The organism is Tistrella mobilis (assembly GCF_039634785.1).
Classification (GTDB): domain Bacteria; phylum Pseudomonadota; class Alphaproteobacteria; order Tistrellales; family Tistrellaceae; genus Tistrella; species Tistrella mobilis.
This window is the reverse complement of sequence record NZ_JBBIAB010000018.1, coordinates 57,672-98,333: the sequence shown is the minus strand read 5'-3', so window position 1 is coordinate 98,333 and position 40,662 is coordinate 57,672. Positions and strand designations below refer to the sequence as shown.

The 40,662-nt window shown below is 68.0% G+C and carries 52 protein-coding genes (1 of these 52 cut by a window edge); 45 read left to right on the top strand and 7 right to left on the bottom strand.

The genetic code is table 11. From position 1 onward, the window contains the following. From WI697_RS21370 to WI697_RS21170, 41 genes are all read left to right on the top strand, one after another. Positions 1-125: EF-Tu C-terminal domain-related protein (locus tag WI697_RS21370; protein WP_457853543.1), on the top strand; the 125-nt coding region annotated here is incomplete at its 5' end. Between the two features lie 191 nt (positions 126-316). Beyond that, the gene (gene rpsJ / locus WI697_RS21365; RefSeq protein WP_041606294.1) at positions 317-625 is read left to right on the top strand and encodes a 30S ribosomal protein S10; all 309 of its coding nucleotides are present in this window, start codon (positions 317-319) and stop codon (positions 623-625) included. A gap of 14 nt (positions 626-639) precedes the next feature. Further along, entirely contained in the window at positions 640-1,350 is a 711-nt protein-coding gene (gene rplC / locus WI697_RS21360; protein WP_062762269.1) for a 50S ribosomal protein L3, read from the top strand. Between the two features lie 10 nt (positions 1,351-1,360). After that, a complete protein-coding gene (rplD, locus tag WI697_RS21355) occupies positions 1,361-1,984 on the top strand; it encodes a 50S ribosomal protein L4 (RefSeq protein WP_014746146.1) in 624 nt (207 codons plus the stop codon). Continuing rightward, complete coding sequence (locus tag WI697_RS21350; RefSeq protein ID WP_014746145.1) at positions 1,981-2,274, top strand: 50S ribosomal protein L23; 294 nt, start codon at positions 1,981-1,983, stop codon at positions 2,272-2,274. Before rplD ends, WI697_RS21350 begins: the two co-directional genes overlap by 4 nt. A gap of 4 nt (positions 2,275-2,278) precedes the next feature. After that, complete coding sequence (gene rplB / locus WI697_RS21345; RefSeq protein WP_062762267.1) at positions 2,279-3,103, top strand: 50S ribosomal protein L2; 825 nt, start codon at positions 2,279-2,281, stop codon at positions 3,101-3,103. An 18-nt stretch (positions 3,104-3,121) separates the two neighbouring features. Beyond that, positions 3,122-3,400, top strand: coding sequence for a 30S ribosomal protein S19 (gene rpsS / locus WI697_RS21340; RefSeq protein WP_014746143.1), 279 nt, complete (start codon positions 3,122-3,124; stop codon positions 3,398-3,400). 2 nt (positions 3,401-3,402) lie between these two features. After that, the gene (gene rplV, locus WI697_RS21335; RefSeq protein WP_014746142.1) at positions 3,403-3,783 is read left to right on the top strand and encodes a 50S ribosomal protein L22; all 381 of its coding nucleotides are present in this window, start codon (positions 3,403-3,405) and stop codon (positions 3,781-3,783) included. Continuing rightward, positions 3,783-4,460, top strand: a complete 678-nt coding sequence (gene rpsC, locus WI697_RS21330) for a 30S ribosomal protein S3 (RefSeq protein WP_062762265.1) — start codon at positions 3,783-3,785, stop codon at positions 4,458-4,460. The genes rplV and rpsC overlap by 1 nt, the downstream gene beginning before the upstream one ends. Positions 4,461-4,498: 38 nt before the next feature. Continuing rightward, on the top strand, positions 4,499-4,918 hold the full coding sequence (gene rplP, locus WI697_RS21325) for a 50S ribosomal protein L16 (RefSeq protein ID WP_014746140.1): 420 nt from the start codon (positions 4,499-4,501) through the stop codon (positions 4,916-4,918). A 4-nt stretch (positions 4,919-4,922) separates the two neighbouring features. Next, entirely contained in the window at positions 4,923-5,126 is a 204-nt protein-coding gene (gene rpmC, locus WI697_RS21320) for a 50S ribosomal protein L29 (protein WP_014746139.1), read from the top strand. Positions 5,127-5,130: 4 nt separating this feature from the next. Next, positions 5,131-5,367 (top strand): 30S ribosomal protein S17, encoded by a 237-nt coding sequence (gene rpsQ, locus WI697_RS21315; RefSeq protein WP_014746138.1) that lies wholly within the window; start codon positions 5,131-5,133, stop codon positions 5,365-5,367. A 32-nt stretch (positions 5,368-5,399) separates the two neighbouring features. Beyond that, complete coding sequence (gene rplN / locus WI697_RS21310; RefSeq protein ID WP_014746137.1) at positions 5,400-5,768, top strand: 50S ribosomal protein L14; 369 nt, start codon at positions 5,400-5,402, stop codon at positions 5,766-5,768. Then, positions 5,765-6,085: a 50S ribosomal protein L24 gene (gene rplX / locus WI697_RS21305; RefSeq protein WP_228382325.1), complete on the top strand. Its 321-nt coding sequence runs from the start codon at positions 5,765-5,767 to the stop codon at positions 6,083-6,085. The genes rplN and rplX overlap by 4 nt, the downstream gene beginning before the upstream one ends. A 17-nt stretch (positions 6,086-6,102) precedes the next feature. Beyond that, positions 6,103-6,642: a 50S ribosomal protein L5 gene (gene rplE / locus WI697_RS21300; RefSeq protein WP_014746135.1), complete on the top strand. Its 540-nt coding sequence runs from the start codon at positions 6,103-6,105 to the stop codon at positions 6,640-6,642. Between the two features lie 21 nt (positions 6,643-6,663). After that, a complete protein-coding gene (gene rpsN / locus WI697_RS21295; protein WP_296714401.1) occupies positions 6,664-6,969 on the top strand; it encodes a 30S ribosomal protein S14 in 306 nt (101 codons plus the stop codon). Between the two features lie 16 nt (positions 6,970-6,985). Further along, the gene (gene rpsH / locus WI697_RS21290) at positions 6,986-7,384 is read left to right on the top strand and encodes a 30S ribosomal protein S8 (protein ID WP_014746133.1); all 399 of its coding nucleotides are present in this window, start codon (positions 6,986-6,988) and stop codon (positions 7,382-7,384) included. An 11-nt stretch (positions 7,385-7,395) separates the two neighbouring features. After that, positions 7,396-7,929 (top strand): 50S ribosomal protein L6, encoded by a 534-nt coding sequence (gene rplF / locus WI697_RS21285; RefSeq protein WP_014746132.1) that lies wholly within the window; start codon positions 7,396-7,398, stop codon positions 7,927-7,929. Between the two features lie 14 nt (positions 7,930-7,943). After that, complete coding sequence (gene rplR / locus WI697_RS21280) at positions 7,944-8,303, top strand: 50S ribosomal protein L18 (protein ID WP_062762260.1); 360 nt, start codon at positions 7,944-7,946, stop codon at positions 8,301-8,303. Between the two features lie 13 nt (positions 8,304-8,316). After that, the gene (rpsE, locus tag WI697_RS21275) at positions 8,317-8,880 is read left to right on the top strand and encodes a 30S ribosomal protein S5 (RefSeq protein ID WP_014746130.1); all 564 of its coding nucleotides are present in this window, start codon (positions 8,317-8,319) and stop codon (positions 8,878-8,880) included. Between the two features lie 5 nt (positions 8,881-8,885). Further along, positions 8,886-9,080 (top strand): 50S ribosomal protein L30, encoded by a 195-nt coding sequence (rpmD, locus tag WI697_RS21270; protein ID WP_014746129.1) that lies wholly within the window; start codon positions 8,886-8,888, stop codon positions 9,078-9,080. A 56-nt stretch (positions 9,081-9,136) separates the two neighbouring features. Further along, a complete protein-coding gene (gene rplO / locus WI697_RS21265; RefSeq protein ID WP_014746128.1) occupies positions 9,137-9,619 on the top strand; it encodes a 50S ribosomal protein L15 in 483 nt (160 codons plus the stop codon). 231 nt (positions 9,620-9,850) lie between these two features. Continuing rightward, positions 9,851-11,194, top strand: a complete 1,344-nt coding sequence (gene secY / locus WI697_RS21260; protein WP_014746127.1) for a preprotein translocase subunit SecY — start codon at positions 9,851-9,853, stop codon at positions 11,192-11,194. Further along, positions 11,191-11,844, top strand: a complete 654-nt coding sequence (locus WI697_RS21255) for an adenylate kinase (RefSeq protein WP_345959853.1) — start codon at positions 11,191-11,193, stop codon at positions 11,842-11,844. The genes secY and WI697_RS21255 overlap by 4 nt, the downstream gene beginning before the upstream one ends. A gap of 104 nt (positions 11,845-11,948) precedes the next feature. Further along, positions 11,949-12,317: a 30S ribosomal protein S13 gene (gene rpsM, locus WI697_RS21250; protein WP_062762257.1), complete on the top strand. Its 369-nt coding sequence runs from the start codon at positions 11,949-11,951 to the stop codon at positions 12,315-12,317. Positions 12,318-12,326: 9 nt separating this feature from the next. After that, positions 12,327-12,719: a 30S ribosomal protein S11 gene (gene rpsK, locus WI697_RS21245; protein WP_014746124.1), complete on the top strand. Its 393-nt coding sequence runs from the start codon at positions 12,327-12,329 to the stop codon at positions 12,717-12,719. Positions 12,720-12,917: 198 nt separating this feature from the next. Continuing rightward, the gene (locus WI697_RS21240; protein ID WP_014746123.1) at positions 12,918-13,934 is read left to right on the top strand and encodes a DNA-directed RNA polymerase subunit alpha; all 1,017 of its coding nucleotides are present in this window, start codon (positions 12,918-12,920) and stop codon (positions 13,932-13,934) included. Positions 13,935-14,092: 158 nt separating this feature from the next. Continuing rightward, the gene (gene rplQ / locus WI697_RS21235; RefSeq protein WP_062767756.1) at positions 14,093-14,512 is read left to right on the top strand and encodes a 50S ribosomal protein L17; all 420 of its coding nucleotides are present in this window, start codon (positions 14,093-14,095) and stop codon (positions 14,510-14,512) included. Between the two features lie 179 nt (positions 14,513-14,691). Beyond that, positions 14,692-16,164: a DegQ family serine endoprotease gene (locus tag WI697_RS21230; RefSeq protein ID WP_345959852.1), complete on the top strand. Its 1,473-nt coding sequence runs from the start codon at positions 14,692-14,694 to the stop codon at positions 16,162-16,164. Between the two features lie 60 nt (positions 16,165-16,224). Next, entirely contained in the window at positions 16,225-17,562 is a 1,338-nt protein-coding gene (locus WI697_RS21225) for a replication-associated recombination protein A (protein WP_345959851.1), read from the top strand. After that, a complete protein-coding gene (gene crcB, locus WI697_RS21220; RefSeq protein WP_014746119.1) occupies positions 17,559-17,954 on the top strand; it encodes a fluoride efflux transporter CrcB in 396 nt (131 codons plus the stop codon). The genes WI697_RS21225 and crcB overlap by 4 nt, the downstream gene beginning before the upstream one ends. Further along, positions 17,951-18,931 carry an RluA family pseudouridine synthase gene (locus tag WI697_RS21215; RefSeq protein ID WP_062767764.1) on the top strand — a complete coding sequence of 327 codons (981 nt, stop codon included), beginning with the start codon at positions 17,951-17,953 and terminating at the stop codon, positions 18,929-18,931. The genes crcB and WI697_RS21215 overlap by 4 nt, the downstream gene beginning before the upstream one ends. Beyond that, complete coding sequence (locus WI697_RS21210) at positions 18,928-19,644, top strand: HAD-IA family hydrolase (RefSeq protein ID WP_345959850.1); 717 nt, start codon at positions 18,928-18,930, stop codon at positions 19,642-19,644. The genes WI697_RS21215 and WI697_RS21210 overlap by 4 nt, the downstream gene beginning before the upstream one ends. Beyond that, a complete protein-coding gene (locus WI697_RS21205; protein WP_345959849.1) occupies positions 19,641-20,399 on the top strand; it encodes an ATP12 family chaperone protein in 759 nt (252 codons plus the stop codon). The genes WI697_RS21210 and WI697_RS21205 overlap by 4 nt, the downstream gene beginning before the upstream one ends. A gap of 275 nt (positions 20,400-20,674) precedes the next feature. Next, the gene (locus tag WI697_RS21200) at positions 20,675-22,207 is read left to right on the top strand and encodes an acyl-CoA carboxylase subunit beta (RefSeq protein WP_014746115.1); all 1,533 of its coding nucleotides are present in this window, start codon (positions 20,675-20,677) and stop codon (positions 22,205-22,207) included. A gap of 40 nt (positions 22,208-22,247) precedes the next feature. Continuing rightward, positions 22,248-22,514, top strand: a complete 267-nt coding sequence (locus WI697_RS21195; protein WP_345959848.1) for a hypothetical protein — start codon at positions 22,248-22,250, stop codon at positions 22,512-22,514. A 22-nt stretch (positions 22,515-22,536) separates the two neighbouring features. Beyond that, the gene (locus WI697_RS21190; RefSeq protein ID WP_062767768.1) at positions 22,537-24,519 is read left to right on the top strand and encodes an acetyl-CoA carboxylase biotin carboxylase subunit; all 1,983 of its coding nucleotides are present in this window, start codon (positions 22,537-22,539) and stop codon (positions 24,517-24,519) included. A 230-nt stretch (positions 24,520-24,749) separates the two neighbouring features. Further along, positions 24,750-26,189, top strand: coding sequence for an FAD-binding oxidoreductase (locus WI697_RS21185; RefSeq protein WP_062767770.1), 1,440 nt, complete (start codon positions 24,750-24,752; stop codon positions 26,187-26,189). A gap of 165 nt (positions 26,190-26,354) precedes the next feature. After that, positions 26,355-26,621 (top strand): acylphosphatase, encoded by a 267-nt coding sequence (locus WI697_RS21180; RefSeq protein ID WP_062767774.1) that lies wholly within the window; start codon positions 26,355-26,357, stop codon positions 26,619-26,621. A gap of 56 nt (positions 26,622-26,677) precedes the next feature. Then, positions 26,678-27,154, top strand: coding sequence for a DUF2937 family protein (locus WI697_RS21175; protein WP_014746110.1), 477 nt, complete (start codon positions 26,678-26,680; stop codon positions 27,152-27,154). Positions 27,155-27,281: 127 nt separating this feature from the next. Further along, on the top strand, positions 27,282-27,830 hold the full coding sequence (locus tag WI697_RS21170; RefSeq protein WP_296714366.1) for a biotin transporter BioY: 549 nt from the start codon (positions 27,282-27,284) through the stop codon (positions 27,828-27,830). On the opposite strand, the gene lipB is transcribed toward WI697_RS21170, so the two are convergent. Next, entirely contained in the window at positions 27,831-28,526 is a 696-nt protein-coding gene (gene lipB / locus WI697_RS21165; RefSeq protein WP_062763694.1) for a lipoyl(octanoyl) transferase LipB, read from the bottom strand. 276 nt (positions 28,527-28,802) lie between these two features. Here lipB and WI697_RS21160 point away from each other — a divergent pair, with 276 nt between their 5' ends. Both WI697_RS21160 and mgtE read left to right on the top strand, forming a co-directional pair. Next, the gene (locus WI697_RS21160; protein WP_345959847.1) at positions 28,803-31,112 is read left to right on the top strand and encodes an NADP-dependent malic enzyme; all 2,310 of its coding nucleotides are present in this window, start codon (positions 28,803-28,805) and stop codon (positions 31,110-31,112) included. A gap of 85 nt (positions 31,113-31,197) precedes the next feature. Further along, positions 31,198-32,607 (top strand): magnesium transporter, encoded by a 1,410-nt coding sequence (gene mgtE, locus WI697_RS21155; RefSeq protein ID WP_014746106.1) that lies wholly within the window; start codon positions 31,198-31,200, stop codon positions 32,605-32,607. On the opposite strand, the gene WI697_RS21150 is transcribed toward mgtE, so the two are convergent. After that, positions 32,589-33,635, bottom strand: coding sequence for an acyltransferase family protein (locus WI697_RS21150; protein WP_345959846.1), 1,047 nt, complete (start codon positions 33,633-33,635; stop codon positions 32,589-32,591). The two genes, mgtE and WI697_RS21150, sit on opposite strands and share 19 nt — an antisense overlap. Before the next feature lie 120 nt (positions 33,636-33,755). Here WI697_RS21150 and WI697_RS21145 point away from each other — a divergent pair, with 120 nt between their 5' ends. Continuing rightward, positions 33,756-34,244 (top strand): YbjN domain-containing protein, encoded by a 489-nt coding sequence (locus tag WI697_RS21145; RefSeq protein WP_231889382.1) that lies wholly within the window; start codon positions 33,756-33,758, stop codon positions 34,242-34,244. A 64-nt stretch (positions 34,245-34,308) separates the two neighbouring features. Here WI697_RS21145 and WI697_RS21140 read toward each other — a convergent pair whose 3' ends face one another. From WI697_RS21140 to WI697_RS21120, 5 genes are all read right to left on the bottom strand, one after another. Further along, positions 34,309-36,552 carry a TonB-dependent receptor gene (locus WI697_RS21140; protein WP_345959845.1) on the bottom strand — a complete coding sequence of 748 codons (2,244 nt, stop codon included), beginning with the start codon at positions 36,550-36,552 and terminating at the stop codon, positions 34,309-34,311. A gap of 115 nt (positions 36,553-36,667) precedes the next feature. Beyond that, on the bottom strand, positions 36,668-37,615 hold the full coding sequence (locus WI697_RS21135; protein WP_345959844.1) for a FecR family protein: 948 nt from the start codon (positions 37,613-37,615) through the stop codon (positions 36,668-36,670). Positions 37,616-37,688: 73 nt separating this feature from the next. After that, complete coding sequence (locus WI697_RS21130; RefSeq protein ID WP_062763688.1) at positions 37,689-38,237, bottom strand: sigma-70 family RNA polymerase sigma factor; 549 nt, start codon at positions 38,235-38,237, stop codon at positions 37,689-37,691. Between the two features lie 50 nt (positions 38,238-38,287). Then, positions 38,288-39,472, bottom strand: a complete 1,185-nt coding sequence (locus tag WI697_RS21125; RefSeq protein WP_345959843.1) for a multidrug effflux MFS transporter — start codon at positions 39,470-39,472, stop codon at positions 38,288-38,290. Positions 39,473-39,583: 111 nt separating this feature from the next. Beyond that, positions 39,584-40,282: a DJ-1/PfpI family protein gene (locus tag WI697_RS21120; RefSeq protein WP_345959842.1), complete on the bottom strand. Its 699-nt coding sequence runs from the start codon at positions 40,280-40,282 to the stop codon at positions 39,584-39,586. Positions 40,283-40,416: 134 nt separating this feature from the next. Here WI697_RS21120 and WI697_RS21115 point away from each other — a divergent pair, with 134 nt between their 5' ends. Then, positions 40,417-40,662 carry the start of a GlxA family transcriptional regulator gene (locus tag WI697_RS21115; RefSeq protein WP_345959841.1) on the top strand. It continues 765 nt past the right edge of the window, so the window shows 246 of its 1,011 coding nt (coding positions 1-246); it begins with the start codon at positions 40,417-40,419; the stop codon falls past the right edge of the window.

Below are 40,662 nucleotides of genomic sequence, written 5' to 3'. Positions count from 1 at the left end.
GTGACAACGTGTCGGTCACCGTCGAGCTGATCTCGCCGATCGCCATGGACGAAGGCCTGCGCTTCGCGATCCGCGAAGGCGGCCGTACCGTCGGCGCCGGCGTCGTCGCCAAGGTGATGGGTTGATCGACGGACGACGGCAGCGGGTGCGCCGGGCGGGTTGATCCCGCCTGGCGCACCCGCCGCCTGATATCCTGACGCCACGAGCGCCCGGCCGGTCCGCCCGGCGGGCCGGTCTCATGCAAGGACGCGCGGCGCTGCGGCACCCCGGATTCATCCGGCAGGTCGCACCGCCGAGGCCAAGGTAGAAGCCCATGATGGAAGGCCAGAACATTCGCATCCGCCTGAAGGCGTTCGATCATCGCGTGCTCGATCAGTCGACGCGCGAGATCGTGAACACCGCCAAGCGGACCGGCGCCAGCGTGCGGGGCCCGATCCCGCTGCCGACCGAGATCGAGCGCTTCACGGTGCTCCGTTCGCCGCACATCGACAAGAAGTCGCGCGAACAGTTCGAGATCCGGACGCACAAGCGCCTCCTCGACATCGTCGAGCCCACCCCGCAGACCGTCGACGCGCTGATGAAGCTCGACCTCGCGGCCGGCGTCGACGTCGAGATCAAGCTCTGAGGGGGTAACGCCAGATGCGTACTGGAGTCATCACCCGCAAGCTCGGGATGACCCGCGTTTTCGACTCGGCCGGCATTCACATTCCCGTGACCGTGCTGAAGGTCGACAATGTGCAGGTCGTCGCCCACCGCACCGACGAGACCGACGGTTACACCGCGGTTCAGGTCGGTTACGGCGCGGCCAAGGTTAAGAACGTCTCGAAGGCCCAGCGTGGCCACTTCGCCAAGGCGAAGGTGGAGCCGAAGGCGAAGCTCGCGGAGTTCCGCGTGACCGCCGACGCGCTGCCGGAGATCGGAGCCGAGATCGGTGCCAACCACTTCGTCGTCGGCCAGTTCGTCGACGTCGTCGGCACCTCGATCGGTAAGGGCTTCGCCGGCGCCATGAAGCGTCACAACTTCGGCGGTCTTCGTGCCACCCACGGCGTGTCGGTCTCGCACCGCTCGCATGGTTCGACCGGTAACCGTCAGGATCCGGGCCGTACCTTCAAGGGCAAGAAGATGGCCGGCCACATGGGTGCCCGCCGCGTGACCGTGCAGAACCTGCGCGTGACCGTGGTCGACGCCGACCGTGGCCTGCTGCTCGTCGAGGGCGCCATCCCGGGTGCCGCCGGTTCGTACGTTCTTGTGCGCGACGCCGTGAAGAAGGCGCTGCCCGAGAGCGTGCCGTTCCCGGCCGGCCTCAAGGCGCAGGCCGCCGGGGCGGCCGCCGAGACCACGGAAGGCTGAGGGCCGAGCGATGGATGTGAAGGTCATTACCCTCGATAACGAGGATGCCGGCACGATCGCGCTGGCTGACGAGGTGTTCGGTCTCCCGGCCCGCGTCGACATCCTGCACCGGATGGTGCGCTACCAGCTCGCCAAGCGGCGCGCCGGGACGCACAAGGTGAAGACGATCTCCGAGATCGCCGGCTCGACCGCGAAGATCTACCGCCAGAAGGGCACGGGCCGCGCGCGGCACGGCGCCAAGCGGGCGAACATCTTCCGCGGCGGCGCCACGGTCCACGGTCCCGTGGTCCGCAGCCATGCCCACGACCTGCCGAAGAAGGTGCGTCGTCTGGCCCTGAAGACCGCGCTGTCGGTCAAGGCCCAGGGTGGCAAGCTGGTGGTGGTCGACGAGCTGAAGGCCGACGACGCCAAGACCAAGGCGCTGGTGGCCCGTCTCGAGAAGGCCGGTCTGGGCAGCTCGACGCTGTTCATCGGCGGCACCGAGGTCGACCAGGGCTTCCGCCTCGCCGCCCGCAACCTGATCGGCATCGACGTTCTGCCGAGCCAGGGCGCCAATGTTTACGACATCCTGCGCCGCGACACCCTGGTGCTGTCGCGCGCCGCGGTCGAGAGCCTGGAGGCGCGGCTGAAATGAACCCGGAGCGGATGTACGACATCATCCTGAGCCCGGTCGTCACCGAAAAGTCGACGATGGGTTCGGAGAATGACCAGGTCACCTTCAAGGTGACCCTGGATGCGACCAAGCCCGAGATCAAGCAGGCCGTCGAGAAGCTCTTCGGCGTGAAGGTCAAGGCGGTCAACACCCTGGTGCAGGCCGGCAAGACCAAGCGCTTCCGTGGCCGCCCCGGGCGTCGCTCGGACTTCAAGAAGGCGATCGTGACCCTGGCCGAAGGCCAGCAGATCGATCTGACGGCGGGGATCTGATCCGATGGCTTTGAAGGCATACAAGCCGACTTCGCCCGGCCGGCGTCAGCTGGTTCTGGTCGATCGCTCGGAGCTTTGGAAGGGCAAGCCGGTCAAGTCCCTGACCGAAGGCCTGACCAAGTCGGGTGGCCGCAACAATCTGGGCCGCATCACGGCGTTTCAGGTGGGTGGCGGTCACAAGCGTCGCTACCGTCTGGTCGACTTCAAGCGCCGCAAGTGGGACGTGGAAGCCTCGGTCGTGCGCCTTGAGTACGATCCGAACCGCACCGCGTTCATCGCGCTGATCGAGTACACCGACGGCGAGCAGGCCTATATCCTGGCCCCGCAGCGCCTGAAGGCCGGCGACAAGGTCGTCGCCGGTGCCAAGGTCGACGTGCGGCCCGGCAATGCCATGCCGCTGTCGTCGATCCCGGTCGGCACGATCGTCCACAATGTCGAGCTGAAGCCCGGCAAGGGTGGTCAGATCGCGCGGTCGGCCGGCACCTATGTTCAGGTGGTCGGCAAGGACGGCAACTACGTCATGCTGCGCATGGCGTCCGGCGAGCAGCGCATGGTGCGCGCCGAATGCATGGCCACCATCGGTGCGGTGTCGAACCCCGACCACCAGAACGTCAGCCTGGGTAAGGCCGGCCGTTCCCGGTGGATGGGCCGCCGCCCGGTTGTCCGTGGCGTTGCGATGAACCCGGTCGATCATCCGCATGGTGGTGGCGAAGGCCGCACCTCGGGCGGTCGTCATCCGGTCACTCCGTGGGGCAAGCCGACCAAGGGCAAGCGCACCCGCAATAACAAGGCTACGGACAAGTTCATCGTCCGTCGCCGCAAGCCCTAAGGTCTGAAGGAGGACACCGTGCCCCGTTCGGTTTGGAAAGGCCCGTTTGTCGACGGGTACCTGCTGAAGAAGGCCGACGCGCTGCACACCTCCGGCCGCAAGGAGGTGATTCGCACCTGGTCGCGTCGTTCGACCATCCTGCCCCAGTTTGTGGGCTTGACCTTTGGGGTCTATAACGGGCACAAGTTCCTGCCCGTGCTTGTCTCCGAGGACATGGTCGGGCATAAGTTCGGCGAGTTCGCGCCCACCCGCACGTTCTACGGCCACGCCGCGGACAAGAAGGCCAAGAGGAAATAACCATGGGCAAGCCTAGTGCCGAGCGGCGGGTTGCCGAAAACGAGGCGCGCGCGGTTTCGACGATGCTGCGCGTGAGCCCGCGCAAGCTCAACACCGTCGCCGAGCTGATCCGTGGTCGGAGCGTCGAGTCGGCGCTGGCTGCGCTGACCTTCTCGCGCCGCCGGATCTCGAACGACGTGAAGAAGACCCTGCAGTCGGCGATCGCCAATGCGGAAAACAACCACGAGCTGGACGTGGACCGTCTGTTCGTGGCCGAGGCCTTTGTCGGCAAGGCGCTGGTCATGAAGCGGTTCAGCGCCCGCGCCCGTGGCCGTGTTGGTCGCGTGGAGAAGCCTTTCAGCCAGCTGACCGTGGTGGTCCGCGAGCGTGAGGAGCAGGACTAATGGGTCATAAGGTCAATCCCATCGGGCTCCGGCTCGGGATCATCCGTACCTGGGACAGCCGCTGGTACGCGGATGACAATTATGGCGACCTGCTTCAGGAAGACCTGCGCCTGCGCAAGTACCTGAAGGGCCGCCTGAAGAACGCCGGCGTGTCGGGCATCGTGATCGAGCGGGCTGCGCAGAAGGTGCGCATCACGCTGAACAGCGCGCGTCCCGGCGTGATCATCGGCAAGAAGGGCGCCGACATCGACAAGCTGAAGGCTGATGTCGGCAAGCTGGTCCGCGGCGAGGTTCATCTGAACATCGCCGAGGTCCGCAAGCCCGAACTCGACGCCACCCTGGTGGCCGAGAACATCGCCCAGCAGCTGGAGCGCCGCGTGGCGTTCCGTCGGGCGATGAAGCGTGCCGTGCAGTCGGCGATGCGTCTGGGTGCCGAAGGCATCCGCATCACCTGCAGCGGCCGTCTGGGCGGCGCCGAAATCGCCCGTACGGAATGGTACCGTGAAGGTCGCGTGCCGCTGCATACGCTGCGCGCCGACATCGACTATGGCCAGGCGACCGCCTTCACCACCTACGGCACCTGCGGTGTCAAGGTCTGGGTGTTCAAGGGCGAAGTGCTGAGCCGCGATCCGCTGGCAGCGGAAGCCGAGCGTCGTGAGACGCGGGCTTCGCGCTGATCCGGCGGCGATCAGCTTAGTGAGAAAGGCTGGAACTTATGCTGAGTCCGAAGCGGACGAAATATCGCAAGGCGCATAAGGGCCGCATCCACGGTGATGCCAAGGGTGGTACGGCGCTGAATTTCGGCGCCTACGGCCTGAAGGCGATGGAACCCGGCCGGTTGACGGCGCGGCAGATCGAGGCGACCCGTCGCGCGATCACCCGCCACATCCGCCGTGTCGGCCGCGTGTGGGTGCGTATCTTCCCCGACGTGCCGGTTTCGAAGAAGCCGGCCGAGGTGCGCATGGGTAAGGGTAAGGGCTCTCCAGAATTCTGGATGGCCCGCGTGAAGCCCGGTCGCGTGATGTTCGAACTGGATGGTGTCCCCGCCGACCTGGCCCGCGAGGCCTTCGAGCGTGGCGCCGCCAAGCTGCCGATCCGCACCCGCGTGATCCAGCGCATCGGTGTGGAGGGCTGAGGCCATGAAGGCTGAAGAACTGCGCGCGAAGTCGGCGACCGAGCTGAACACCATGCTGCTCCAGCTGAAGAAGGAGCAGTTCAACCTGCGCTTCCAGCAGGCTGGCGGCCAGCTCGAAAACACCGCGCGCGTGCGCGAGGTGCGGCGCGACATCGCCCGGATCAAGACCGTGATCGGCCAGTCGGCCGGCGCCGCGGCGAAGGAGTGATCAGATGCCCAAGCGTATCCTTCAGGGCGTCGTGGTGAGCGACAAGGGCGACAAGACGATCATCGTCAAGGTCGAACGTCGCTTCCAGCACCCGATCTACAAGAAGTTCATTCGCCGCAGCAAGAAGTATGCCGCGCATGATGAGGACAACCGGTTCAAGGCCGGCGACATCGTCCGCATCATTGAATCGGCTCCGATCTCCAAGCGCAAGCGCTGGACGGTCGTCGCTGACGGCGAATGAAGCCCGGCCCCTGCTGATTAAGGAACGGTCCCGTGATCCAGACCGAAACCAATCTGGAAGTGGCGGACAACAGCGGCGCCCGGCGTGTGATGTGCATCCGCGTTCTCGGCGGTTCGCGTCGCCGCGTCGCGCGTGTCGGCGACGTGATCGTCGTCTCCGTGAAGGAGGCGATTCCGCGTGGTAAGGTGAAGAAGGGCGACGTCCACCGTGCGGTGGTCGTTCGTACCGCCAAGGAGCTGCGTCGTCCGGACGGCACCGCCATCCGCTTCGACCGCAATGCCGCCGTGCTCATCAACAAGCATGGCGAGCCGATCGGTACCCGTATCTTCGGGCCGGTCACCCGCGAGCTCCGCGGCAAGAAGTTCATGAAGATCATCTCTCTGGCCCCCGAGGTCCTCTGATGGCAGCCAAGATCAAGAAAGGCGACAACGTCGTCGTTTTGACCGGGCGTGACAAGGGCAAGGCCGGGACGGTTGCGCAGGTTCTCCCCAAGGAGAACCGCGTCGTCGTTCAGGGCGTTAACCTCGTCAAGCGGCACACCGCTCCCAAGCCGGGTAATCCCGGCGGTATCGTGGAGAAGGAAGCGTCGCTGCACCTGTCGAACGTCGCGATCGCCGACCCCAAGGACGGCAAGCCGACCCGCGTCGGTTTTACCACGCTCGAAGATGGCCGTAAGGTGCGCGTCGCCAAGCGGTCCGGCGAGCAGATCGATCGTTGACGGCGGAGCAGCCCAAAATGGCACGCTTGTACGAGTACTACGTTAACGAGGTTCGCCCGCAGCTGCGCGAGCAGTTCAGCTATGCGAACGTCATGGAGATCCCCCGTCTCGATAAGATCGTCCTGAATGTGGGCGTCGGCGAGGCGGTTGGCGATCAGAAGAAGATCAACGGCGTCGTGACCGATCTGGCCAAGATCACCGGCCAGAAGCCCGTCGTGACCCGCGCCTCGAAGTCGATCGCCGGCTTCAAGCTGCGCGAGGGCATGGCGATCGGCGTCAAGGTGACGCTGCGCCGCGACCGGATGTACGAGTTCCTGGATCGTCTCGTCACCATCGCTCTGCCGCGCGTCCGCGACTTCCGCGGGCTGAACGGCAAGTCGTTCGACGGGCGTGGCAATTATGCCATGGGCCTCAAAGAGCAGATCGTCTTCCCCGAGATCGAGTACGACAAGGTCGATACCGTCCGGGGCATGGACATCGTCTTCGCGACGACGGCCAAGACGGATGCCGAGGCGAAGGCGCTTCTTGCCGCCTTCAAGATGCCCTTCGTGAACTGAGCAACGGCAAGCGAGGCGATTATGGCCAAGACCAGTGCCGTCCAGAAGAACAAGCACCGCGAGCAGCTGGTTGCGCGTTTTGCGAACAAGCGCGCTGCCCTGAAGGCGGTGGTTGACGATCGTGAGCTGTCGCCCGAGGAGCGTTTCGCGGCGACCCTGAAGCTCGCCGCCCTCCCGCGCAACGGCTCGAAGACCCGCATCCGGAACCGGTGCGAGCTGACCGGCCGCCCCCGTGCGGTGTACCGCAAGCTGAAGCTGTGCCGTGTGGCGCTCCGCGACCTGGCGTCGCAGGGGCAGATCCCCGGCATGACGAAGTCGAGCTGGTAAGAGAGGAGGACCGGATATGTCCATGACCGATCCCCTCGGCGATATGATCACCCGTATCCGCAACGCTCAGCTGGCGCGCAAGTCGACGACTTTGTGCCCTGCCTCGAAGCTGCGCGGCTGGGTGCTCGACGTGCTGACCCGCGAGGGCTACATCCGTGGCTACGAGCGCAGCGAGTCGTCTGAAGGCAAGCCGGTGTTCGAGATCGCGCTGAAGTATGTGGACGGCGAGCCCGCCATCCGCGAAATCGGCCGCGTTTCCCGCCCCGGTCGCCGCGTCTATTCGTCGATCAAGGCGCTGCCGAAGCACTATAACGGCCTCGGCATCCAGATCCTCTCGACCCCCCGTGGCGTCATGTCCGACGCGGAGGCCCGCACCGCCAATGTCGGCGGTGAGGTTCTCTGCAAGGTGTTCTGAGGAGACGTCCCATGTCGCGTATCGGTAAGAACCCGGTTGCGGTGCCCCAGGGCGTCGAAGTGGCCGTCGACGGCAACACTGTCCGCGTGAAGGGCAAGCTCGGCGCGCTCGAGCGGACCCTGCCGTCGGACGTGAACGTCGCGCTCGAAGACGGCAAGGTCGTCGTCGCGCCGGCCAACGACGAACGCCGCGGCCGCGCCATGTGGGGCCTGTCCCGCACCCTCGTCGCCAATATGGTGAAGGGCGTGTCGGAAGGCTTCACCGTGAAGCTCGACATCAACGGCGTCGGTTACCGCGCCGCTGTTGACGGCAAGCTGCTGACCCTGCAGCTCGGCTACAGCCACGACATCAAGTACGCCGTTCCGGCGGACATCGAGATCAAGGCTGAAAAGCCGACCGCGCTCGCCATCTCTGGCATCGACAAGCAGCGCGTCGGTCAGATTGCCGCCGAGATCCGGTCCTTCCGGTCGCCCGAGCCCTATAAGGGCAAGGGCGTCAAGTACGAGGACGAGATCATCGTCCGCAAGGAAGGCAAGAAGAAGTAAGGAGCCGCAGGGGCATGAACGCGAATTCGCTCTTCGAGCGGCGCAAGCGGCGTGTGCGTACGCAGCTGCGCAAGAAGTCGCACGGCCGTCCGCGGCTGAGCGTCTACCGCTCCAATCTGAATATCTACGCCCAGATCATCGACGATGTGCAGGGCGTGACCCTGGCTTCGGCCTCCACCCTCGACGGCGAGCTCAAGGGCCAGCTGAAGAACGGTGCCGGCATCGAAGCCGCCAAGGCGGTCGGCAAGCTGATTGCCTCGCGCGCTGCCGCAAGCGGCGTGACCGAGGTGGTCTTCGACCGCGGTGGCTACATCTATCATGGCCGCGTGAAGGCGCTGGCCGACGCCGCCCGCGAGGGCGGGCTGTCGTTCTGAGGGGGCCGAACGCATGGCACGCACGGAAAACGAGCGCAAGCCTCGCGAGGAAGATGGCGAGTTCATCGACAAGCTCGTCACCATCAATCGCGTCGCGAAGGTGGTGAAGGGCGGTCGCCGGTTCGGCTTTGCCGCGCTGGTGGTTGTCGGTGACGGTCGTGGCCGGGTCGGTTTCGGCCAGGGCAAGGCCCGCGAGGTCCCCGAGGCAATCCGCAAGGCCACCGAGAAGGCGAAGCGCGGCATGATCCGCGTTCCGCTTCGCGAGGGCCGCACGCTCCACCACGACATCGACGGGCATTTCGGTGCCGGCCGGATCCTGATGCGCGCGGCCCCTCCGGGCACCGGCATCATCGCCGGCGGCCCGATGCGCGCGGTGCTGGAGAGCCTGGGTGTCGCGGACGTCGTGGCGAAGAGCCACGGCACCTCGAACCCGTACAATCTCATCAAGGCGACCTTCGACGGCCTCAAGGCCGTGCAGTCGCCGCGTGAGGTTGCCCGCCGCCGCGGCCGCAAGGTCAGCGACATCATCGGGCGCCGCGACGGCCAGGCCGCCGCTGCTGCCGCGGGCAAGGAGTGAGATCCATGTCCGAGGCGAAGAAGCAGGTGAAGGTGACCCAGATCGGCAGCCCGATCGGTCGTCCCGACTACCAGCGCCAGACGCTGATCGGTCTGGGCCTCAACAAGCGGCATCGCAGCCGGGTGCTCGAGGATACCCCCTCGGTGCGCGGCATGATCGCCAAGGTGGCCCATCTCGTGGTGGTGGAGGAGGTGGCCTGAGGGGGTAACCCCGGGCTTCCTTCCCCAGACACACGAACGCAAGGAACAGCCGTGTCATGAAGCTCAACGAGCTCAGGGACAATCCCGGCGCGACCAAGGACCGCAAGCGCATCGGTCGCGGCCCCGGCTCCGGCACCGGCAAGACTGCCGGCAAGGGCCACAAGGGTGCGAAGGCGCGCAGCGGCGTGGCGATCAAGGGCTTCGAGGGCGGTCAGATGCCGCTGCATCGTCGCCTTCCGCGCCGTGGTTTCACCAATGCGCCCTTCCGTAACGATTTCGTCCATGTCAATCTGGGTCGCATCCAGAAGGCGATCGATGCCGGCAAGCTCGGCACCGAGATCACCGAAGCGGCCCTGATCGAGGCGGGTCTCGTGCGTCGCATCCGCGACGGCGTGCGCCTGCTCGCCAAGGGCGAGATCACCGCAGCCGTCACCATCCGCGTCAGCGGCGCCTCTGCGGCGGCCGTGGAAGCGGTGGAGAAGGCCGGCGGCAAGGTCGAGCTGCCGGCGGCGCCGGTGGCCGACGAGGCCCAGGCCTGATCCAGGCCGGGGCTTGCGTCGAGCAGGCTTGACGGGTGACCGTCCGCCGGTCCTGACCGGGGGATGGTTGCCCGCGCTCGCATTCCCGAACCGCGGATACCGCGGGGCTGGGGCGGCGGGCGGCCCGGGCGACGCGTAAGGACCACTCGACGACCTGTGTGTCCGCGGACGGGGGACGATCCCGGCCGCGACATTCCTGATCCCCATCTTCAAGCCGGGAGCGCATCCGCGATGGCGTCCTCCGCCGACCAACTTGCGGGCAGCCTGAATTTCGCGGCCTTCGGCAAGGCCACGGAACTGAAGAAGCGGCTCTGGTTCACCCTGGGCGCGCTGCTGGTCTATCGCCTGGGCACCTATATCCCGGTGCCGGGGATCAATCCCGCCGTGCTCGCCGACGTGTTCAATCAGAACGCCGGCGGCATTCTCGGCATGTTCAACGTCTTCGCCGGCGGCGCGCTCGGTCGCATGACCATCTTCGCGCTCACCGTGATGCCCTACATCTCGGCCTCGATCATCGTGCAGCTGCTGACCGCGGTTCTGCCGAGCTTCGCGGCCTTGAAGAAGGAGGGCGAGAGCGGGCGCAAGCTGCTGAACCAGTACACCCGCTACGGCACGGTGGCGCTGGCGATCGTGCAGGCCTACGGCATCTCGGTGGGCCTTGAGGGGCTGCAGGCCGGCGGCATGTCCGCCGTGGCCGACCCCGGCGCCTATTTCCGCGCCGCGACCGTGATCACCCTGGTCGGCGGCACGATGTTCCTGATGTGGCTGGGCGAGCAGATCACCGCCCGCGGCGTCGGCAACGGTATCTCTCTGATCATCTTCACCGGCATCGTGGCCGAGCTGCCCGGCGCGCTGGCCCGCATGCTGGAACTGGGCCGCACCGGCGCGCTGTCGACCGGTTTCATCCTGGCACTGCTGATCATGTCGGTCGCCGTGATCACCTTCATCGTGTTCATGGAGCGGGCCCAGCGCCGGATCGTGGTGCAGTATCCCAAGCGCCAGGTCGGCAACCGGATCTATGGTGGCGAGAGCTCGCATCTGCCGCTGAAGCTCAACACCGCCGGCGTGATCCCGCCGATCTTCGCCAGCTCGATCCTGCTGCTGCCGACCACCATCGCAAGCTTCAACGCCACGGGCGGCCCCGCATGGCTGACCTGGCTGACGGCGAACCTGGCCCATGGCCAGCCGCTCTACCTGGCGCTTTATGTCGGCGCGATCCTGTTCTTCTGCTTCTTCTACACCGCCATCGTCTTCAACCCGGAAGAGACGGCCGACAACCTGCGCAAGCATGGCGGCTTCATTCCGGGCATCCGGCCGGGCAAGAACACGGCAGATTACCTCGATCACGTCCTCACCCGTCTGACCGTGATCGGCGCGGCCTATATCGCAGCGGTCTGCGCGCTCCCCGAAATTCTGATCAGCGAGTACTCGGTTCCGTTCTATTTCGGCGGCACCAGCCTGCTGATCGTGGTCAACGTCACCATCGACACCGTGGCCCAGATCCAGTCCCACCTGCTGGCACACCAGTATGAAGGGCTGATCAAGAAGGCCCGACTCAAAGGACGGCGGTCGTGATCCTGATCCTCCTCGGACCTCCCGGTGCCGGCAAGGGCACCCAGTCGCAGCGTCTGGTCGACGCCTACGGCATCGTGCAGCTGTCCACCGGCGACATGCTCCGCGCCGAAGTGAAGTCGGGCAGTGCGCTCGGCAACCGCGTGAAGGCGATCATGGATGCCGGCCAGCTGGTGCCGGACCAGGCGATCATCGACATGATCGCCGGCCGCATCGGCCAGGACGATTGCAGCAACGGCTTCATCCTCGACGGTTTCCCGCGCACCGTGGCCCAGGCCGAGGCGCTGGACGGGATGCTCGCCTCTCAGGGCCTGAAGCTCGACCATGTGATCGAGATGAAGGTCGACGATGGTGCGCTGGTCGAGCGCATCACCGGCCGTTTCGCCTGCGCCAGATGCGGCGCCGGCTATCACGACACCTTCCAGAAGCCCAAGGTCGAGGGCGTCTGCGACGTGTGCGGGTCGACCGAGTTCACCCGCCGTAAGGACGACAATGCCGAGACGGTGAAGAGCCGGCTCGAGGCGTATCACGCCCAGACCGCACCGCTGCTGCCCTATTACGAATCGAAGGGGCTGTTGCGGACGGTGGACGGCATGGCAGACATCGATGATGTGACCCGGGCGCTGAAGGCCATTTTGGACGCCGGATCCTGACATCAGAGTGTTGACTTGAGCGACGGTCATCCTATAATCGCGCCCCTCCGCGCCGAGTGGGCGCGTGCGGGCGCAGACCGTCGGTCGACGAAGGAGAATCAAGCGTGGCGCGTATTGCAGGTGTGAATATCCCGACCGCGAAGCGGGTCGAGATCGCGCTGACCTACATTCACGGCATCGGCCGGGCGAAGTCGCAGGAGATCTGCGGCAAGGTCGGTATCCCCGCCGAGCGGCGTGTGAACGAGCTGTCGGATGCCGAAGTTATCCGCATCCGTGAAGTGATCGACAGCGACTATACGGTCGAGGGTGACCTCCGCCGCGAAGTCGCGATGAACATCAAGCGCCTGATGGACCTCGGCTGCTATCGCGGCCTGCGCCATCGTCGTGGCCTGCCGGTGCGCGGCCAGCGCACCCACACCAACGCGCGGACCCGTAAGGGCCCGGCGAAGCCGATTGCGGGCAAGAAGAAGTAAGGACGCACCATGGCTAAGGATACGGGTGCGCGTCTGCGCCGCCGCGACCGGAAGAACATCACCTCCGGCGTCGCGCACGTGAACGCGAGCTTCAACAACACCATGATCACCATCACCGACGTTCAGGGGAACACCATCTCCTGGTCGTCGTCGGGGACCATGGGCTTCAAGGGCTCGCGCAAGTCGACCCCCTATGCGGCGCAGGTCGCTGCCGAAGACGCCGGCCGCAAGGCCGCCGAGCACGGCATGCGCACCCTCGACGTCGAGGTGAAGGGCCCGGGTTCGGGCCGCGAGTCGGCTCTGCGCGCCCTTCAGGCGGCCGGCTTCGCGATCACGTCGATCCGCGACGTGACCCCCATCCCGCACAACGGCTGCCGCCCGCCCAAGCGGCGCCGCGTCTGACGTCCAGGACCGCACGCGCCCCCGCCGGTCGGACGCGCCAGCCCCGATGAGCGGGGCGCGCACCGGCCGGCGTAAGCCTGTCTGGTTCCGCGTCACCGGCACGGCGGGTGCCATAAGCCCGCCGTATCACCGCAACGCCGGATCCCCGCAACGACCGGCATCCACCACTTGCGGCGCGAGCAACGAGAGGTCGTTCACGTGATCCATAAGAATTGGCAGGACCTGATTAAGCCGAACAAGCTCGAGATCGAGCCCGGCGCCAATCCGGCCCGTCAGGCGACCGTGGTTGCCGAGCCGCTTGAGCGCGGCTTCGGCATGACGCTCGGCAATGCCCTCCGCCGGGTGCTGCTGTCGTCGCTCCAGGGCGCCGCTGTGACCGCCATCAAGATCGACGGCGTTCTGCACGAGTTCTCGTCCGTCCCCGGCGTGCGCGAGGACGTGACCGACATCGTGCTGAACGTGAAGACCATGTCGCTGACCATGCATGCCGACGGCCCGAAGCGGATGACGCTGAAGGCGACCGGCCCCTGCGAGGTGAAGGCGTCGATGATCCAGACCGGGCCCGATATCGGGATCCTGGATCCGGATCTGGTGCTCTGCACCCTCGACGAGGGCGCGGTGCTGAACATGGAATTCGTCGTCAACACGGGTAAGGGCTATGTCCCGGCCTCGGCCAACCGGCCCGAGGACGCGCCGATCGGCCTGATCCCGGTCGATGCCCTGTTCAGCCCGATCAAGAAGGTCTCGTACAAGGTCGAGAACAGCCGCGTCGGTTCGTACACCGACTATGACCGTCTCTCGCTCTATGTCGAGACCAACGGCGCCATCACGCCGGAAGACTCGATCGCGCTGGCCGCGCGCATCCTGCAGGACCAGTTCCAGCTCTTCATCAACTTCGAAGAGCCGGAAATGCCGACGGAGCGCGAGGAGCAGGACGAGCTGCCGTTCAACCCCAACCTCCTCCGCAAGGTCGAGGAACTGGAGCTGTCGGTGCGTTCGGCGAATTGCCTGAAGAACGACAACATCGTCTACATCGGCGACCTGGTCCAGAAGACCGAGGCCGAGATGCTCCGGACGCCGAATTTTGGTCGCAAGTCGCTGAACGAGATCAAGGAGGTTCTGTCCTCCATGGGTCTGAAGCTCGGCATGCAGATCAGCAACTGGCCACCGGAGAACATCGAAGAGCTGGCGAAGAAGCTCGAAGAGCCGTACTGAGCCTCTTCGGGCGCCTCGCGGCACCGGACGACATCCCAGGGGGCGGGTAGTGCCTGCGCACGTCCGCCCCGTCCAGAACAGCATCAAGGCCCGGAGACCGGGCCCCGCACCGCGGATGGCCCCCGCATGCGGATGATGCCAAGGCAGGAGTACCCCTCATGCGTCATGGCATGAACCAGCGCAAGCTGAACCGCACCACCGCCCACCGCAAGGCGATGCTCGCCAACATGGCGGTCGCGCTGCTGAAGCACGAGCAGATCAAGACCACGCTGCCGAAGGCGAAGGAACTGCGCCCGGTGGTGGAGCGCCTGATCACCCTCGGCAAGCGCGGCGACCTCCACGCCCGCCGTCAGGCCGCCTCGCGCCTGCCCGACGGCGTGATCGTGCAGAAGCTGTTCGGCGAGCTGGCCGAGCGCTACCAGGCCCGCGCCGGCGGTTATACCCGCGTGCTGAAGGCCGGCTTCCGCTATGGCGACGCGGCCCCGATGGCGATCATCGAGCTGGTCGACCGCAACCTCGCCGCCAAGGGCCAGGATTCGGGCCCGAAGCAGGTTGCCGAGGACGACGCCGAGGATTGATCCGGGCGGCGGTGCCGGCAGCGGCATCGCGACGGGGCCCTTGGGAACGGGCGGTGTGCCGAAAGGCGCGCCGCCCGTTCTGCGTTCGGGGGGCGTGCGTGGCTCTGGTCACTTGTGGTCCGGGCGGCGGGGACTATGCTGTCGGACCTGGACGAGACAACCGGGCGGGAATGAGAGTGATGAACCGACTGCCTGAACGGGGTGCAGACCTGACAGCGGTGATCCGCGGCGGCCTGCGGTCGAGCATGCTGGCGCTGGTGCTGGCCCTGGCGGCATTGCAGATGCCGCCGGCGGTGGCGGCCGGGACCGAACGGCGGGTGCCGGAAAGCCGGAGCGAAATGCAGCTGTCCTTCGCGCCCGTGGTGCGTCAGGCGGCGCCGGCGGTGGTGAACATCTACACCCGCCGCACGGTGGTGGTGCAGCAGCGCTCTCCGTTCTTCGCCGACCCGTTCTTCCGCCGCTTCTTCGGCGACCGGATGGGCATCGGCAAGCCGTCGGAGCGGGTGCAGAACGCGCTCGGATCAGGCGTCATCGTCGACGGCCGCGGCTATATCGTCACCAACAACCATGTGATCGACGGCGCCGACCAGATCACCGTGGTGCTGAACGACCGCCGCGAATTCGCGGCCGAGGTGGTGCGGCTGGACCCGCAGACCGATCTGGCGGTGCTGAAGATCGACACCGAGGGCCAGACCCTGCCGGCGCTGAGCTTCGGCGACAGCGATTCGATCGAGGTCGGCGATCTGGTGCTGGCGATCGGCAACCCCTTCGGGGTGGGGCAGACGGTGACCAGCGGCATCGTCTCGGCGCTCGCCCGCACCATGGTCGGGGTTTCCGACTTCCAGTCCTTCATCCAGACCGATGCGGCGATCAACCCCGGCAATTCGGGCGGCGCGCTGGTGACGGTGAACGGCGAGCTGATCGGCGTGAACACCGCGATCTTCAGCCGCTCCGGCGGCTCCAACGGTATCGGCTTCGCGATCCCCGCCACGCTGGTGAAGACCGTGGTGCAGGCGGCGATCGAGGGCCGGCCCGTAGCCCGCGCCTGGCTGGGTGCCCGCGGCCAGCCGGTGACGCAGGAGATCGCCGAAAGCCTGGGCATGACGCGCCCGACCGGCGTGCTGGTGAGCGATGTGCATCCCGACGGCCCGGCCAAAGGCGTTCTGAAGCGCGGTGACGTGATCCTGGAGATCGGCGGCAAGCCGGTCGACGATCCGCGGGCGCTGAGGTTCCGGTTGGCGGCTGCCGGCATCGGCGGCGAGACCGCGGTCACCATCTGGCGCGAGGGCCGCCGGCAGACCGTGTCGCTGCCGCTGATCGCCGCACCCGAGACGGTGGCCCGCGACGAGCGCGAGATCACCGGCAGCAACCCGCTCGCCGGCGCGCGGATCGCCAACCTCTCGCCCGCCCTGGCCGAGGAACTGGGGATCGACGGCTTCGAGGAAGGGGTGATCGTGGTCGACATCACCCGCAATTCCGCCGCGGCATCGATCGGCCTCAAGCCCGGCGACATGGTGCTGGCGGTGAACGGCAAGCGCCTGTCGCGCACCGCCGATGTCGAAAAGACCCTGAAGCAGATGCAGGGCCAGCGCCGCTGGCAGCTGACCTTGCGCCGCGAGGGCCGCGAACTCACCTTGGATCTGATGGGCTGATCGCGGGCCCTCCCGCGCTCTCTGCCCTTACGTCAGCCACCCGGAGCCCGCCCGACCCCCATGGCCACGCTGTTCGATGCCGCCGCACCGCGCCCGCTTGCCGACCGGCTCCGTCCCGGCCGGATCGGCGAGATCGTGGGCCAGGACCATCTGTTCGGCCCCGACGGGCCGGTGACGCGGATGGTCCAGGCGAAGCGGCTGGCCTCGCTGATCCTGTGGGGGCCGCCGGGCACCGGCAAGACGACGTTGGCGCGGCTGCTGGCCGAGGCGACCGGCATGCGCTTCGCGGCACTTTCGGCCGTGTTCTCGACCGTCGCCGATCTGCGCAAGGCCTTTGCCGAAGCGGCGGCGCTGCGCGATACCGGCCGCCAGACCCTGCTGTTCGTCGACGAGATCCACCGCTTCAACCGCGCCCAGCAGGACAGTTTCCTGCCCTATGTGGAGGATGGGACGGTCACGCTGATCGGTGCTACGACCGAAAACCCGTCTTTCGAGCTGAACGGCGCGCTGTTGTCGCGCACCCAGGTTCTGGTGCTGCGGCGGCTGGACGAGGCGGCGCTGGGCGAGCTTCTGATCCGCGCCGAGGCGGCGGAAGGTCGGCCGCTGCCGGTGGACGACGAGGCCCGTGCCGTGCTGGTCGGCATGGCCGACGGCGACGGCCGCTTTCTGCTGAACCTGGCCGACACGCTCTATGCCCTGCCCGAGGGCGAGCGACTGGATACGGTGCGGCTGGGCCAGCTGCTGCAGCGCCGGCTGCCACTCTACGACAAGGCCCAGGAAGGCCATTACAACCTGATCAGCGCGCTGCACAAATCGCTGCGCGGATCGGATGTCGATGCGGCGCTCTATTGGTTCGCGCGCATGCTGGATGGCGGCGAGGATCCGCTCTATGTCGTCCGCCGGCTGATCCGCTTCGCGGTCGAGGATATCGGCATGGCCGATCCGCGAGCGGTGGAACAGGCGCTGGCGGCCCAGCGCGCCTACGAGACCCTGGGCAGCCCCGAGGGCGAACTCGCCATCGCCCAGGCGGTCGTCTATCTTGCGACCGCGCCCAAGTCGAACGGGGTCTATATGGCCTACAAGACCGCGCGCCGGCTGGCCAAGGAAACCGGCTCGCTGATGCCGCCGATGCACATCCTGAACGCGCCGACGAAACTGATGAAGCAACTGGGCTATGGCCATGGCTATGACTACGACCATGACGCGCCGGACGCGTTTTCAGGCCGCGACTACTGGCCCGAGGGCATGGGCGCGCGGGTGGTCTATGAACCCCGGCCGCGGGGGTTCGAGCGTGACATCGCCAGGCGGCTGGAATATTGGTCGAAGCTGAGAGCCGAGCGCCAGGCGGAGATGCGGGCGGCCGCCCGCAGATCCAGGGACGAAGAGGGAGAGGCATGACCGCATTCGCACCGGCGACGCTGGCGGTGATCGCCATCGGCGGGGCCGCGGGCGCGCTGGCCCGCCACGGCGTCAACACCTGGAGTGCGGCGGCCTTCGGCCTTGGCTTCCCCTGGGGCACGGTGATCGTGAACATCCTGGGCTCGTTCCTGATGGGCGCGATCGCCGGCGCCGCCGCCCATGGCCTGCCGATGTTCCCCCATGCCCGCACCCTGATCGCGACCGGATTTCTGGGGGCGTTCACGACCTTTTCGACCTTCTCGCTGGATGCGGTCTCGCTCTGGCAGCGCGGCGAAACCATGGCCGCGGCGCTTTACGTGCTGGGATCGGTGGTGGCGGGCGCGCTTGCCCTGCTGGCCGGGCTTGCCACCGTCAGGATGATCGCCGGATGAGCGCCGATCCGCTGCATAGGGAAGTCGGGCCCGACGAGGACGGCCAGCGGCTGGACCGCTGGCTGCGCAAACACCTGCCGGCGTTGAGTTTCGGCGAGGCCCAGCGCTGGGCCCGCACCGGCCAGGTGCGGGTGGACGGCAAACGCGCCAAGGCCGATCAGCGGCTGACGGCCGGCGCCGTGGTCCGCCTGCCGCCGCCGGCCCTGCCGATGCTGGAGGCGAAGGCCGAGGGCCGGGCGGGGGCCCGCCAGACCACGGCCGAGGAGGCGGAATTCCTGCGCGGCCGGGTGCTGCTGGAAACCGCCGACCTGATCCTGATCGACAAGCCTTCGGGGCTGGCGGTACAGGGCGGCAGCGGCACCGACCGGCATCTGGACGGCATGCTGGATGCGCTGAAGCGCCACCCGGACGACGAGCGGCCGCGGCTGGTGCACCGGCTGGACCGCGACACCTCGGGCGTGCTGGCACTGGCGCGCACGGCCCGCGCCGCCGCCTGGGCGACCCGGGCCTTCCGCGAGCGCACCACCACCAAGATCTATTGGGCGGTGACGCTGGGCGTGCCGCGGCCGGCGCGGGGCGTGATCGACCTGCCGCTGGCCAAGCGCCAGGTGGAACGCGGCGGCGAACGCATGGTGGCGGTGGACGAGGGCGACGGCCAGACGGCGGTCACCGAATACGAGGTGCTGGCGGCGGGCGGCCCCTGCGCCCTGGTGGCGCTGAAGCCGCTGACCGGCCGCACCCACCAGATCCGCGCCCATCTGGCGGCGATCGGCACGCCGATCGTGGGCGATCTGAAATATGGCGGACAGGCGGTGGACCTGCGCGGAGAGGGGCTGCCGCGGCGCCTGCATCTGCATGCACGGCGCCTGACCCTGGACGGGCCGGACGGGCGGCGGATTTCGGTCTCTGCCGCGATCCCGCCCCATATGGCGCAGAGTTTCGACCGGCTGGGCTTCGATCCGGAGATGGACGCATGACGACGGGGACGGAGGGTATCGGGCTGGTGGTGTTCGATTGCGACGGCACGCTGGTCGACAGCGCCGGACACATCGCCGACACCATGGCGGATTGCTTCCTCGCCGCCGGCATCGCGGCCCCGACACCGGCCGAGGTGGCGCGGATCATCGGCCTGTCACTGCCGATCGCGATCGGCCGGCTGCTGCCGCATCTGGACGATGTCGCCTGCCATGATCTGGCCCAGGGCTATCGCGATGCCTATCGCCGCCGGCTGGCGGCCGGGCTGATGGGCGACGAGCGGCTGTTCGACGGCGTTGATGCGGCGCTGAAGCGGCTGGACGGGGCGGGCTATGTGCTGGGCATGGCGACCGGCAAATCGATCCGCGGCGTGGAGCGGACCGTGGCCCGCTTCGGCTTCGAGCGGCTGTTCGTGACCATACAGACCGCCGACACCCATCCGAGCAAGCCGCATCCGGCGATGATGCTGGCTGCGATGGACGAAACCGGGGCCGATCCGGCACGCAGCGTGCTGATCGGCGATACCAGCTACGACATGGAAATGGCGCGGGCGGCGGGTGCCAGGGCAATCGGGGTGGCCTGGGGCTGCCATGCCCATCAGGACCTGCTGGATGCGGGGGCCGATCTGGTGGTGACGGCGGCGGCCGAGCTGGATGCCGCGATCGCGACCCTGATCGGAGCGCCGCTTGCGCCGGAACGGAGGATCGGGGCATGAACGACGCCGTCACGCGCCGCAAGCGTTTCTACAAGGCGGCCGAGGTCGCACCGGTGGCCGGCGACGGGGCGGCGCCCGACCCGGCTACGCCCGCGGGGGCGGGCTGGACCGTGCTGCTCGACGGCCGCGGCCTGCGCACCCCGGCCAAGGCGCCGCTGGTCGTGCCCGGCCGGGCGCTGGCCCGGCTGATCGCGGATGAATGGGCGGCGCAGGAGACCCATATCGCGCCCGAGACCATGCCGGCGACGAAGCTCGCCAATGTGGTGATCGACCGGGTGGTGCCGCACCGGGCGCAGATCGCGGCCGAGCTTGCCGGTTATATCGGCACGGATCTGGTCTGCTATCGCGCCGACAATCCGAAGGAACTGGCGGCCCTTCAGGCCCGGCACTGGGATCCCCTGGTGGACTGGGCCCGCACCCGCTACGACATCCATCTGGTGACCACCACCGGCCTGCTGGCCGTGGACCAGCCACCCGCGACGGTGGAAAGGCTGACGCGCGCGATCGAGGCCGCCGACCCCTGGCGGCTGGCGGTGCTGCACGGCGCGGTGACCACCGCCGGATCGGTGGTGATCGGCCTGGCGCTGGCCGAGGCGGGAATCGATGCCGCGACGGCATATGATGCCGCCTTCGCCGACGAACATTTCCAGATCACCCGCTGGGGCGAGGATGCCGAGCAGGCCGAGCGCCTGGCGCTGCTGCGCCGTGACCTGGATGATCTGGCACGGATCCGCGACGCGCTCAACGCAGGGTAGGGCCGGTCTAATTCCGCAGCCGCAGATGGCCGTTGCGCAAAGTTGCGCAACCAGGCGTGCGATGTCGCACACCTTTCGCATATGCGGCAAGAATTTGCCAAAGCCTTGCCGCAAAAGCCCTGTTCACGGCAAAGGATGTGGCGCAGCCGGGTTCGTCATGCTATCAGCACAGGCGAACAAGGAAACGCCGTGTAAGGCGCTTTGCGTGCCGCATCCGGTCCGGGGGGGCCGTCCGCGGACGGCGCCCTACCATTCGAGGATGAAGAAGACCGGAGATGCAGGCGATACTCGAAGAGCTTGAGAAGCGTCGTCAGGCTGCCCGGATGGGCGGCGGCGAGCGCCGTATCGACGCCCAGCATGCCAAGGGCAAGCTGACTGCCCGCGAGCGCATCGAACTGCTGCTCGATGCGGGGTCGTTCGAAGAATACGACATGTTCGTCGAACACCGCTGCACCGAATTCGGGATGGAGAACACCAAGATCCCGGGCGACGGCGTCGTCACCGGCCGCGGCACGATCAACGGCCGCCTGGTCTTCGTGTTCAGCCAGGACTTCACCGTGTTCGGCGGCGCGCTGTCGGAAGCGCATGCAGAGAAGATCTGCAAGATCATGGACCAGGCGGTCCAGGTCGGCGCCCCGGTCATCGGGCTCAACGATTCGGGCGGTGCCCGCATCCAGGAAGGCGTCGCCTCGCTCGCAGGCTATGCCGACGTGTTCCTGCGCAATGTCGAAGCCTCGGGCGTGGTGCCGCAGATCTCGATGATCATGGGCCCCTGCGCCGGCGGTGCGGTGTATTCTCCCGCCATGACCGACTTCATCTTCATGGTGAAGGACACGTCCTACATGTTCGTGACGGGTCCGGACGTCGTGAAGACCGTGACCCACGAGGTGGTGACGGCCGAGGAACTGGGTGGTGCGGTGACGCATACCACGAAGTCTTCGGTTGCCGACGTCGCCTTCGAGAACGATGTCGACGCGCTGCTGCAGCTGCGCCGCTTCTTCGACTTCCTGCCGCTGTCGAACCGCGAGCCGGCGCCGCTGCGCGAGACGCAGGACCCGGTCGCGCGTCAGGAGCCGTCGCTCGACACCCTGGTTCCGCCGAACCCGAACAAGCCCTACGACATGAAGGAGCTGATCGAGAAGGTCGTCGACGAGGGCGACTTCTTCGAGATCCAGCCCGAGTTCGCGAAGAACATCCTGGTCGGCTTCGCGCGCATGGACGGCCAGACCGTCGGCATCGTCGCCAACCAGCCGATGGTGCTGGCCGGCTGCCTGGACATCGACAGCTCGCGCAAGGCCGCCCGCTTCGTGCGGTTCTGCGACTGCTTCAACATCCCGATCGTCACCTTCGTGGACGTGCCGGGCTTCCTGCCGGGCACCAGCCAGGAATTCGGCGGCATCATCAAGCACGGCGCCAAGCTGCTTTATGCCTATGCCGAGGCGACGGTGCCGAAAGTCACCGTCATCACGCGCAAGGCCTATGGCGGCGCCTATGACGTGATGAGCTCCAAGCATCTGCGCGGCGACGTGAACTATGCCTGGCCCTCGGCCGAGATCGCGGTCATGGGCCCCAAGGGCGCGGTGGAGATCATCTTCCGCCAGGATATCGGCGACGCCGAGAAGATCGCGGCGCGGACCGAGGAATATCGCGGCCGCTTCGCCAATCCCTTCGTCGCGGCCTCCCGCGGGTTCATCGACGACGTGATCCGTCCGCACAACACCCGCGCCCGCATCTGCGGTGCGCTGGACATGCTGCGGAACAAGCGTCGCGAGAAGCCGTGGAAGAAGCACGGCAACATTCCGCTGTGACCGGGCAGCCGTGAGCGGGCCGGAGCAGGAGACGGATCTGGTGAAGGCGGCGCATGCACGACGCGCGCGGCGCCTGACCGGCTTCTATCTCCACGGCTTCGGCTTCGCGGCGGCGAACGGCCTGATCGCCCTGCTGACGCAGCTGCTGAAGATCGACGACCCCGAAGGTCGGATCGGCTTCGCACTCGCGATCTGGGCAGGTGCGGTGGTCCTCCACGGCCTCTGGGCCTACGGCGTGCTGTCGTGGGGCCGGAGGCGGACGGGAGGCGGGGCCGAACCGCCGCAACCGCCGTCATCCTCTTCCTGATTTCCAGTCGAGACGCGCTCCCATGTTCGAGAAGATCCTCATCGCCAATCGCGGCGAGATCGCCTGCCGGGTGATCCGGACTGCCCGCCGTATGGGCATCAAGACGGTGGCGGTGTATTCGGATGCCGATGCCGACGCGCTGCATGTCCGCATGGCCGACGAGGCCGTGCATATCGGCCCGAGCCCCAGCAATCAGAGCTATCTGATCGCCGACCGCATCGTCGAGGCCTGCAAGGCCACCGGCGCCCAGGCGGTGCATCCGGGCTATGGCTTCCTGTCCGAGAACCAGAGCTTCGCCAAGGCGCTGGATGCCGCCGGCATCGCCTTCATCGGCCCGAATGTCGAGGCCATCTATGCGATGGGCGACAAGATCGAGTCGAAGAAGCTGGCCAAGAAGGCCGGTGTCTCGACCGTCCCCGGCTATGTGGGCGAGATCAAGGACGCCGACGAGGCGGTGAAGATCGCCGACGAGATCGGCTATCCGGTCATGATCAAGGCCTCGGCCGGCGGCGGCGGCAAGGGCATGCGCCTGGCCCATGACGCGAAGGAGGCCCGCGAAGGCTTCCGCTCGGCGACCTCGGAAGCGAAGTCGAGCTTCGGCGACGACCGCGTCTTCATCGAGAAGTTCATCGAGCAGCCGCGCCATATCGAGATCCAGATCATCGCCGACGCCCATGGCAACATCTGCTATCTGGGCGAGCGCGAATGCTCCATCCAGCGCCGTCACCAGAAGGTGATCGAAGAGGCCCCGAGCCCCTTCCTGGACGAGGCGACCCGCAAGGCGATGGGCGAGCAGGCGGTCGCGCTGGCGCGCGCGGTGAACTATCGTTCGGCCGGCACGGTCGAGTTCATCGTCGGCCCCGATCGCAGCTTCTACTTCCTTGAGATGAACACCCGCCTGCAGGTCGAGCATCCGGTGACCGAGCTGATCACCGGCTACGACCTGGTCGAGCTGATGATCCGGGTGGCGGCGGGCGAGCATCTGCCGTTCTCGCAGGCGGATGTGACCCTGACCGGCTGGGCGATGGAAGCCCGCGTCTATGCCGAGGACCCGTATCGCGGCTTCCTGCCGTCGATCGGCCGTCTGGCGCGCTATGTCGAGCCCAAGGGCCCGGGCGTGCGCGTGGACAGCGGCGTCTATGAAGGCGCCGAGATCAGCATGTTCTACGACCCGATGGTCGCCAAGCTGGTCACTTACGGCGAGACCCGCGCCCAGGCGGCGGAGCGGATGAGCGATGCGCTCGACGCCTATTACATCCGCGGCATCACCCACAACATCCCCTTCCTGACCGCGCTGATGAAGCATCCGCGCTTCCTGGAAGGCCGGCTGTCGACCGGCTTCATCGCCGAGGAATACCCCGACGGCTTCCACGGCGCGCCGCTGGACGCCGAGGCCCGCCGCGCGCTGGCGGCGATCGCCGTGATGGCCGATCTGGCCGACCGGGCGCGCCAGGGCCGGATCACCGGCCAGATGCGCGGCTATGTCCACCATGTCCCCGACGAGCTGGTGGTCATGCTGGATGACGAGCAGGTCGAGGTGAAGGTGGTGCAGCATGCGCCGGCGCTGGTGCTCGACATGGGCGGCAAGCCGGTGACGCTGGACTGCAGCTGGAAGCTGGGCGACCGGCTGCTGTCGGCCACCGTCGACGACCGCACCCGGGTGGTGCAGATCGAGCGCGTGGCCGCGGGCTGGAAGCTGACCCATGGCGGCTCGGTGCTGGTGGCGCGGGTCTATACCCGCCAGGGTGCCGCCTATGCCGCGATGATGCCGGTGAAGCAGGCCCCGGACATGAGCCGGTTCCTGCTCTCGCCGATGCCGGGCCTGGTGCTGTCGGTGGCGGTCGAGGTGGGCCAGGAGGTCCAGGCCGGCGAGGAGCTGGCGGTGATCGAGGCCATGAAGATGGAAAACGTGCTGCGCGCCGAGCGCAATTGCACGGTGAAGGAGATCAAGGCCGGCGCCGGTTCCAGCGTCGCCGCCGATCAGGTGATCATCGAATTCGAGTGATCGCCGGCCGCTCCGGCCATCTGTCAGGAAACCCCGCCGGGCCCCCGTGTCCGGCGGGGTTTCTTTTTGCGGTCCACCTGCCCGGGGCCGGGCGGACCGCAGCCCGTGCATGGCTGCCCCGCCGCCCATGGCCGTTGTCGTGATCGCGAACCGGCGACAGAATCAGTCCCACTCTCGCCCTGAGAGATCCCCGACAGATCCGATCCCATCCCGTCCGACCGGAGTGCCGCATGACCCGTCGTCCGCCGTCCGTCGCCGATCTGGAACGCCATGTCGAACAGCTCGGCAGCCTGGTCGATACGGCCGGTCTGATCACGGATCCGGCGCAGATGGCGGCCTATGAGCGCGACTGGATGGGCAAGTTCCAGGGGCGGGCCTTCGCGGTGCTGCGCCCGCGCGACACGGCCGCCGTCTCGCGGCTGCTGTCCTATCTGAACACCCATCGCCTGGCGGTGGTGCCCCAGGCGGGCAATACCGGCCTGGTCGGCGGCTCGGTGCCCGATGCCGCCGGCGCCTTCGTGCTGAGCGTCGAGCGGATGACCCGCATCCGCGAGGTCGACACCGTGGGTGCCAGCATCACCATGGATGCAGGCGTGGTGCTGGAGACCGCCCAGGCGGCGGCGCGCGAGGCGGGGCTGATGCTGGCGCTGGATCTGGGATCCAAGGGATCCTGCCGGATCGGCGGCAACATCTCGACCAATGCCGGCGGGCTGAAAGTGCTGCGCTACGGCCATATCCGCGACCAGGTTCTGGGGCTGGAGGTGGTGCTGGCAGACGGCACGGTGCTCGACGGGCTGACGACGCTGCGCAAGAACAACACCGGCTATGACCTGAAGCAGATTTTCATCGGCGCCGAGGGCACGCTGGGCGTGGTGACCGCCGCCAGCCTGAAGCTGCACCCGGCCGAAGCCGGGCGTGCCGTCGCCATGGTCGCGGTCGACCGTTTCGAGGACGTGACCCGGGTGCTGGGGGCGGTGCGCAGCACCTTTCCGGGCCGGCTGAATTCCGTGGAGCTGATCGGCGCCGATGCGGTGACGCTGGTCGCCACGGCGCTCGACGGGGCCCGCAGCCCCTTTGCCGACACCCATACCTATGCGGTGCTGATCGAGGTGGGCAGCGACGATGCCGCCGCCGCTGCCGAGCGCGAGCGGCTGGAGACGGTGATCGGCCGGCTGATCGAGGACGAGCATGTGGCCGATGCGATCATCGCCCAGAGCGAGGCCCAGGCCGAAGCGCTCTGGCTGCTGCGCGAAGGCGTGCCCGAGGCGGTGGGCCGCACCGCGCCGGTGCACAAATACGACCTGACCTTTGCGGTGGGCGATATCGGCCATTTCATCGCCGATTGCGATCTGGCGCTGGCCCGGGTTGCCCGCGGGCTGCGGCCGATCTATTTCGGCCATGTCGCCGACGGCAATGTCCATGTCAACGTGATGGCGCCGCAGGGCATGTCGGCCGAGGGCTACCGCGCCCTGCAGGCGCCGATCGACGAGGCGGTGTTCGACCTGGTCGGCCAGTATCGCGGCTCGATTTCCGCCGAACACGGCATCGGCCAGGTGAAGCGGGCCTATCTGGACCGCAATCGCTCTGCCGCCGAGATCCGGACCATGCAGATGCTGAAGGCGGTGCTGGACCCGCACGGCATCCTGAATCCGGGCCGGCTGCTGCCCTGAACCGCTTCCGTGCAGCCGGCGGCTGGGCTAGGCTTAAGGCCGGCCCACGGCACATACGGACGCGCCATGACCGACGATCGATCCCCTGACGAGGACAGGTCCGCCCCCGCGGCCCGGGATGCGCCGGCACCTGTCGCCGGCCCGGCGGCGGGCGACCGGGTGACCATGGCGCTGGCCATCACCGGCCGGGTGCAGGGGGTGGGCTATCGCTGGTGGTTCGAGGGCCAGGCCCGCCGCTACGGGCTGGACGGCTGGGTGCGCAACCGCCGGGACGGATCGGTGGAGGCGCTGATTTCCGGGCCGCGCGCCGCGGTGCAGACCGTGATCCGCCGCGCCCAGGACGGGCCGCCCGCCGCACGGGTCGAGGCCGTGCGGAGCAGCCCGGCCGAGGCACCCGAGGCGCCCGGCTTTCGCCGTAAGCCGACCGTCTGACCAGGGCCAACCGTCTGAACGGGGCCAACCGTCTGAAAAATGGGACACCGCCATTCATGGGACGCTGGCTTCTGGGCCGCATAGACCGCCTGGCCGGCAGCATCTGCGCCCTGGTTCTGGGGCTTGGCGCGGCACAGGCACAGGGCTTCGCGCTGGCCTATCTGCAACGCCTGGGCGGCCATCTGGACGAGGCGCGCCGGCTGCTGGATCAGATCCGCATCGGCGTGGCCCCCTATGACCAGGTGGCACAGCCGGCCCGGGCGGCGCTGGAGGCGGCCGCCGCGGCGCGGGTGGACGAGCTTGCCGTCGCGCGCGATGCCGTGGCCGCGGCCGACCCCTTCCTCAGGCCGCTGGAGCTGCTGCGGCGGGTCGATCCCGAGATCGCCCGGGCGACCTGGGCCGATTACGTGCCGACCCTGCCGGTGGAGCCGGCCAGCCTGACCTATGGCCTGCTGGGCATGGTGGTGGCGTGGCTGGTCTATGATGCGATCACCGGGCTGATCGCCTGGCCCTTCCGGCGCCGCGCCGGGTGAGATGGCCTGTCGCAGGGGCCCGCGTCATGGGCGATTGACGCAGACTGAAACATAACCGATAAGGGAGTCTGCGCCTTCGGCGTTCCCGTCCTGAAGAGGGGAGACCGGCGGCAGGAGGATCGACCCGATGCACGCCCGCGACGTGTTCCGCATTCTGTTCTTTACGGCGCTGACCGCCGTGCTGGGCCTGTTCCCGCCGCTGGACGTGCCGCTGATCGACGTGCCGATCACCGCCCAGACCCTGGGCGTGATGCTCTCGGGCCTGGTGCTGGGCTCGTGGCGGGCAGCGCTGGCCCAGATGGTGTTCGTGGCGCTGGTGATGGCCGGCGCACCGCTGCTGGCCGGCGGCCGCGGCGGCATGGGCATTCTGACCGGGCCGACCGGCGGTTTTCTGATCGGCTGGATCCCGGCGGCCTTCGTCACCGGGCTGCTGGCGGAAGCGGGGCGCCCCGGCTGGCTGCGCTTCATCCTGGCGACGATCACCGGCGGCATCGGCGTGGTCTATCTGATCGGCGTGCCCTGGGCTGCGATGGTGACCACGCTGTCGCCCTGGCAGGTGCTGACCGGCAGCATGGCCTTCCTGCCCGGCGACCTGATCAAGGCGGTGACGGCGGCCGCGATCGCCGTCACCCTCCGCGACCGCGGCCGGTCGACCGCGATATCCTTCAGGCGATGATCAGCTGCCGCGCTCCGCGGTGACCTCGTCGGTGGTGGGACCGAAAACCTCCTCGAAGGCTTCGCGCAGCGCCATGTCGGCCTCTACCATGCCCACCGGCCGGCCCAGCGCCACCAGCGAGGTGATGCCGTGGCCCTGCACGCCGCAGGGCACGATGCCGGCATAATGGCCGAGATCCGGCTCCACATTCAGCGAAATGCCGTGGAAGCTGACCCAGCGGCGCACGCGCACGCCGATGGCGGCGATCTTGTCGTCGAACCCGTCGCCGCGCTCCACCCAGACCCCCACACGGTCGTCGCGGGTGAGGCCCTTGACGTTGAAGCGGTCGAGCGCCCGGATCACCCAGTTTTCCAGCCCGTGGACATAGGCCCGGATATCGGCGCCGCGGGCCTTGAGGTCGAGCATGACATAGGCCACGCGCTGGCCGGGGCCGTGATAGGTGATCTGGCCGCCGCGGCCGGTCCGGTAGATCGGGAAACGCGGCGGCACCAGCAGGTCGCGATCCTGCTGCGCGCTGGTGCCGGCGGTCAGGATCGGCGGATGCTCGACCAGCCACACCCGTTCTCCCGCCGTGCCCTCGCGGATCCGGGCGGCGCGCGCCTCCATCTCGGCGACGGCGGCCTCGTAATCGGTCAGGCCGGGGGCGATGACCCATTCGACCGGTCTGATCCCGTCCCCCTGCAGCGTTCCCGCCATCCGTCTCGTCCCTCGTCTTCATCTTCGTCAGCGACAGCTGGCCCCAATCTAGTGCGCCGGGGCCGGTTGCGCCATATCGGGCGACATCCCGCACGATGGTGCGGCGAGGCCCCGCCCATGCGATGGTTGCAAACCGGACCTCCGGCGGCTGCGGCCGGGTGCCGGTGGCCTTTCGGGGCGTGGCGGCTATACTGTGCCCGCACGCGGGAAAAGGGCGCGGATGAAGAGGCCGCAGCCCGGGCCTGCGGCGTAAGATACCGGGGGAGACGACCGCGAATGTCGAAGGAACTGCGCGACGGCGCGCTCGAATATCACCGCCTGCCGAAACCGGGCAAGTTCAGCATCGAGCCGACCAAGCCGCTCGCCAACCAGCGCGACCTCGCGCTCGCCTATTCTCCGGGCGTGGCCTATGCCTGCGAGGCGATCGTTGAGGACCCGCTCAACGCCTCGCTCTATACCACCCGCGGCAACATGGTCGCGGTGGTGACCAACGGCACCGCCGTTCTGGGCCTGGGCGCGATCGGCCCGCTGGCGGCCAAGCCGGTGATGGAAGGCAAGGCGGTCCTGTTCAAGAAGTTCGCCGGCATCGACGCGGTGGACATCGAGATCGACGAGCGCGACCCCGACAAGCTGGTCGAGATCATCGCCAGCCTTGAGCCGTCTTTCGGCGCGATCAACCTTGAGGACATCAAGGCGCCGGAATGCTTCGAGATCGAGGAACGGCTGAAGGACCGGATGAAGATCCCGGTCTTCCACGACGACCAGCACGGCACCGCGATCGTGGTCGCGGCCGCGATGCTGAACGCGCTGCGCGTGGTGGGCAAGCCGCTGGATCAGGTGAAGCTGGTGGCCTCGGGCGCCGGTGCCGCGGCGCTGGCCTGCCTGGACCTGCTGGTCGAGCTGGGCCTGCCGCGCGCCAACATCACCGTCACCGACATCGTCGGCGTGGTCTGGAAGGGCCGCAACGAGCAGATGGATCCGCGCAAGGAGACCTATGCGGTCGAGACCGACGCGCGGACGCTGGCCGAGGTGATTTCCGGCGCCGACATCTTCCTGGGCCTGTCGGCCCCGCGGGTGCTGACGGCCGAGATGGTCAAGACCATGGCGCCGCAGCCGATCATCATGGCGCTGGCCAACCCGACGCCCGAGATCCTGCCCGACGAGGCGCGCCGGGTGCGCCCCGATGCGATCATCGCCACCGGCCGGTCGGACTTCCCCAACCAGGTCAACAACGTCCTCTGCTTCCCCTTCGTGTTCCGCGGCGCGCTGGATGTGGGCGCGACCACGATCAACATCGAGATGAAGAAGGCGGCCGCCCAGGCGATCGCCGATCTGGCCATGGCCGAGCCTTCGTCGGAAGTGGCGCAGGCCTATGGCGGCCAGGAACTGCGCTTCGGCCCGGAATACCTGATCCCCAAGCCGTTCGATCCCCGGCTGGTGGTCGAGGTGTCGTCGGCGGTGGCCCGGGCCGCGATGGAAAGCGGCGTCGCCACCCGGCCGATCGAGGATTTCGACGCCTATCGCCAGGTGCTGTCGTCCTATTTCTTCCGCTCGGGCCTGGTCATGCGGACCGTGTTCGAGCGCGCGAAGGCGCAGCCCAAGCGCGTGGTCTATGCCGATGGCGAGGATGAGCGCGTGCTGCGCGCCGCCCAGATCGTGGTCGACGAAGGCTTCGCCCAGCCGATCCTGATCGGCCGCCGCGCGGTGGTGCAGCGGCGCATCGAGCGGCTGGGCCTGCGCCTGAAGCTCGACAAGGATATCGAGCTCTGCGACCCCGAGGATGATCCGCGCTACAACACCTATTGGTCGGAATATCACCGGCTGATGTGCCGCCGCGGCGTCACGCCCGAAAGCGCCCGCACCGTGGTGCGCACCCGGGCGACGGTGATCGGTGCGCTGATGGTCCATATCGGCGAGGCCGACGCCCTGATCTGCGGCCCGGTCAGCCGGTTCGTGAAGAATCTGCGCCACCTGAAGGAGATCTTCGGGGTGCGCCGGGGGGTGAGCGAGCCCTGCGCCATGCAGGCGCTGATCCTGCCCACCAAGACCATCTTCGTGGCCGATACCCAGGTGGAGCACAAGCGCAGCCCCGAACAGATCGCCGAGATGACGATCATGTGCGCCGAAGAGGTCCGCCGCTTCGGCATCACGCCCAAGATCGCCCTGCTGTCGTCGTCGAGCTACGGCACCGGCGAGACGCCGTCGGCGCAGATGATGCGCGATGCCTTCGCGATGGTCCGCGAGCAGGCGCCGGAACTGGAGGTCGAGGGCGAGATGCAGGCCGATGCCGCGATCTCGGAAGAGGTGCGCCATCGGGTCTTCCCGGGCTCGCTGCTTCAGGGCTCGGCCAATCTGCTGATCACGCCGGACCTTGATTCCGGCAACATCGCCTTTAATCTCGCCAAGGCGCTGACCAGCGGCACCTCGGTCGGGCCGGTGCTGATCGGGCTCAACCATCCGGCTCATATTCTGACCCCCGCGGTGTCGGTGCGCGGTATCGTCAACCTGTCGGCCCTGGTGGTCGTGGACGCGATCGAAAAGTCGCGCGACACGCCCTGGTGCCCGATCCCGGCGGAACCTGCCTGACATGATCTGAGCGGCCGGCTTTCCGGGGACGGGATGCCGGCCGGCATTCCCCGACCCCCTTCCCGATCCCCGGAGATCCGACAGCTTGCGCGACGACGACGACATCCAGGGACGCGACGGTGAGACGGCCACCGCGGCGGGCGAGGCCGAGGCGCTTTACGGTGTCTCGGACGAACTGGTCCGGCGGGTGGCCGATGCCCTGGACGAGGGGGACGCGCCCACGGCGCGCATGCTGGTCGCCGAACTGCATGCCGCCGACATCGCCGATCTGCTGGAACGGCTGTCGGGAGAGGAACGCCGCGCGCTGGTGGAGCTGCAGCGCGACGGCTTCGACCCTGAAATCCTGCCGCATCTGGGTGGCAATGTCCGCGATCAGGTCATTGCCCAGTTGGGCCCCCGGGCGCTGGCCGAAGCGCTGTCGGAACTGGACAGCGACGATGCGATCTATCTGATCGAGGATCTGGACGACGACATCCAGGCGGCACTGCTGGCGGCGGTGCCCCCCGCCACAAGGCGGGCGCTGGAAGAAAGCCTCGCCTATCCGGAATATTCCGCCGGCCGCCTGATGCAGCGCGATCTGATCGCGATGCCGGCCTTCTGGACGGTGGGGCGCGCGATCGACTTCCTGCGCGAAACCCCGGACCTGCCCGAGGAATTCTACGAAATCTTCGTGGTCGACCCGCGGCACAAGCCGATCGGGTCGGTGCCGCTGGCCCGCATGCTGCGCCATCCGCGCAAGGTGCTGCTGCGCGACATCATGGACCGCGACGTCGATGCCATCGCCGCCGCCACCGACCAGGAAGAGGTGGCCCGGCTGTTCCGGCACTATTCGCTGGCCTCCGCCCCGGTCGTGGACGATCAGGGCCGGCTGATCGGCGTGATCACCTTCGACGACGTGGTCGACGTCATTCAGGAAGAGGCCGAAGAGGACATGGCCCTGATGGCCGGTGTCGGATCCGAGGTCGACGTGAATGCCGGCCTGGTCTCGGTGGTGCGCCAGCGCATCGCCTGGCTCGGGGTCAATCTCGGCACGGCGCTGATGGTCAGCTCGGTGATCTCGCTGTTCGAGGCCACGATCGAACAGATCGTCGCCCTGGCGGTGCTGATGCCGATCGTGGCCTCGATGGGCGGCAATGCCGGCACCCAGACCCTGACCGTGGCGGTCAGGGCGCTGGCGCTGAAGGAACTGACGCCGTCCAACGCCATGCGCATCCTGACCCGCGAGGTGGGGGTGGGCACGATCAACGGCCTGGTCTTCGGCATCGCGGTCGGCGCCGTGGCGGCGGTGATCTTCGACCCCTTCATCGGCGGGGTGCTGTTCTGCGCCCTGCTCGCCAACCTGGTAACGGCGGGCCTGGCCGGCATGCTGATCCCGCTGGCGCTGGACCGGCTGAAGGTCGACCCGGCGGTCTCGGCCGGCGTGTTCCTGACCGCGGTCACCGATGTGGTCGGCTTCTTCGCCTTTCTGGGGCTGGCTCAGCTGGTTCTGCTCTGAACCCTGTCTCTGTGGTTCAGGCGACGTTGCAACCAGGCCTGCGCAGGACGCTCGACGAGATGGCGGCAGGGGAAAGCCGCCAGGACCGAGAGCGTCATCATGATCAGGGCGAGCGGCAGGGCCTGACGGAGATGGCCGGTATCGACAAGCAGCTTCGCGACCGTTGCCAGCACCAGTGGATGAACGAGATAAAGGGCATAAGAGGCGTCGCCGAGGCGGATGGCCGCGCGGGAGCACCACCCGTGGGGAACGTGGAGCAGCGCGGTGCCGAGGACGATGCCGAGGCCGGGCACGCCGTAGATCAGGGCCCGATGGCCGCCCACCGGCCAGACCCCCTGCAAGACCAGCAACAGGATACCTGCCGCCAGCAGCCAGGGCGCGGCTGGGCGCAGATGCTCCGCCCTGTGCCGACAGAGAAGGGCCGCCCCCATGCCGGCAGCGAATTCGAGCAGCAGCGGGCTGGTATAGAAGGCGATGACCGGATCGGCCGGATCGAAGATCTGCCCGGCAATGACCAGCCCGACGAGAACGCCGGCACAGCGACCGGCTGTGCGGCTGGCCGTCCCCGCGAAGCAGGCGGCGAAGAGGGCGTAGAAGGCCATTTCGTAATTGAGGGTCCAGCCGACATGAAGCACGGGCTCCACGATCCTCCCTGACAGCGTCTGTGGCAGGAATGAGAGTGCCATCAGCCAGGCTGCGGGATCGGCATCAACGGTATTGAAGCGCTGCGGCGCTGCGGCGGCCATCACCCAGAGGAGAGTGGTGAGCAGCCAGTAGAGCGGTACGATGCGGAAGATGCGTTTCAGCATGAAGACGGATCGACGGCCATTCGGGCTGAAGGCATGCACCATGATGAAGCCCGACAGCACAAAGAATATGTCGACGCCCGCGATCAGTCCGGGGATCCGCGGGATGCCGTCGATGTTCCGGCTGTGAAGGATGCTGATCGTGTGGTGGAGAACGATCAGCCCCGCAGCGATGAAGCGGAGGATCTGGAGAGCGTCGATCCGAAGAAGTGCGGTCGGCATGCGGGGCTTTTCATCGGCAGATGTCGAAGGTCGGCCCTGATCTTGTGCCAGCTTGCCGCTGCCGACGCCATCCCTTAGGCTCCGGTTTCGTGACATCGAAACCGGAAGGCAGGTTCAGGCATGACTGGCATGACGTCGATCCGCGGGGTGGTGGTCGCCGCCGCACTGGGCATGATGATGCTGGCGCCGCAGGCGGTGGCCGCGCAACAGATGATCGACGGTTCCGACCCCGACCAGATCCTGAATCTGGCCCGCGGCTACGGTTCTGCCAATCTTGAAAAATCCGACAACGGCGATCCGCTGATCCGCGGCCGCATCGACGGTGTCGGCTATGCGATCTTCTTCAACGACTGCACGAACAACCGCAATTGCGACACGCTGGGCTTCTATGCCGGCTGGACGGACACCAATGTGACCGAGGCCCATGTCGCCGAGTGGAACCGCACCAAGCGTTTCAGCCGGGCCTATATCGACGACGAGGGCGACCCGGTGATCGAGTTCGACGTGAACCTGAAGAGCGGCGTCAGCCGGCGCAATTTCGACGACACGCTGGACTGGTGGAAGACCGTCATGCTCGATTTCCGCGACCAGGTGATCGAGGCGAATTGAGGTGAAAAAAAGACGCCGGCCCCGAGACGGGCCGGCGTTTTCGGTTCCGCAGGCGAGCGCTGGCTCAGAAGGCCATGGTGGCCTTGATCAGGACCGACCGGCCCGGTTCGTAGATCGGATCGACATTGGAGAATTCCTGGCCATAGGTCGTGCGGTCGGCATAGGCCTGGTCGAAGACGTTGTTGACCTCACCCCGCAGGGTGAGCCCGGGCACGACATCCGGGGTGTATTCCGCATAGAGGTTCAGCGACTGATAGGCTTCGAGCGTCTCGTAACCTTCTGAAACCAGGTCGTCGTTCTCGAAGCCGGCTTCGACGGTGGCGCCGACCAGGAGGCCGGTGGTCTCGAAGCGATGGGCGATTTCGGCTGCGATCAACCGTCCGACCGGGCTGCCCAGATAGAGGCCGATGTCGGAATCGCCCGGCTTGCCTTCGATGGTCAACCGGGTGTCGGTGTAAGAGATGCGTGCGAAACCGGGCCCCCAGCCATAGGCGGCCGAGAGGACATAGCCCTCGGTTTCGACGTCGAGATTACCGGCCGGGCCGTCACGCCAGCTTTCGTTGCGGGCATCTTCGAACCGGCTGCGGAACACGCCGGCACCGAAGGTGAAGCCGTCGAGCCGGTATTCGGCGCCAAGGGTCACGTTGTCGGACCGGACCGGCTTGATGCCGCCGGAATAGTCCCACCCCGAATTCATGACGAAATTCTCGGCCAGAGCGATGCCACCGAAGACGTTCGAATACCCGGCCTTCAGCGTCAGATCATCCCGCACGTCCCAGGCCACCGAGGCATTGCCGCTGAGGCCGGCATGGTCGATTTCGGTGCCGTTGACGCCTTCGAACCACTGCTGGTCGCCGCGCAGGCCGAAGGAGAGGCGCAGCCGGTCGACCGGCTGCAGGCGGGCCTGGGCATAGAGGCCGAGATTGGTCGCCGTCTCTGACATGTCGCTGCTGCGGTCTTTGTACGCGGCCTCGTCGTCGTAGAAATCGACACCGGTGGTGACGCTGTCATCGGGGGTGAAGAACATCCGGTTTTCGATCCGGCCCGACAGGCTGGTCGTCTCGCCATGGCTGTAGACGACCGTGTCGTCGGGGCTGGGGACGCCCAGATCGGTTTCGTTCCAGCCCAGCACCACGCGCGGGTTCCACATCCCCTCGCGGGTCGTGTCTTCATAGGTCGCGACCAGATTGCGGCGGCGGAGATCGTAGAGCCGGTTGTCGGCGGGACGGTTGGTCAGCCGGCCGATATTGGCGCGGAAGGGGCGGACCGAATCATCCTGCACCTGCTCGCCCGAGAGTTCGAAGCGGTGGCCGTCGGTGCTTTCCCAGGCGCCCTTCAGCAGGATGCTCTGCAGCCCGGCACCGGTGCCCGAGACCTCGCGGCCATTGCCGGCTTCGTAGTCGTCGCCATCGGCCTGTTTGAAGAAGGCGAGCCCTTCGAAGCCGTCGGCGGTGCGGCCATAGACCGAGCCGCCCTTGGTGAAGGTGTTGCCGTTGCTGTCCCAGCTGGTCGAGACATAGCCGCCGGCCATCTCGCCCGGGTCGAGCAGGTCGGCGGCATCGGCGGTTTCATAGACGATGGCACCACCCAGCGCACCCGGCCCGGCATCGGCGGGTGCGACGCCCGGATCCACCCGCACGGCCTTGAGCAGGGCCGGGTCGATCAGCGTGGTGGCGTTGTGGTGGAAGACCTTGTTGTTCTGGCGGGCGCCGTCGATGGTGACCGCCAGATTGGTCTCTTCGATGCCCTGGACATAGATCTTCTGCGCGACCGGCTGGCCGCCGCCGACGGAGACCGTGGCCTCGCCCGCGAAGACGTCCTTGAGGGTGGCGGGGTTGCGCCGTTCCAGATCCTCGCGGGTGACGGTCAGCGATCCGGCGCGGTCGGCGGCATTGGCAAAGGCATCGGCGCTGCGCGCAGCCTGGACCATCAGCGGGTCGAGGGTGGTGTTGCCGGCGGCGGCCTCGGATATCACCACCCCGCCGGCATCCAGCCGATGGCTGAGCCCCGTGCCGGCGAGCAGACGATCGAGCGCTGCCGCCACGGTCAGGCGGCCGGAGACGCCGCCGGTCATGGCCTCGCGGACGAGATCGCCATGGGCCGAAACCTGGATGCCGGCCTGGCGCCCGAAAGCCGGCAGGGCATCTGCCAGTTTCTGGGCCGGAATGTCGAAATCGTGCCGGGCTGCCTCGGCCGCCGTCTGCGCCCGTGCCGCGGCCGTCCAGGCGGTACCGGTCGCGAGCGCCGTTCCCAGCATCAGCGCCGCCGCGACGGCCCGCCCGGCCGACATGTTCTTCACCATCGTCATAGCCCGACCCTTCGGATGCGTTCTTCAGCGTCGCGCACCATGTGCCCCATGGTGTTTTGCATGTGCGACGCAGTTGCAGATATCGATCCGTTGACGACGGTGCCGGGGCGGGTGTTCAGATTTTTTTCGAGAGCAGCAGGATCCAGGGCGTGATCTCGATGACGCGGGCGCCCTGTGCGGCCGCGATGGCGTCGAGTGCCGCGCGCGGCCGGCGGAGGTCGTAGATGCCGGTGAGCGGCTGACGGGCAAGGCTGTCGTCGGTCAGCAGGATCATCTCCGACGCATAGGGGCGCAGCGCATCGACCACCCGGGCGACGGGCCGGTCGCGCACGATCAGCTGACCTTCGGTCCAGGCGGCGACCTCGTCGGGGCGCAACCGGTCCTGGACAAGATCCCCATCCGCGCCCAGGGTCAGCCGGTCGCCGGGGCCCAGAAGCCGGGGTTCGGAACCGCCCGCCACCTCCACCCGGCCGTGACGGACCGCCACCACCACGCCCTCTGCCGTATCGGCCACTTCGAAGCCGGTGCCGCGGACGGTGACCGTCGCCGGGCCCGCCGTGACGACGAAGGGGCGGGCGGGATCGGCGACCACCTCGAAATAGGCCCGGCCGTCGATCAGACGGATCCGGCGGCCGGTGGCATCGATCACGACATCGGCGGCGCTTTGCGGTGCCAGATCCATGCGGCTGCCATCGGCCAGCGCGATCTGACGGGTCTGGCCATGGCCGGTGGACTGGTCGGCCAGCCAGGCCGGCAACCGGACCGGCAGGATGGCAAGCGCGATACCGGCCGCCAGGGCCAGCCCGGCCCCCGCCATCCGCATCCGCCGTCGCGGAAGACGGCGATGGGCCCGGGCGGTGCGCTGCGGGGCAGCGGCGGCCGGCGCCGGCAGAACCTGCCCCAGCAGCGCATAGGTCTGCGCCATCTCTTCCCAGTCGCGCCGATGATCCGGATCGGCGGCAAGCCAGGCATCGAAGCGCCGCCGTAACCCGGCATCGCCGGGTGCGTCGAGCAGGCGCACCAGCCAGTCCGAGGCCCGGACCGGTGTTTCTTCTCCGCGCATCGGCGCCTTCCCGTTCATCTGCGGCTCCCTGAGCAGAAGACGTCCGGCGCGCCGGTTCTGTTCAGATGAAAGGTCATCGATCCCGCTCCCGCAAGCGCTGCCGGCAGTGCTCCAGCCCGTCGGTCACCAGGGCATGGGCAAGGCCGGTGGAGATGCCGAGCCGCGCGGCGATCTCGCGGATGGTCAGCCCCTGCAGGCGATGCAGTTCCAGCGCCTGGCGGGTGCGGGCCGGCAATTCGGCCATCGCGGCGGACAGGCGCCGGAGATCCGATCGCGCCTCGGCCTCGGTCTCGGGAGAGGGGTCGTCGGTGGCGAGCCCGGCCAGCGCTGCGCCCGCATCCGCCGCGCGACGCAGATGGTCGCGGCCGATGCGCCGGCGCAGATCCAGCGCCAGATTGCGGACGATCCGGAACAGATAGGCGCGGGGCTCGTCGAGCCGCCGCTCGGGCTCGGCCGCCTCGAAGCGCAGATAGGCATCCTGGACGACATCCTCGGCATCGGCGCGCTCGCCGACGATGCGCGTGGCATAGCTGACCAGCGCGCCGCGATGGGCCAGAAAGGTGTCGAGCCGGTCGGGGTTCTGATCCAAGCCGAAGCCTGTGGCAAGAAGGACGATCGGCATCCCATAGCACGACTTGCAGCCATATTGCGACTGATTCTCAATGCCATGTCTCAGCGCGGGATCAGCTTCAGACAGGCGAGGGCGGCAAGGGCGCAGGCGGCGAGGGCGAGGCCGAGGCCGGCGGCATCGTCATGGGGCAGCAGGGCGGCGGTGGCCGCGATCACCGCCGATCCGCCCAGCTGAAACAGGCCGAGCAGAGAGGATGCGGTGCCGGCCAGCATCGGTTCCAGCTGCACCGCCCGGGTCATGACATTGGGCACCTGGATGCCGAGCCCGGCGCCGAACAGCGCCATGGGGGCCATAAGGGCGATGGCGGAAAGCGGCAGCAGCAGCGCGGCCGCGGCCATGGCGATGCCGGCCGCGACCAGCACCAGCGTGCCGATCCGGATCATCCGGCGGCCGCCCAGCCGCAGCCCCGCCCGGCGCACCACCTGGGTGCCGGCCAGGAAGCCCAGAGAGGGCAGCAGCGACCAGAAGCCGTAATGATCGGCACGGATGCCGAGCGTGCCGATCAGCAGAACCGGGGCGAGGCCCACGAAGATGAACAGCCCGCCGAAGGTGAAGGTCAGCACCAGCCCATAGCCCCAGAAGGCCGGCATGCGCAGGAAGACCCCATAGCCCGAAATCACGCCGGTATGGCGGGCGCGGCTGCGGTCGGCGGCCGACAGGGTTTCCGGCAGATGCAGCCGGCAGGTGATCCAGGCGGCGACGGCGGCAAGGGCGATCAGGCCGAAACTCCACCGCCAGCCGCCCAGGCGTTCGATCACCCCGCCGATCACCGGGGCGCTGCCGGGGGCGAGTGCCAGCGCCAGGCCCAGCGACGACATCGCCACCACCAGGCGATCGGGCGGCACGGCATCGCGCAGCACGCCGCGGCCGACCACCGGCCCGGCGGCGGCCCCCAGGCCCTGGATGAAGCGGCAGACGAGCAGCTGGCCGGCATCGGCGGCGAAGGTGGCGCCGACCGAGCCGAGCGTCAGCAGGCCCAGGCCGATGAGCAGCGCCGGCCGCCGGCCTGCGCGGTCGGCGATCGGGCCGTAGAGCAGCTGGCCGGCGCCATTGCCGATCAGGCAGATGGCGAGGGTCAGCTGGGCGGTGGCGGTATCGGTGCCCAGATCGGCGGCGAGGGCCGCCAGCGACGGCAGATGGATCGTCCCGGCGCCCTGGCCGACGATCACGGCGCCGATCACGATCCAGAAGGCCCAGCTGGCGGCGCGGTCGGGGGAGGGCGGCATCGGGGCTCCGGCGATGAGGTCCGGCGGGGCGATCCCGCCGGGGCCCCCGACGATAGCCGCAGCCATCCCCGGCCGACAAGCCGCCGGCCGATGTTCAGGTGAGACGTGGGTTCAGGAGAGGCGGGCGGCCGCAGCCTCCACCAGCCGGCGCCGGGCGGCGATCCGGTCGGCGAAAGCGGTCTCGACCATGGCCAGCACGGCGGGCGGGGCCAGTTCCGGCCGGCCGGCGCCCATCGGCGGTTCCGGCGCGTATTCGATGGCAAGCTCGGCGGCGGCGGCGATGTCGGGGCCGGCGATCCGGGCGGCGAGGGCGAGGGCGATGTCGATGCCGGCGGTGACGCCGCCGCCGGTGGCGACCGGCCCGTCGATCACCACCCGATCGGCCGAGGGTTCGGCACCCAGCGCCGCCAGCAGCGGGCGCGAGGCCCAGTGGGTGGCGGCACGCCTGCCGCGCAGCAGCCCGGCCGCCCCCAGCACCAGCGCGCCGGTGCAGACCGAGGCCACGCCGAATTCCGCCGCCCCGGCGCGGCTGCGGACGAAATCCAGCACATCCGGGCGGTCGAGCAGGGCATCGACGCCGCCGCCGCCGGGCACGATCAGCAGGTCGAGCGGCGGGCAGTCGGCGATGGTGGCCTGCGGCGTGATCATCAGCCGGCCATCGGCCGCGATCGGCTGATCGTCGAGCCCGATGGCGACCGGCGCCCAGCCGGGCAGGCGCAGAAACACCTCCCACGGGCCGATCATGTCGAGGGCGGTAAGGCCGGGGAAGATCAGCAGCCCGGCGCGGCGGCGGATGGCGGTGTCGGTCATGGACGGGGCACTCCTTCAGGGACGGGTGCCGCCATGCTGCCGCGGCGGCGCCCTGGCCGAAAGGTCATCAACTCCTCCTTTTCGGCATGGACATGGTGTAAGCTCGGTCGACGGCCTGTTCGCGGAGGGCGCCGATGCGCGAGATCCTGTTCCTGAGCTTCCCCGGCGCCCAGCTTCTGGACGTGACCGGCCCCTTCCAGGTTTTTGCGACCGCCAATGATCTGGCCCGGCTGGGCGGGCGGGCGGCGCCCTATCGGCTGCGCCATGCGGCGGGGGCGGGCGGGGCGGTCGAGACCACATCGGGCATGCAGCTGCTGGCAGAGCCGGCCGCGGTGCTGAGAGAGGCCCGGCCGCATACCCTGGTCGTTGCCGGCGGCGAC

Bases quoted from the DNA above. Each gene is read 5' to 3' on its own strand.
- rpsJ (WP_041606294.1), top strand. From the start codon at position 317: ATGGAAGGCCAGAACATTCGCATCCGCCTGAAGGCGTTCGATCATCGC.
- rplC (WP_062762269.1), top strand. From the start codon at position 640: ATGCGTACTGGAGTCATCACCCGCAAGCTCGGGATGACCCGCGTTTTC.
- rplD (WP_014746146.1), top strand. From the start codon at position 1,361: ATGGATGTGAAGGTCATTACCCTCGATAACGAGGATGCCGGCACGATC.
- WI697_RS21350 (WP_014746145.1), top strand. From the start codon at position 1,981: ATGAACCCGGAGCGGATGTACGACATCATCCTGAGCCCGGTCGTCACC.
- rplB (WP_062762267.1), top strand. From the start codon at position 2,279: ATGGCTTTGAAGGCATACAAGCCGACTTCGCCCGGCCGGCGTCAGCTG.
- rplV (WP_014746142.1), top strand. From the start codon at position 3,403: ATGGGCAAGCCTAGTGCCGAGCGGCGGGTTGCCGAAAACGAGGCGCGC.
- rpsC (WP_062762265.1), top strand. From the start codon at position 3,783: ATGGGTCATAAGGTCAATCCCATCGGGCTCCGGCTCGGGATCATCCGT.
- rplP (WP_014746140.1), top strand. From the start codon at position 4,499: ATGCTGAGTCCGAAGCGGACGAAATATCGCAAGGCGCATAAGGGCCGC.
- rpmC (WP_014746139.1), top strand. From the start codon at position 4,923: ATGAAGGCTGAAGAACTGCGCGCGAAGTCGGCGACCGAGCTGAACACC.
- rpsQ (WP_014746138.1), top strand. From the start codon at position 5,131: ATGCCCAAGCGTATCCTTCAGGGCGTCGTGGTGAGCGACAAGGGCGAC.
- rplE (WP_014746135.1), top strand. From the start codon at position 6,103: ATGGCACGCTTGTACGAGTACTACGTTAACGAGGTTCGCCCGCAGCTG.
- rpsN (WP_296714401.1), top strand. From the start codon at position 6,664: ATGGCCAAGACCAGTGCCGTCCAGAAGAACAAGCACCGCGAGCAGCTG.
- rpsH (WP_014746133.1), top strand. From the start codon at position 6,986: ATGTCCATGACCGATCCCCTCGGCGATATGATCACCCGTATCCGCAAC.
- rplF (WP_014746132.1), top strand. From the start codon at position 7,396: ATGTCGCGTATCGGTAAGAACCCGGTTGCGGTGCCCCAGGGCGTCGAA.
- rplR (WP_062762260.1), top strand. From the start codon at position 7,944: ATGAACGCGAATTCGCTCTTCGAGCGGCGCAAGCGGCGTGTGCGTACG.
- rpsE (WP_014746130.1), top strand. From the start codon at position 8,317: ATGGCACGCACGGAAAACGAGCGCAAGCCTCGCGAGGAAGATGGCGAG.
- rpmD (WP_014746129.1), top strand. From the start codon at position 8,886: ATGTCCGAGGCGAAGAAGCAGGTGAAGGTGACCCAGATCGGCAGCCCG.
- rplO (WP_014746128.1), top strand. From the start codon at position 9,137: ATGAAGCTCAACGAGCTCAGGGACAATCCCGGCGCGACCAAGGACCGC.
- secY (WP_014746127.1), top strand. From the start codon at position 9,851: ATGGCGTCCTCCGCCGACCAACTTGCGGGCAGCCTGAATTTCGCGGCC.
- rpsK (WP_014746124.1), top strand. From the start codon at position 12,327: ATGGCTAAGGATACGGGTGCGCGTCTGCGCCGCCGCGACCGGAAGAAC.
- rplQ (WP_062767756.1), top strand. From the start codon at position 14,093: ATGCGTCATGGCATGAACCAGCGCAAGCTGAACCGCACCACCGCCCAC.
- WI697_RS21230 (WP_345959852.1), top strand. From the start codon at position 14,692: ATGAACCGACTGCCTGAACGGGGTGCAGACCTGACAGCGGTGATCCGC.
- WI697_RS21225 (WP_345959851.1), top strand. From the start codon at position 16,225: ATGGCCACGCTGTTCGATGCCGCCGCACCGCGCCCGCTTGCCGACCGG.
- crcB (WP_014746119.1), top strand. From the start codon at position 17,559: ATGACCGCATTCGCACCGGCGACGCTGGCGGTGATCGCCATCGGCGGG.
- WI697_RS21215 (WP_062767764.1), top strand. From the start codon at position 17,951: ATGAGCGCCGATCCGCTGCATAGGGAAGTCGGGCCCGACGAGGACGGC.
- WI697_RS21210 (WP_345959850.1), top strand. From the start codon at position 18,928: ATGACGACGGGGACGGAGGGTATCGGGCTGGTGGTGTTCGATTGCGAC.
- WI697_RS21205 (WP_345959849.1), top strand. From the start codon at position 19,641: ATGAACGACGCCGTCACGCGCCGCAAGCGTTTCTACAAGGCGGCCGAG.
- WI697_RS21200 (WP_014746115.1), top strand. From the start codon at position 20,675: ATGCAGGCGATACTCGAAGAGCTTGAGAAGCGTCGTCAGGCTGCCCGG.
- WI697_RS21190 (WP_062767768.1), top strand. From the start codon at position 22,537: ATGTTCGAGAAGATCCTCATCGCCAATCGCGGCGAGATCGCCTGCCGG.
- WI697_RS21185 (WP_062767770.1), top strand. From the start codon at position 24,750: ATGACCCGTCGTCCGCCGTCCGTCGCCGATCTGGAACGCCATGTCGAA.
- WI697_RS21180 (WP_062767774.1), top strand. From the start codon at position 26,355: ATGGCGCTGGCCATCACCGGCCGGGTGCAGGGGGTGGGCTATCGCTGG.
- WI697_RS21175 (WP_014746110.1), top strand. From the start codon at position 26,678: ATGGGACGCTGGCTTCTGGGCCGCATAGACCGCCTGGCCGGCAGCATC.
- WI697_RS21170 (WP_296714366.1), top strand. From the start codon at position 27,282: ATGCACGCCCGCGACGTGTTCCGCATTCTGTTCTTTACGGCGCTGACC.
- lipB (WP_062763694.1), bottom strand. From the start codon at position 28,526: ATGGCGGGAACGCTGCAGGGGGACGGGATCAGACCGGTCGAATGGGTC.
- WI697_RS21160 (WP_345959847.1), top strand. From the start codon at position 28,803: ATGTCGAAGGAACTGCGCGACGGCGCGCTCGAATATCACCGCCTGCCG.
- WI697_RS21150 (WP_345959846.1), bottom strand. From the start codon at position 33,635: ATGCCGACCGCACTTCTTCGGATCGACGCTCTCCAGATCCTCCGCTTC.
- WI697_RS21145 (WP_231889382.1), top strand. From the start codon at position 33,756: ATGACTGGCATGACGTCGATCCGCGGGGTGGTGGTCGCCGCCGCACTG.
- WI697_RS21140 (WP_345959845.1), bottom strand. From the start codon at position 36,552: ATGACGATGGTGAAGAACATGTCGGCCGGGCGGGCCGTCGCGGCGGCG.
- WI697_RS21135 (WP_345959844.1), bottom strand. From the start codon at position 37,615: ATGCGCGGAGAAGAAACACCGGTCCGGGCCTCGGACTGGCTGGTGCGC.
- WI697_RS21130 (WP_062763688.1), bottom strand. From the start codon at position 38,237: ATGCCGATCGTCCTTCTTGCCACAGGCTTCGGCTTGGATCAGAACCCC.
- WI697_RS21125 (WP_345959843.1), bottom strand. From the start codon at position 39,472: ATGCCGCCCTCCCCCGACCGCGCCGCCAGCTGGGCCTTCTGGATCGTG.
- WI697_RS21120 (WP_345959842.1), bottom strand. From the start codon at position 40,282: ATGACCGACACCGCCATCCGCCGCCGCGCCGGGCTGCTGATCTTCCCC.